The organism is Streptomyces sp. WMMB 714 (assembly GCF_900090125.1).
GTDB classification, from domain to species: Bacteria; Actinomycetota; Actinomycetes; order Streptomycetales; family Streptomycetaceae; genus Streptomyces; species Streptomyces daqingensis.
The window spans coordinates 1-55,781 of record NZ_FMHJ01000011.1; the positions used below are offsets into that span (position 1 = coordinate 1).

Below are 55,781 nucleotides of genomic sequence, written 5' to 3' on the forward strand. Positions count from 1 at the left end.
GGGGGACGCGGTGTCTGGTGCGTGCGATCGCAAGGCGGAGGGAGGAGAGCGCAGCGGGCTGCGCCGACGACCGACAACGCAGGCAGCGTGCGTGCCAGGCACCGCGGCCCAGACGGGACTTTGAGACACGCCCTAGGAGCGGCTGACGTTGCGCTCGTAGACGAGCCGGAGGCCGACGAGCGTGAGCCAGGGCTCGTGCTCGTCGATGGCGCCCGCCTCGCCCAGCACCATCGGCGCCAGTCCTCCGGTGGCGATGACGGTCACGTCGTCCGGGTCGTCGGTCAGCTCCCGAGCGATGCGGTCGACGACCCCGTCGACCTGGCCCGCGAAGCCGTAGAGGATGCCGGACTGCATGGCCTCGACGGTGTTCTTGCCGATGACGCTCCTCGGGCGGGCCAGCTCGATCTTGCGGAGCTGGGCGCCCTTGACGCCGAGCGCGTCGACGGAGATCTCGATGCCGGGGGCGATGACGCCGCCGACGTACTCGCCCCGCGCCGAGACGGCGTCGAACGTCGTGGCCGTGCCGAAGTCGACGACGACGCACGGCCCGCCGTACAGCTCGACCGCCGCCAGCGCGTTGATGATGCGGTCGGCGCCGACCTCCTTGGGGTTGTCCATGAGGATCGGCACGCCCGTCTTCACGCCCGGCTCGACGAGCACGGCGGGGATGTCGCCGTAGTAGCGGCGGGTGACCTCGCGCAGCTCGTGCAGGACGGAGGGGACGGTGGAGCAGATGGCGATGCCCTCGACGTTGTCGCCGAGCTCCTCGCCGAGCAGCGGGTGCATGCCCATCAGGCCCTGGAGCAGCACGGCCAGTTCGTCGGCGGTGCGGCGGGCGTCGGTGGAGATGCGCCAGTGCTCGACGATGTCGTCCCCGTCGAAGAGGCCGAGCACTGTGTGGGTGTTACCGACGTCGATGGTCAGCAGCATCAGACATCCACCTCTTCACGGTCGTCGTCTGCGTCCTGGGCGGGGCCGCCCTCGCGGAGGTCGAGCCCGATGTCGAGGATCGGGGAGGAGTGGGTGAGCGCACCGACGGCGAGGAAGTCGACGCCCGTGGCGGCGTACTCGGCGGCGTTCTCCAGGGAGAGGCGCCCCGAGGACTCCAGCTGGGCGCGGCCGGCGACCAGTGTGACCGCGGCGGCCGTCTCGTCGGGGGTGAAGTTGTCGAGCAGGATGAGGTCCGCGCCCTCGGCGAGGACCGGCTCGATCTGGTCGAGGCGGTCGACCTCGACCTCGACGGGCACGCCCGGGAACTCGCGCCGCACGAGCCTGAACGCCTCGGCGACCCCGCCCGCCGCGACGACGTGGTTGTCCTTGATCAGAGCGGCGTCGGACAGGGAGAAGCGGTGGTTCGTACCGCCTCCGCAGCGGACCGCGTACTTCTCCAGGGCCCGCAGGCCCGGCGTCGTCTTGCGGGTGTCGCGTACGCGGGTCTCCGCGCGGGTGGCGTCGGCCGTGGCCGTCGCGGCGCGGCTGAGCACATCGGCCCAGCGGCGCGTGACGGTGGCGATGCCCGACAGGCGGCAGAGCAGGTTCAGCGCGCTGCGCTCCGCCGTGAGCAGATCGCGGGTCCGGGTGCGCACGGTCAGCAGCCGCTGCCCGACCGTGACGCGGTCGCCGTCCTCGACGTGGCGCTCCACCTCGAACTCGTCGGTGCAGACCACGGACAGCACGGCTTCGGCGACGTGCAGTCCGGCGACCGTGCCGTCCTCCCGCGCGGTGAAGTCCCCCGTAGAGACGGCGTCCTCCGGAATGGTCGCCACCGTGGTGACGTCCACGCCGTGGTCGAGGTCCTCCTCGATGGCGAGGTGTGCGATGTCCTCGACCTGTACGGGGTCGAGGCCGGCGCCGGCGAGGAGTTCGGCCAGGTCGGGGTCGAGGCCGCAGTCCAGGGGATCGAGGCCGTACGGGCTGTCCGCCCCGGCTGCGTCCGAGCAGCCGCAGGCGTCGCCGCAGCCGCCGCCGGAGCCCGGCGCCGTGGCCGGGGTCCCCGGTCCGCCGATCTGGAGCAGGGGCACGTCGACGGGCTGGGGGCGTCGCTCCTCCGGTGAGTCCGGGAAGGGGCTGGTCACGGCTTCTCCATCAAGGGTGTGAGGGTGGCCTGGCCGTGTGGCGGCCGTGGGGCTGTCCGGGTCGGGTGGGCTGGGCGGGGTGGTGTACGGGCTTCGCGTGCTGGGCGTCGGGCGGCCGGTCCGCGGGCCGTTCCCGCGACAACCAACTCTGCGGAACGGTCGGCGGGAAGGACGTCGTCCGGGTCGTCCGGACGTCGAGACTACGGCCCCCCTCCCGCAGCTCCACGACGAGGTGGCGGGCCCAGGCCGCATCGTCCCGTCCGGGATGGTCCTCGCGCCAGTGGCAGCCACGGGTCTCGTGGCGGCGCAGGGCCGCCGCGACGAGTACGCGCGCGACGAGATGGAGGTTGGCCGTCTCCCAGCTCTCCACGCCGGGAGCGGCGGGCTCTCCGGCCGCTCCGGCGGCGACGGCGTCGAGCTGGGCCGCCGCCTCGGTCAGGCTCGCCTCGGAGCGCAGCACTCCCGCGCCGGCCGTCATGACGCGCTGGATGACGGGCCGGGCCTCGGGCGGAAGCAGCGGGGCGACGGGCAGCCGGCCGGCGGTGCCGGGGCTCTCCGCAGGGAGCGGACGGGCGGCCTCGGCCCCGTCCCGGGCCGATCCGGCGGCGGCCTCGGCCCTTCCCCCGGCCGCTCCGCCGACGGACTCGGCGACGGACTCGGCGATCCGCTCCGCGAAGACGAGCCCCTCCAGGAGGCTGTTGGAGGCGAGGCGGTTCGCCCCGTGCACGCCGGTGCAGGCGACCTCGCCGCAGGCGTACAGCCCGGGGACGGTCGTACGTCCGTGCAGGTCGGTGCGGACGCCGCCGCTGGCGTAGTGGGCCGCGGGCGCCACCGGGACGAGCTGGGTCACCGGGTCGATGCCGTGGCTGCGGCAGGCGTCGAGGATGGTGGGGAAGCGGCTCTCCCACATGGCGGGGCCGAAGTGGCGGGCGTCGAGGAACATGTGCTCCGTGCCGGGCTCGGCGCCCTGCTCCGCCGCCCGGCGCATGATCCCCTTGGCCACGACGTCCCGGGGCGCCAGTTCGCCGAGTTCGTGCCGGCCCGTCATGAAGCGCACGCCGCCGGCGTCGACGAGGTGGGCGCCCTCGCCCCGTACGGCCTCCGAGATCAGGGGCTGCTGGCCCTCGGCGTCCGGTCCGAGGTAGAGCACCGTCGGATGGAACTGGACGAACTCCAGGTCGCTGACCTCGGCGCCCGCGCGCAGCGCCAGTGCGACGCCGTCGCCGGTGGAGACCGGCGGGTTGGTGGTCGCGGAGAACACCTGGCCCATTCCGCCCGTCGCGAGCACCACTGCCGGGGCGTGCACCGCGCCGACCCCGTCGTGCTGGCCCTCGCCCATGACGTGGAGGGTGACGCCGGCCGTCGCGCCGTCCGGGGTGCGGAGCAGGTCGAGCACGAGCGCGTTCTCGACCGTGCGGACGCTCGTACGTCCGTCCCGCACGGCCTCGACCAGGGCGCGGGAGATCTCCGCACCCGTCGCGTCGCCGCCGGCGTGGGCGATGCGGCGCCGGTGGTGTCCGCCCTCGCGGGTCAGTTCGATCTGGCCGGTGCTCGCGTCCGTGTCGAACTGCGCGCCGGTGCTGATGAGCCGGCGTACGGCGGCGGGGCCTTCCGTCACGAGGAGGCGCACGGCCTCCTCGTCGCAGAGGCCGGCGCCGGCCACGAGCGTGTCGTCGAGATGCTGCTTGGGGCTGTCGCCTTCGCCGAGCGCCGCGGCGATGCCGCCCTGCGCCCAGCGGGTCGACCCGTCGTCGAGGCGGGCCTTGGTGACGACGACGGTGTCCAGGCCGGCCGCGGCGCAGCGGAGGGCGGCGGTCAGGCCGGCGACGCCGGAGCCGACGACCACGACGTCCGCGTCGATGCGCCAGCCGGGCGCGGGGGCGGGCAGGGCGGCGCGTGCGGAGGGTATGCCGCCCTCCCGGGCCTGCCGGGCGCCCCGCCCCGTCCGGTGGTCCGCGCGGCCGGTCACGGGCGTACCCCCAACAGCTCCATGGGCAGGGTGACGTTGTCGATGAGCCGGGTGCTGCCGACGCGTGCGGCGACGGCCAGCACGGCCTCGGAGCCGCCGCCCTCGCCGAGGTCCTCGCGTGCGGCGGGGGCTGCCGCTCCGGGGGCCCCGGTGGGTTCGGCGGCGGAGTCCCGCGCCGTCAGCTCCGTGAAGTCGGCGGGGTCGATGAGCGCCAAGTAGTCGACACCGAGGGGCGGTTCGGCGTGTGCCGCCTCCTCCAGGACCGCGCGGGCGGCTGCCAGCGCCGCGTCGGCTCCGCCGCCGCCCTCGATGGTGCCGCGGGCGGCGAAGAGGGCCCGGGAGAGGGCGAGCGCGCTCTCCCGTTCGGCAGGTGAGAGGTAACGGTTGCGGCTGGACAGCGCGAGACCGTCCGGCTCGCGGACCGTGGGGACTCCGACGATCTGCACGGGGAAGTTGAGGTCGCGCACCATCCGGCGGATCAGGGCGAGTTGCTGCGCGTCCTTCTGCCCGTACAGCGAGATGTCCGGCGACGTCAGATGGAGGAGCTTGGCGACGACGGTCAGCATCCCGTCGAAGTGGCCGGGCCTGTACGCCCCTTCGAAGCGCTCGCCCATAGGCCCGGCGGCGACGCGTACCTGCGGGCCCGCCCCCCTGGGGTCGGCGGCCGACCCGGGGTAGACCTCCTCGACGGACGGTGCGAAGACCACGTCCGCGCCGGCCTCCGCCGCGAGGACCAGGTCCGCGTCGAGCGTCCGGGGGTAGCGGTCGAGGTCCTCCGACGGCCCGAACTGGAGGGGGTTCACGAAGACGGTGACGACCACCTGCCCCCGCGCGCCGACCCGTTCGCGAGCGGTGCGTATGAGGGAGGCGTGGCCGGCGTGCAGCGCGCCCATCGTCATGACGGCGGCCCTGAGGCAGGGCTCGTCGCGGCTCGACGGGGCAGCGGTGTCGCGCAGTTCGGCGGCCGTACGGACCAGTCGCACGCTCCGGGGGCCCGCCGGGGACGGCCCGTGCGCACCGCCGTCCGACGGCAGGGGCCCGCCTCCCACGGCGGTGCCGGCGTCTCCTGCTGTGCGCCTCACTGGCCTCGGCCTCCTTCGGACAGTACGTCGAGCAGGTCCTCTGCGCGTTCGGGCGCGAGGAGGCCGTGCGCGAGGGCGCGGTCCGCCGTCGCACGCGCCATGGCCAGGTAGCCGGCGACCATGCGGGGTGCGTGGTCGCCCAGTTCGGTGATGTGCGCCGAGACCGTGCCGGCGTCGCCGCGGGCGACGGGGCCGGTGAGGGCGGCGTCGCCGGAGCGCAGGGCGTTGTCGAGCGCGGCGCCGAGCAGCGGCCCGAGCATGCGGTCCGGGGCCTCGACGCCGGACGTGCGCAGCAGCTCCATGGCCTGGTTGACGAGGGTGACGAGGTGGTTGGCGCCGATGGCGAGTGCCGCGTGGTAGAGCGGCCGGGCCTCCTCGGCGATCCACTCGGGTTCGCCGCCCATCTCGATGACGAGCGCCTGCGCGGCGAGCCGCAGCTCCTCCGGCGCGGTGACGCCGAAGGAGCAGCCCGCGAGCCGCTGCACGTCGACCGGTGTGCCGGTGAAGGTCATCACGGGGTGCAGCGCGAGCGGCAACCCCCCTGCGCGCAGGGCGGGTCGGAGGACGGCGGTGCCGTATCGCCCCGAGGTGTGCGCGACGAGCTGCCCCTGCCGTACGGCGCCCGTCTCGGCGAGCCCTGCCACGAGCCCCGGCAGCGCGTCGTCGGGCACGGTGAGCAGGACGAGGTCGGCGCGCGCCAGCACTTCGGCGGGATCGACGAGCGGCACCCCTGGCAGCAGTTCGGCGGCGCGGCGCCGCGAACGCTCGGAGACGCCAGACGCGGCAACGGGACGGTGCCCGGCGAGTCGCAGCGCGGCCGCCAGCGCGGGGCCTACGCGGCCGGTGCCGACGACGCCGACGTCGAGGCGGGCGGGACGGTCCTCTGCCCTGGTCCCCCGATCCGGGCCGGGGGGCGGGGCTGGCTGCTCTGGGTTCACTGGCGGGGAGCCTTCCGTCTTCCGTTCCGGTCCTCGCGGGTACCGGACGTCTCACCGCCATGCTATGCCTTCGCCGCGGCGCGGAGACGCGTGCGGTTCGCCCCGTGCACGACTCCCGGCCCGTGCGGCCGGACGCGGGACGGCGGAGCCCTCGGGCCTGGTGCGCCGGGACGGCCCTGCCCCGGTCCCGCCCCCGGTCCCGCGGGCCGGACGGAATCCGCTGGTGCCCGGGTCCCGGAAGGCCCCAGGATGCGTCCCATGACGGACACCGAGCGGGACAGCCGCAGACGGCAGCTCGACGCATGGGGCGGCGCCACGCGCCTCCTCGCCCCGGTCCCCGGACGCGAACGCATCGGCGACCGGCTGGCCCGGCTGGCCGAACAGGGCGCTCGGGCCCACGACTTCGGCGACTGGACCGACCAGTACGGCAACGAGGACGGCATCGTCGGCGAGCTGGAGCGGCGGACGGCCGCCGCCCTGGGCACGGAGGCCGCCGCCTTCTTCCCGACCGGGACCATGGCCCAGCAGGTGGCGCTGCGCTGCTGGGCGGGCCGCACCGGGAACAGCACCGTGGCGCTCCATCCGCTGTCGCATCCGATGGTCTGGGAGCGGGACGCGCTGCAGATCCTGGCCGGTCTGCGCCCCATCCGCCCGACGACGGAACCGCGGCTGCCCACCGCAGCCGAAGTACGGGCACTGGACGAGCCGTTCGGCACCCTGATGCTCGAACTGCCCCTGCGCGAAGCAGGGTTCGTCCTCCCCACCTGGGACGAGCTGACGGCCGTGGTCGAGGCGGCCCGCGAGCGGGAGGCCGTCGTGCACTTCGACGGCGCCCGGCTGTGGGAGTCCGTCACGCACTTCGGCCGGCCGCTGACCGCCGTGGCCTCGCTGGCCGACACCGTCTACGTCAGCTTCTACAAGTCCCTGGGCGGCCTGTCCGGGGCGGCTCTCGCCGGTCCCGCGACCGTCGTCGAGGAGGCGGCCGCGTGGCGGCACAGGTACGGCGGTCAGCCCTTCCAGCAGTGGCCCGCCGCACTCGCGGCCCTCGCCGGGCTGGACCTCGAACTGCCCCGCCTGCCCGAGTACGTGCGGCACGCGGCGACGGTGGCCGGGGCCCTGCACGAGGCGTTCACCGGCTCGGGTCTGCCGTGGTGGCGGGTGTGGCCGCGGACGCCGCACACGCACCAGTTCCAGGTCTGGCTCCCCTACGAGGCCGACGAGCTGACGGAGGCGGGCGTACGGCAGGCGGAGGAGACGGGGACGGTGCTCTTCAGGCGGTGGTCACGGCCGTCCGGCGCGCCGCCCGGAACCGCGGCGACCGAGGTCACGGTCGCCCGCCCGGGGCTGTCGTGGACCGCGGAGGACGTACGCGCGGCGGTGGCGGAGTTCCTGGACTTCCGGGCGGCCGCGGCCGCCGCCCCGTCCTGACGCGGCGGAGACAGGCCGCGGACGGGCCGCCGCACGGCGTGGCGGCGTCACCGTCCGGTCGCCGCGGCCCGTCCGATGGCCGGGGTCGGGGGCCGGGGTCGGGGCCGGGGTCGGGGGCCGGGATCGAGGGCCGGGTCACGGCGTCACGCGGTGCCGCCGCCGGCCCTGACCAGCCGCGTCTCGTACGCGAGGACCACGGCCTGCACCCGGTCGCGCAGTTCGAGCTTCGCCAGGATGCGGCCCACGTGGGTCTTGACCGTGGCCTCCGACAGCACGAGCTGCGCGGCGATCTCCCCGTTGGAGAGACCCTGCGCGACGAGCGTGAGCACCTCCGTCTCGCGGTCGGTCAGCCGCTCCAGCCCCCGGGTGAGCGGCCCGGGAGTGGTCGAGGGCAGCACGGTCGAGAAGCGGTCGATGAGACGGCGGGTGGTGCTCGGCGCGACCACGGCGTCCCCGCTGTGCACGGCACGGATGGCGGCGAGCAGGTCGTCCGGCGGCACGTCCTTGAGCATGAAGCCGCCGGCCCCCGCCTTGAGCGCCGTGAAGGCGTACTCGTCGAGGTCGAACGTGGTCAGGATGAGCACCTTCGGTTCGCCCGGGCCGCCCTCGCCCTCCGTGCAGATGCGACGGGTCGCCTCGACGCCGTCGACGTTGGGCATCCGTACGTCCATCAGCACGACGTCGACCTTCGTGGAGCGCAGCCGCTCCAGCGCCTCGGCGCCGTCCCCCGCCTCCGCCACGACCTCCATGTCCTCCTGCGCGCTGAGGACCATGCGGAAGCCGGTGCGCAGCAGTACCTGATCGTCGACGAGCATCACGCGGATGGTCATGGGTCGTCCCTTCGGGCGGGGGGGGCCGGGGTCGGGTGGCCGGGGTCGGGCGGGGGCAGGGTCGGAGCCGAGGTCGGGGTCGGGATTCGGGGCGGGATTCGGATCGGGGGCGGGGGCGGGCGGACGCGGAAGCCGTCCGCGGATCAGTGGACGGCTTTCAGCGGCAGGACCGCGCATATACGGAAGCCGCCCCCCGGACGGGGCCCGGTCTCCAGGCTCCCGCCCACCATGCCGACGCGTTCGCGCATGCCGATGAGGCCGTGGCCGAGACCGTCGGTGCCGCCCTCCTCGTACATCTCGCGCTCCGCGCCCCGTCCGTCGTCCTCGGCGAGCAGGGACAGCTCGTCGGCGCCGTAGCTCAGGCGGACGGTGGCGCCGACGTCCGGCCCGCCGTGCTTCCGGGAGTTCGTCAGGGCCTCCTGCACGACGCGGTAGGCGGTCAGTTCGATGCTGCTCGGCAGCGGACGCGGCGTCCCCTCGATGGTGAAGCTCACGGCGAGCCCGGCGCCGCGCACCTGCTCGATCAGCTCGGAGAGCTGGTCGACGCCCGGCTGCGGCCCGTACTCCCCGGCGCCCTCGCGGCCGGACGCGCCGTCCGGGCCGCTCTCGCCGGTGCGCAGCACGCCCAACAGGCGCCGCATCTCCGCCAGCGCCTGGCGGCCCGTGCCCGAGATCGTGGAGAGCGCCTGCTTCGCCTGATCGGGAGCGGAGTCCAGGACGTACGCGGCACCGTCGGCCTGCACCACCATCACCGAGACGTTGTGGGCGACGACGTCGTGCAGCTCCCGCGCGATGCGGGCGCGTTCGGCCGCCGCCGCGATCTGCGTCTGCGCCTCGCGCTCCTTCTCGAGACGCGTGGCGCGCTCTTCGAGCTGCGCGTAGTAGGCACGCCGGGTACGCAGCGAGTCGCCCAGCACCCAGGCGAGCACGAAGGTGACCGTGAGGAAGATGTCGCCGAGGATCGTCCCGGCGAGGGTCTGGTTCTCCTCGGGCCAGCGGAGCGTCGCGATGGTGGGTGCGGCCACTGCCCCGCCCAGGGCGAAGCGGGAGGCCCAGCGGATGTTGCGGGACGCCACCGTGAAGACGATCACCAGCATGGCGAAGTTCGCGGGCCCCACGTCGACGTGGGTCACGACCTGTGCGACGCCGGTGCCGGTGGTGAGGACCAGCATCTTCTCCGGTGCGCGGCGGCGCAGCGCGACCACCAGGCAGAGCGCGAGGACGATCGGGACCGCCGCGACCTGCTCCTTGGGCCCCTGCGGCAGGCCCTCGGAGTCGGACTCGACGCTCGAGATGAACCACACCGAGGAGATCATCAGCAGCAGGACAGCCCAGCAGCTGTCCACCCAGGTGGGGTGCCGGCGGATGAAGTCGTAGATGCGGTTCACATAACCCAGCGTATGGAGGCCGGGTACGTCCCGGGGTCAGCCCGGCGGCCGATACGGGGGCCGTGCATCTACTCCCCAAGGTGGAGGAGGGAGCTCCGGCGCCCTGCCCTAGCGTGGCCCCGTGAACGCGCCCGAGGATCACGCTCCCGAGGATCGGCCTCGCCCCCTCCGCCGGGCCGGCGGCCAGTGGACGACCTGGCGTGCGGCGGCGGAGCGCGCCCTGTACGGGACGAGCGGGGTGGGCGGAGCCCGCCGCCGCACCGGAGCCGGAGCGGGAGCGGGAGCGGGAGCGGGAGCGGGGGACGCGGCCGGGGAGGGCGCCGGAGCCGGAGACGCGGCCGGGAACGGAGCCGGAGATGCGGCCGGGCCCTCCGGAACGGAGCTGCCCGGCTTCTTCGTGCGCGAGCGGCCCGGCGCCCACTTCCGTACGTCCGTCCATGCGTCGCCTCTCTTCGCGCAGGCCGTGGCGCGGCTGCTGCTGCACGTCGACGAGGCGCTCGGACACCCCGCCGAACTGGCCTTCGTCGACGTCGGGGCGGGGGCGGGAGAGCTGCTCACCGGCGTACTCGCCGCGCTCCCCGCGGAGCCGGCCGGACGCGTATGCCCCTACGCCGTCGAGCGGGCGCCCCGCCCGGATGGACTGGACGAGCGCATCGTCTGGCGGTCCGAACTGCCCGCCGGACCAGGGCTGTCGGGGTTGCTCTTCGCGAACGAATGGCTCGACAACGTGCCCGTCGACGTGGTGGAGACCGGCCCCGGCGGGGTGCCCCACACGGTGCTCGTACGGCCGTCCGACGGTGCGGAGCGGCTCGGCGAACCGCTGGCCGAAGGCCCGGACGCCGAATGGCTCGCGCAGTGGTGGCCCCTCGCTTCCGAGTGCCTGCCGTCGACGGCGGACCCCGCGGTGCGCGCGCCGCAGGAGGACCGTCCGCATGCGCCGGACGGGGGCCGCGGACCGGAGTCACGCCCGTGCCCCGAAGGCCGGGAACCGGAGGTCGGTCTCCGTGCGGAGGTCGGTCTCCGTGCGGAGATCGGTCGGCCCCGCGACGAGGCGTGGGCCGCTGCCGTCCGAACGCTGGAGAGGGGCCTGGCCGTCGCCGTCGACTACGCGCACTTCCGCGGGAGCCGACCTCCCTTCGGCACGCTCACCGGCTATCTCGACGGCCGCGAGACCCACCCGGTCCCTGACGGGAGCCGCGACCTCACCGCCCATGTCGCGCTCGACGCCTGCGCCGCGGCCGGAGCACTGGCCGTACGGAGGCGGCGCCCTCCCCGCGCGGCCGACGACCACGCGGGCCGTGAACGCTCCGTCACTGGGCACTTGGACAACCCAGGTGACGGACACGCCGGCGAGGAACGTGTCCCCGGCGGGCGCGCGGGCAGTGACCGCGGCCGTCCGGAGGACGCCGGCGTGGAGCCCTCGGCGCAACCCGTGCTGCTGTCCCAGCGCGACGCGCTGCACGCGCTCGGCGTCCACGGCGCCCGCCCCCCGCTGCGGCTCGCGTCGGCGGAACCGGCCGAGTACGTACGGCAGTTGGCCGCCGCGGGTGAAGCCGCGGAGCTGACCGACCCGGGAGGACTGGGTGCCTTCAGCTGGCTGGTGCAGCCACTGGGCGGTGTCTCGACGCCCTTTCACTGAGCGAACGGCCCGCGCCCGCCGCAGGCTCACGTGGTGCGCCGGCCCCGCGTGAGGCGCCCTCTCCCGCGGTGAGCGTCTCGCCACAGACCCCTCGCGTCACGCACCCGCTACGTCATCCACCGTTCCGGATGCGCCTCGCGCCGCCCCAGCCGCGACCGCTCCGCCTGCGCGTGGACCAGCGCCTCCGCTTCGTCGGCGTCGCGCATGGCGGCCGCGGTCCAGCCGTTCGCTCCGTGGTCGACGCAGACGTCCGCGAGACGCATCCGCCGCTGCCACGGGCCCTGTTCCCAGCGGACGCTCTGCACCTTGGCATGGGGCACCAGTGTGGTCCGCCTCCTGAGCAGCCCGCTGCGCGTGACGAAGACGGCATCGGTGACCCCGTGCCCGTATCCGCGCCAGAACAGCGGCGTGCACCAGCGCGCACGCCGCGGCACCGGCGTGACGGCCTCCTCCACGGCGTCGAGCCCGAGCCCGGGGAGGATCCGGCCCAGCACGTCCGCGACCTCGTCACGGCGTGCCACGGGTATCAGTACGCCGCCCTTGTCCTTGCCCGCCCCCGCGATCTCCAGGTCGACCCGCAGCCAGCCGCGGCGCCGCCACAGCAACGGTTCGGCGATCTTGACGGACTGCACACGCCCCGGCGGTACGGTCGCGTGCTCGCGGTCCAGCAGGCCGTGGTCGAGGCGGAGGCCGTCGGGTGACTCGGCCACAGTCCAGTCGTACTCCTTGAGGAAGCGGCCGCCCGTGCTCGCCCAGGCGCCGCCCAGCGCGGGGAGGAGCACGGCGAGCCCCGCCAGGAAGCTGTCGCTGACCGCGAAGACGACGCCGGGCACCGCGACCATCGCGAGGAGTGCACCCCAGCCCGTGCCCATCAGCAGCAGACCCGTCACGAGAGTGCGGGTGCCGACGCGCAGCAGCTCGCGGGAGGGCGCCTCCCCGGCCTCCGGCGCCGCCTCGGGCGCGATCCCCGCGGCGCGCGCGAGGAGTTCGGCACGCAGCTCCACGGCTTCCCGCTCGCTGAGGAAGGCCAGTTCGTCCTTGTCCTCCGTGCCGACCACGTCCAGCTTGAGCTTCGCCACCCCGGCGACACGGGCGAGGAGCGGGCGCCCCACGTCGACGGCCTGGACGCGGTCCAGACGGATGTGCGCGGTGCGGCGGAAGACGAGCCCCGTGCGGATGCGCAGCTCGGTGTCGGTGACGAGGTAGCTCGTGAACCACCAGGAGAAGAAGCCGTAGGCCGCCGCTGCCGGGAGCAGCACCGCAAAGGCGGCGACCAGCCATCCCGTGGTGAGGTGCGAGAACCACTCGCGGGTCCGCTCGAAGTCGTGCACGGAGAAGGCGATCAGACCGGCGACCGGTGCCCAGGCCCGCCGCCACGGCGTCACGGGGTGCAGCCGCCGCCCGGCCGCCCGCGGAGGTGGAACCGGGCCGCCGGGGGCCGCCTGCGTGCCCTCCGGCATGCCGCTCACAGCCCCGCCGAGCGCGCGCCGCCCAACTCAGTGAGACGGTCGCGCAGCCGCTCCGCCTCCTGTGGCACGAGCCCGGGTATGGCGGCGTCCGTCGTCGCGGCAGCCGTGTGGAGCTGGAGGCGGGCCAGGCCGTACCGGCGTTCCAGCGGCCCGGACGTGACCTCCACCAGCTGCATACGCCCGTAGGGCACGACCGTCAGCTCGCGCCACAGCACACCGCGGCTGATCAGCAGGTCGTCCTCGCGCTCCGCGTACCGCCACGAACGCCAGTTGCGCTCGATCGCGCCCCAGCCCCACGCCGCGACCACGAGCGGGAGCAGCGCGAAGGCCGCCCAGCCCGGACCTGCCGTCAGACCGAGCAGGGCCGCCAGGCCCACTGCTGCCGGCGCCATCGTGAACAGCAGGACGAGCCGCCGCACCTTCAGCAGGGCCCGTTCGACGCCCTGCCACCGCTCGGGCGCGCCACCGCCCTCGGAACCGCCTTGGGAATGGCCCTCGGAACCGCCCTCGGAACCGCCTCCCGGCGCTCCCCCTGGCGTCTGCCCCGGATCGCCGCCCACCGGAGCCTGCCCGCCGTCGGGCCTCTGCCCCCGGCCGTGCTCCGGTGCCCCGCCCGGACGGCCTGTCCCCGTCGTCATGCGGCCAGCGTATGCGCTGCCCCGCACGCCGCACAGGCCTGTGGACAACGCCGGACGGGCGGCGAATCCGCGACCGCCACGAGCCGCCGCGCCGGAGGGTGCGAGACTGAGGCCCATGAGTCAGCGGACGACGACGGGCGACGCCGCCGGAACGCCCCGGCCCTCGGGGACGCGGACGACGGTCGGCGTGGGCGGCGCCGCCGAGAGCACCGACATGGTGCTCAACATCGGCCCCCAGCACCCCTCCACGCACGGCGTGCTCCGGCTGCGCCTCGTCCTCGACGGCGAGCTGATCAGCGAGGTCGAGCCCGTGGTCGGCTACATGCACCGGGGCGCCGAGAAGCTCTTCGAGGCCCGCGACTACCGCCAGATCATCGTTCTCGCGAACCGCCACGACTGGCTCTCCGCCTTCTCGAACGAGCTGGGCGTCGTCCTGGCCGTCGAACGCATGCTGGGCATGGAGGTCCCCGTCCGCGCCGTGTGGCTGCGGACGCTGCTCGCCGAACTCAACCGCGTACTCAACCACTTGATGTTCCTCGGCTCCTATCCGCTGGAACTGGGCGGCATCACGCCCGTGTTCCACGCCTTCCGCGAGCGGGAGGAGCTGCAGCACGTCATGGAGGAGCTGTCCGGCGGCCGGATGCACTACATGTTCAACCGCGTCGGCGGCCTCAAGGAGGACCTGCCCGCGGGGTGGCAGGGCAGGGCCCGGCAGGCAGTGGCGGACGTGCGGTCCCGGATGGACGTCTTCGACCGGCTCGTGACGGGGAACGAGATCTTCCGCGGGCGTACGCGCGGAGTCGGCGTCCTCGGCCAGGAGACCGTGCACGCCTACGGAGTGAGCGGCCCGATCGCCCGCGCGTCCGGCGTCGACTTCGATCTCCGGCGTGACGAGCCGTACTTGGCGTACGGAGAGCTCCAGGACGTCCTGAAGGTCGTCACACGCGGCGAGGGCGACTGCCTGGCCCGCTTCGAGGTGCTGCTCGAACAGGCCCACAACTCGCTCGACTTGGCCGACGCCTGCCTGGACCGGCTCGCCAAGCTGCCGCCGGGCCCCGTGAACCAGCGGCTGCCGAAGGTGCTCAAGGCGCCGGAGGGGGCCACCTACGCCTGGACGGAGAACCCGCTCGGCCTCAACGGCTACTACCTCGTCTCCAAGGGCGAGAAGACGCCGTACCGGCTCAAGCTGCGCTCGGCCTCGTTCAACAACATCCAGGCGCTGACCGAGCTGCTCCCGGGGACGCTCGTCGCCGACATGGTGGCGATCCTGGGCTCGTTCTTCTTCGTCGTCGGCGACATCGACAAGTAACCGGCAAGCAGCGGCGCGGACGGCGGGACGCCGCCGGGCAAGGGCGCGTCAGCACCTCACGGGCGTCGGATCCACGGCGCCGGGACGCATCGGCGCTGTGGCACGCGACGTTGTGGCGCTGCCACCGCTGTCCTGCGGCGCTGTGGCGGCGCCGTGCCAGGACGGGACGGGGCCGGGCCCGGGGCTCAACCGGCGTTGCGCACCCTGGTCTGCTTGGAACCCGACTTCGACGCGGGCCCTCCGGACGCCCTGTGCCGGGCCTTGGACTCGCCGGTCCCGGACCTCGTGGCGCCGGCGACCGTGCCGTTCGCCTTGCCGGTGGAACCGCCCTCCGCGGACTCGCCCGCGCCCTCTGAACGCCCGGACGGCTTCCCGGCGCCGGACCCCGCGTCAGGCGCCTCGTCGGACGCTGTGCCGGACGCCGCGTTCCCGGACTCCGAGGCTTCTCCCGCCGACTCCCACGCCGACCCCACCGCCGGATTCCCGGAAGTTTTCTGCGCGGAGTCCGCAGCGGACCGGCCGGTCCCCGGGGTCCCGCCGGAGTCGCCGGCCCCGTCCGCGGGCTGCGGCTTCTCCCCCTCGTGCCCCTGCTGCGACGGCGCCTGCTCCGGCTCGTGCCCCGGCTGTTCGCGCTCGGCCCGCGCGCCCTCCGCGCCCTCATCCGGCTCGGAGTCCTCGTCCGTCTTCGCGGAGGACGGTTCGACGGTCGTGGCGGCTTCGTCGACGAAAACCGGGGCACCCGCCACCGGCTTCCCGAGCCAGGCCCCTGTCTCCGCCGCGGCCTTTGCATCCGCCGCGGCCCTTGTATCCGCCGCAGCCTTGCCGCCCGCGGGCTCCGTCCCGTCCTGGTCCTTGCTCTCGTCCGTCTCCCCGTGCGAGGGCACGGCGGGAGCGGGAACCACTCCCGCCTCCTGCGCCGGCTTCCCCTGCGGGGTGGGTGCGCCTCCAGCCCCGGACGCGCTACGGCGTGCGGCCCGGCCGGTCTTCTTCCGCGGTTCGTCCGGCTTGGCCTCCGTCCTCGCAGCCGCGCCGCCGGTGACGCCCGGACCGCCCACGGGGTCGGCACCCGTGCCGCCCGCAGTGCCGGAACCGCCCACGGGGTCGGCGCCGCCCTCGGGCCGCGCGTCCGGCTTCGCGGGCCCGTCCGACTTCGCGGACTCTCCCGCGTCACTCGCCTCCCTGGGTTCCCGCGCGCGGGGCGGCGTGGGCGCGGTCTTCTTCGCGCGCCGCTTCGGCTTGGAGCCGCCGGTGCCGAAGAAGTCGAACGCACCGCCCTCCTGGTCGGTACCGCGCTCGTCCGGCGCCGGCTTCGGCTTCCGGTTGGCCCGCTCCCGCTCCCGTTCCTCCTCGCGCGCCAGCTCGCGCTGCTCCTGCTCGCGGCGCTCCTGCTCCTGCTGCTCCAGCTCCTCCTGCCGGGCCTGCTCCTCGCGTTCGAGCTTCCGGCGGAGGTTGCGGTCCAGGTGCTTCAGCGCCTCGTTGGCCTGCAGGTACGTCAGCGGCGTGGGCGCCCCGGCCGGGCTGCGGTGGTCCGTCGCGGAGGACGTCAGCGCCTTCGCGGGCTCACCCGACTCGATCTCCAGCCGGCGGCGCACCTCGAGGGCGCTCGCCCGCTCGGTCTCGGCATGCGCGTACCGCCGGAGCAGATCCGCGTGCTCGCTGCGCAGCTCCGCCAGTTCCGACCGCTTCTCCCGCAGCCGCCCCTGCAGCTTCTCGCGGGCCTCGCGGATCTCCTCGACCTCGGATTCCAGTTCGGCGTACCGCTCCTCGGCACGCCAGTCGGCGCTGGTCTGCTGTGCCTTGAGCTCGCCCACCCGCCTGCCCGCCGCCCGGTCCCAGGCGCGCAGCATCGCTGCGCCGGTGACGGCCGCGGCCGCAGCCGCGAGAACGCAGAACCGCAGCAGCACCGTGTCCGTATCGGAGAAGCCCGCCTCGCCGAAGAGCCACGCACCTCCCGCACAGATCAGCGCGGCGGCAGCGATGCTCGCCGGAGCGAGTGACCGGTGCAGTGGCTGCGATTGGCGATGGCGTCCACGAGGCATGGCCTGGAATGTACCGTGCAAGGCTCCGATCAGGCACCGGGCACGGGGCATTGTTACTACCCCGCCACCCGCGCCTGTCTGCTTCGCCCTCCGCTGTCCTGATCGGCTCCCGCGCCGCGGCGCTGGGCGCACGCCACGGGCCCCGGGCCGTCACGCCCCGGGCCTGTCTGACGAACGGCACCGTCCGCCGCATGCGGTGCGCGCGGCGGACGGTGCCATGTGCCTGCCAGGGCAATACAGCTAGAGCAGGTTCTTCTCCTTGAGGTAGTCCTCCGCGACGTCCTTGGGCTTCTGACGCTCGGCGTCGACCTTGCGGTTGAGGTCCGTCAGGTCCTCGGTCGTGAGCGTCCCGGTCAGCTTGCCCAGGGCGTCCGCGACCTTCTTGCCGCCCGCCTTCTCCGCGTTGACGACGGGCAGCACGTTGTCGGCGTTCTGGAGCTGCTTGTCGTCGTCGAGGAGGACCAGTCCGAAGTCCTCGAGCGTGGCGTCCGTGGTCGTGGTGAGGACGAGCTGGTCGGTGCCGTTCTTGACGGCCTCCTTGGCCTGCGTGGTGCCGACGCCCTTGGGGTCGATGTCCGTGATGTCGATGCCGTACTTCTTCTCGAGACCGGGGCGGCAGAACGGCCGCTCCTCGCACTCGTCGCTGGCGGCGAGCTTGATCTTCTCGCCGGACTTCCCGAGGTCGGAGAGGGTCTTGAGCTTGTGCTCGTCGGCGAAGTCCTTCGTGACGGCGAACGCGTTCTGGTCCACCGCCTTCCCCGCCGGAAGTACCTTCAGCCCGCGGGGCTTCGCCAGCTTCTCCAGCGCGGCGACGGTCTTCTTCACGTCGCTGGAGGCGACGGGCTCGGCCTTCGGCCCGTTCTTCTTCGCGTTGAGGAACTCGGCCAGCGTCGCCGCGTACTCGGGTACGACGTCGATGTCGCCCTTCTCCAGAGCCGGTTCGTACAGCTCGCGGTTCTTCAGCTTGCTGATCGACGTCTCGTAGCCCGCCTTGGTCAGCAGCTGCGCGTACAGCTCCGCCATGACCTGCGACTCGGTGAACCCCGCCGAGCCGACGACCAGTTCGCCCTTGGAACCGCCGTCCGCCGAGGTGCCGCCCTCCTTCTCCAGGCTGTTCCCGCCGCAGGCCGTCAGGGCCGCCGCCAGCACGGCGGCGCTGCCGCACGCGGCCACGACGCCGCGCGCACGGCGGGTACGGCGCGTTCCGCGAGGACCGCCGTGCGCCTGCTCGGGGTGTGCTGCCTTGTTCATGAGAGATCCACCATTCGTCGGATGCCGGGTCACGGGGTAACGGAGGCCGGAACGCCCGGGCAGCGAGCCGTCAGGCCGTCGGCTGCGCGGGAATCACCTTTTCATCGAACTTGTCGGGCGTCGATCGGGAAGGGGAACCGGATCGCGGACCGGCTGCGGACGGCTGCCGCTTCCCGCCGCCGCGGCGGCGTCCCCGCATCGGGTCGAGGAACCGCTCCGCCACCACCAGCACGCCCTCGACCAGCAGCGCCAGCGCCGCCACGAGCGCGGCGCCCGCCACGACCTGCGGGGTGTCGTACGTGCCGAAGCCCGCGGTGATGATCCGTCCGAGACCGCCGCCGCCGGGCAGCGCGGCCAGCGTGGCGGTCGCCACGACCTGCACGGCGGCCGAGCGCACCCCCGTCATGATCAGGGGGAACGCGAGCGGCACCTCCACGCGGGCCAGCAGCTGCCGGCCGGACATGCCCATGCCGCGCGCCGCTTCCACGACGTCGCGGTCGGCCTCGCGCATGCCGACGTAGGTGTTCGTCAGCAGCGGCGGCAGCGCGAACAGCACCAGCGCGATGATGGTCGGCAGGTCGCCCTGCTTCCCCAGGGGGCTCAGCGTCAGCAGCACCAGCACGGCGAACGTGGGCACCGCACGCCCGGCGTTGGAGATGTTCACCGCCAGTGCCCCGCCGCGCCCCACGTGGCCGAGCCACAGACCGGCCGGGAGCGCGATGAGGCAGGCGGCCCCCAGGCAGACGGCCGTCAGATAGAGGTGCTCGCCGAGCCTGTGGACGACGCCCTCGCCGCCGGTCCAGTTGGAGCCGGTGGCCAGCCACGTCCACGCGTCCAGGAAGAAGCCCATCGTCACGCCTCCTTGCCGGCGGCGGCCGGAACGGTGTCCGCAGGTCCGCCGGGCCCCGGCCCGCCGTCGCCGCCGCGCTCGCCCGGCCCGCGCTCGGCGTCCCGCCCGCGCCCCGGCTTCCGGCCCCCTGCGCGTACCCACGGCGTCAGCAGCCGCTGGAGCCCCAGCAGCAGCACGTCCGCGAGTACGGCCAGCAGCACGCAGATCACGGACGCGGTCAGCACCTGCGCCTTGAAGAAGCTGTCCATGCCCTCGTAGATGAGGTTCCCGAGCCCGCCGAACCCGACGATCGCGCCGACCGTCGTGAGCGCCACCGCGGAGACCGTCGCGATGCGCACGCCGGCCATCAACGCCGGGAGGGAGAGGGGCAGTTCCACTCCGAACAGCAGCCGGCCCGGTCCGTAGCCCATGCCGCGGGCGGCTTCCCTGGCGTCGTCGGGAACCGACTCCAGCCCGGCCAGGATGTTCCGTACGAGGACGGTGAGCGAGTACAGCACCAGCCCCGTCACCACGACCGACGCACCCACTCCGAACAGCGGCAGCAGCAGGGCGTACATGGCGAGCGAGGGAACGGTGTAAAGGATCGTGGTCAGCCCCAGCACGGGGCCGTACGCGCGCTGCCAGCGCCGGGCCGCGAGCGCCAGGGGGAAGGCGACGAGCAGCGCGAGCACCACGGAGACGACGGTGATCCACACGTGCTGCGCCGTGGCGTCCGCCAGCTCCTGGCCGCGGGAGGTCACGTACTCGGGGCAGATCCACTCGTTCGCGGAAAGGCAGTCGCCACCGGCCTTCCCTGCCGCCCCGGCCAAGGCCGCGTCAGCGCCGTACAACCCGTCCACCCCGCTCACCCCGCTCGCCATGCACTCGTCCCCCGCCCTCGCCCGGGCGCCGCCCGCTCACGCGGCGCTCGTGCGCGCACGTAAGCATGACGGGAGACCTTACAGTCCGCTACCGGTGAGCGCCCCGAACTGCCACACTCCTGCAACACACCCTTCATACGGGCCACGGCACAATCCCCCGGGGCCACCGAAACGGGCGAGCAGCACCGGCCCCGTCCAGCCGACGAGCGACGAGATTGAGACCATGATCCGCTTCGAGAACGTCACAAAGCGCTATCCGGACGGCACAACGGCCGTGCACGACCTGTCACTCGAGGTCGCGGAGGGCGAACTGGTCACGCTCGTCGGGCCGTCCGGCTGCGGCAAGACGACCACCATGAAGATGGTCAACCGCCTCATCGAGCCGTCGTCCGGGCGGATCCTGCTCGACGGCGAGGACATCTCCGCCGTCGACCCCGTCGAACTGCGGCGCCGCATCGGCTACGTCATCCAGCAGGTCGGCCTCTTCCCACACAAGACCGTCCTCGAGAACACCGCGACGGTCCCCTACCTGCTGGGATGGTCGAAGGCCGAACGCCGCGAACGGGCGGCCGAGCTGCTGCAGCTCGTCGGTCTCGACCCCGCCCGCTACGGCGACCGGTACCCGGACCAGCTCAGCGGCGGGCAGCGCCAGAGGGTCGGGGTGGCCCGCGCTCTCGCCGCCGACCCGCCGGTGCTGCTGATGGACGAGCCCTTCGGCGCGGTCGACCCCGTCGTGCGGGAGCATCTGCAGACCGAGTTCCTGAAGCTTCAGTCGACGCTCCACAAGACCGTCCTCTTCGTCACCCACGACATCGAGGAGGCCGTGCGCCTCGGCGACCGCATCGCCGTCTACGGCGAGGGCCGCATCGAGCAGTTCGACCCCCCGGCGAAGGTGCTCGGCGCCCCGGCCACCCCGTACGTGGCGGACTTCGTCGGCGCCGACCGCGGGCTCAAGCGGCTCTCCGTCACCCCGATCGAGCGCGGCGACCTGGAGGCCCCGCCGGTCGTGCACCTCGACGACCCCCTCGACAAGGCCCGTGCCCGCATGCGCGCCGACGGCGCACGCTGGGCCGTGGTCCTCGACGACGCGGACGAACTGCACGGCTGGCTCTCGGCGGAAGCGGCCGACGCACCGGTGCGCGAGGCGGAGACCGGGCCGGGCGGCTCGGGCCCGGTGACCGTCGCCGACCACGCCCGCCGCATGGAGGCCTGGCTCCCCCTCGGCGCGCCCCTGAAGCAGGCGTTCAGCAGCATGCTCCAGCACGACGCCGGCTGGATCGCGGTGCTCGACGAGGCGGACCGCTTCGTCGGCGTCCTGACCCCCAGCCGCCTGCACGAGGCGCTGCGCCGCTCGATCGACGCCGACGAACGGGACGTGAGCAGGGACGAGGTCGAGCTGGAGACGGTGGCGGACGCCTGAGCACCGGGCCCGGCGACCGCCCCGCCGTACCGTGTACGGGCCGCGGCACGGGGCGGCCGGCTCGGTCGGCCTGGTCACAGAGCCGGGCCGCCGGTTGACCGCGGGTGGCCGCCGTGCTTCACTCCAGCGCATGAACGGCACCGAGCTGCACCCCTGGCGGAGGGTCCACCTGGATCTGCTCCGCTACGTGGGCTGCCTGTGTCGTCCGTCCTGCTGATCGCTTCCTGCCAACGCGCGCCCGCCGGGCGCCGCACACCGATCACCCGCCAGGACGGTTCCCCGTGTCATCTGCGTCCCCCGCACCCGCGTCTCTGCCCGCCTCCGGTCCGCAGCCTGCGCCCAAAGCCGCCGTACCGGACCGCGACCACACGACGACGGCCCCCGCCGCGGCGCCCAGCGAAGCCGAACTCCTCGACTTCGTACGGGCCACGGCCGCCGACGAGCAGCTCGTCGCCTCCCTCCCCCTCGACCCCGACGGCCGCACCTGGCTCCGCCTCAACGGGCCCGGCGGCAGCGAGGCATGGGTCATCGGCTGGCCTCCCGGAACGGGCACCGGCTGGCACGACCACGGCGGTTCCCGGGGCGCCTTCGCCACGGCCAGGGGCGAACTGACGGAGGAGTCCCTCGCCGCCCGCATCCCCACGGAGGGCTGGAAGACGCTGGAACTCGCCGACGGCGTGGACCGCGAACGCCGGCTGTCCGCGGGCCGCGGCCGCGCCTTCGGCCCGCACCACGTGCATCAGGTGCTCAACGAGTCGGACGGGACGCACGCGGTCTCCGTGCACGCCTACTACCCGCCGCTGCCGCTGATGCGGCGTTACAGCCGCACGGGAGCGCTGCTGCGCCTGGAGCAGATCGAACGCCCGGGGGAGTGGGAATGAGCGTCCGGAGCAGATCGAACGCCCTTGGGGGCTCCCCGGACCCGAAGGGCCGAGGGGAAGAGCGGGGATGAGCGCCGCTTCGGCAGAGCCCGCCGGTCCCGAAGGGGAGCAGCCGCCCAGCCGCATCGACGCCCTGCTGGAGTCGGCCCGCTCCGCCCTCGGCGGGCGCCTCACCCCGCGGGAGGCGGCCGACGCCCAACGGGAGGGCGCCCTGCTGGTGGACATCCGGTACGCCGCTCTGCGGGACCGCGACGGCACCGTCCCCGGCGCCCTGATCGTCGAGCGGAACGAGCTGGAGTGGCGGCTCGACCCCACGTGCGCGTACCGCTCGCCCGAGGCGACGGGCTCCGACCTGCGGATCGTCGTGCTGTGCAACGAGGGCTACGCGTCCAGCCTGGCCGCCCGCTCCCTCCGCGAACTGGGCCTGCACAGGGCGACGGACCTCGCCGGCGGCTTCCAGGCGTGGCGTGCGGCCGGACTGCCCCTTCTGCCGCCGGTCCGCCCCGCGGAGGACGATCCGCCTACGCTGGAGCCATGAACCCCTCGCGTGGCCACGTAACCGGACTTCCCGAGTGGAACCGCTGTGCGGTGATGGGGGTGGTCAACGTCACCCCCGACTCCTTCTCCGACGGCGGCAAGTGGTTCGACAGCGAGATCGCCGTCAAGCGCGGCCTCGACCTCGTCGCCGAGGGCGCTGACCTGGTCGACGTCGGCGGCGAGTCCACCCGGCCCGGGGCTCCCCGCGTCGACGAGGCCGAGGAGCTGCGCCGGGTGCTGCCCGTCGTCCGGGGTCTGGCCTCGGACGACGTCCTTGTGAGCGTCGACACCATGCGCGCGTCCGTCGCGGAGGCCGCCGTCGAGGCGGGGGCCGTGATGGTCAACGACGTCAGCGGAGGCCTGGCCGACCCGCGGATGGTGCCGCTGGTCGCCGAGGCGCGGGTGCCGTTCGTGGTCATGCACTGGCGCGGCCAGTCCATCGACATGAACAACCGGGCCGTCTACGACGATGTGACGTCCGAGGTCGTCGGCGAGCTGCGGACGAGCCTCCGGCAGGCCGTCGACGGCGGCATCGCACCGGAGCGCATCATCGCCGACCCCGGACTGGGCTTCGCCAAGCAGGCCCGGCACGATCTGCGCCTCGTCGCCGAACTGGCCCGGCTGCGTTCCGAGTTGGGGCACCCTCTGCTGGTGGCCGCATCGCGCAAGCGGTTCCTCGGACGCGTACTGGCAGGCCCGGACGACTCGGCCGTCCCACCCGCTCGCGAACGTGACGCGGCGACGGCCGCGGTCTCGGCCCTCGCCGCCCGCGAGGGCGCCTGGGCGGTTCGGGTCCACGAGGTACGGGCCAGCGCCGACGCCGTCCGCGTCGCCCACGCCGTCGAGGAAGCCGCGCAGGACGGCACCTCGGCACCGGGAGCCGGTCCCGGGCAGGCGGCGGGCACCGGCGCACACGCGGGGCGGGTCCGGTGAGCCACGGGGCGAGCACCGACATCGAGGCGGTCGAGGCCGCCAACACCGCCCTGTACGACGCGGTGGAGCACGCCGACCTCGACGCCCTCACCGACCTGTGGATGGACGACGGAGTCAGCGTCGTCCACCCGGGCTGGCCCACCCTGACCGGCCGTGAAGAGGTGCTGCGCTCCTACGCGCTCATCATGGCCAACACCGACTACGTGCAGTTCTTCCTCACCGATGTGGACGTATCGGTCCACGGCGACACCGCGCTCGTCAGCTGTACGGAGAACATCCTCAGCGGCGGCCCCGCCGAGGAGGACGGCTCCGCCGGCCCGCTGGTGGGCGGCCTGGTGGTGGCCACCAACGTCTTCCGCCGCACGGACGACGGACGGTGGAAGGTCTGGTCGCACCACGGCTCCCCCGTCCTCGTCGAGCGCGAGGACGAAGACGACGAGGACGGGCTCGACGACGGGGACGTCCACCTCTGACCGCTGCCGGGACCGGGGCAGCGCTTCCCGGCCGCCCGCACTGCGTTCGCGTCACTCCGGGTGTGGGCAGTGCCACTCATTCGCGTCACCAGGGCGGAATCGGCGCGTGACACGCGACGCTGTCGGGTAGGCACCCGCCCCGGGTCGGCGCAGTCGTGGCTCGCGGGTACATTCGAGGCGGAAATCAGGAGGATGTTCGAGCCGTGACGGCGCGAGGCGCGCTCAGGGCACGGCCAGGACGCAGACGGGAGGGATTCGCGTGGACCGGGTCTCGCTGCGCGGCCTTCGGGTCCGCGGGCATCACGGAGTCCTCGAAAGGGAACGGGAGGAGGGTCAGATCTTCGTCGTGGACGTCGAGCTGAGCCTGGACACCCGGCCGGCCGCCGAAGCCGACGATCTGACCAGAACCGTGCATTACGGCGTACTCGCCGAGGAGATCGTCTCCGTCGTCGAGGGAGACCCCGTCGACCTCATCGAGACGCTCGCCCAGCGGATCGCCGACGTCTGCCTCGCACACGCGCCTGTGCAGGAAGCCGAGGTGATCGTGCACAAGCCGGACGCACCGATCACCGTGCCCTTCGACGACGTGACCATCACTATCAAGCGGAGCCGCGCATGACGCCGAACAGTGACCCGACCGTACAGCCGGTGCCGGCCTCCGTCGTGCGCCAGGTCGACGCGGCAGACACCACTCTCCAGAATCCGCAGCAGGCGGTGATCGCTCTCGGCAGCAACGTCGGCAACCGCCTGGAGCGCCTGCAGAGCGCCGTCGACGCGCTCGCCGACACCCCGGGGCTCGCGGTCAAGGCGGTCTCCCCCGTCTACGAGACGGAGCCGTGGGGCGTGGAGCCCGGCAGCCAGTCGTCGTACTTCAACGCCGTGGTCCTCGTACGCACGACCCTCCCGCCCGGTTCGCTGCTGGAGCGCGGCCACGCCATCGAGGAGGCCCTGGAGCGCGTACGCGACGAGCGCTGGGGACCGCGGACCATCGACGTCGACATCGTCGCCTACCAGGGCGTCGTCTCGGACGACCCCAGGCTGACCCTGCCCCACCCCCGCGCGCACGAGCGTGCCTTCGTCCTCGTGCCGTGGCACGACGTCGATCCGGGTGCCGAGGTACCGGGCCGCGGCGCGGTCGCCGAACTCCTGGCCGGACTGGGGAACGAGGGCGTCGCGCCGCGCACGGACCTGGAACTCAGCCTGCCCGAGTAGTCGTTGGGAACCCCGTGAAGGAACTGCGTATCCCTGTCCTGGCGGGCGTCTTCGTCGTCGCCGGAGTGCTGGCCTGGGCCGCGGCGCGCCTGTGGAACTCGCTGGGCACCCTGCCCGGCGTCCCCTCCGCCTCGCCGATCGTGCTCGCCGTCATCGCGACGGTGCTGCTGGCCACCGCCCTGTCGCTGCGCTCAAGACTCAAGGCCCAGCGGGAGAGGGTGCCGGGCGCCAAGGGCGTCGACCCGATGATGGCCGCGAGGGCCGTCCTCTTCGGCCACGCCAGCGCGCTGGTCGCGGCGCTGGTCGCCGGCGTCTACGGCGGGGTGGGGGTCTTCCTCCTGATGGACAGCTCGGAGGCCCCCGCGCGCCAGGACCAGACGGTGTACGCCGGGCTGGCCGTCCTGGCGGGCGTCGCCGTCGTCGCTGCCGCGGTCTTCCTGGAGCGGGTCTGCCGCCTCCCCGACGACGATGACGACAACCCCCCGGCCGCCACGGCCGCCTGACACCACCCGCTCGAGCGAAGCCCCCCGGTGACCCACGGCGGACCGGGGGCAGCTTTGCGGCAGCCGGAGCCCGGCGCCCGCCGTCCGGCTCGGGGCCGGGGTCGGGTCAGGTCAGGTCAGGTCAGGTCAGGTCAGCGCAGGATCAGGCTCATCGCCTCGGAGCGGGTCGCCGCGTCCCGCAACTGCCCGCGTACGGCCGAAGTGACGGTCTTCGCACCGGGCTTGCGTATGCCGCGCATCGACATGCACATGTGCTCGCATTCCAGGACGACGATCACGCCGCGCGGTTCGAGTATCCGCATCAGCGACTCCGCTATCTGCGTGGTCAGCCGCTCCTGCACCTGCGGGCGGCGCGCGTAGACGTCCACGAGCCGGGCCAGCTTCGACAGCCCCGTGATCTTGCCGTCGACGGACGGGATGTAGCCCACGTGGGCGACGCCGTGGAAGGGCACGAGATGGTGCTCGCACGTGCTGAACACCTCGATGTCCTTGACCAGGACCATCTCGTCGTGCCCCAGGTCGAACGTCGTCGTCAGCACGTCCTCGGGGCGCTGGTGGAGCCCGGCGAACAGCTCCCTGTAGGCGCGCGCCACCCGGGCGGGCGTCTCCCTCAGCCCCTCACGCTCCGGGTCCTCCCCGACGGCCAGCAGGAGCTCGCGCACGGCGTCCTGCGCCCTCTTCTCGTCGAAGACACCTGCCGCGCCCTGGTCCTCTTCACCGAGCATCACCGGGTCGGTCATCTGTCGCCTCGCTCCTGGTACTGGTACAGCAATGAGCCGCGCCCCTCAGGTCGGACAACCCGGGGGGCGCGGCTGACATTCCACGGCCCGATGTGGGCCGGCACACACAGACCGGTCAGTTCTCCGTGGGGTCCACCGGCTCGACGATGGCGTCCGAGTCACGGGGCCCGATCTCCTTGCCGCCGCCCTTCTCAAGGCTCGGCGTCGCACCGTTCGCGAGAGCCGGCGACGAGACCGGAGGCCGCGTGGACGGCGTCCGCCTCGACGAACCGGTCCACGCGGGACGGCTCGGGCGCTTCACCACGGGGGCGAAGACCTCGGCGATCTCCTCCTTGCCGAGCGTCTCCTTCTCCAGCAGCGCGAGCACGAGGTTGTCGAGGACGTCGCGGTTCTCCACCAGGATTTCCCAGGCTTCGTTGTGCGCCGTCTCGATCAGGCTCTTGACCTCCTCGTCCACCAGCCCGGCGACCTCCTCGGAGTAGTCGCGCTGGTGGCCCATCTCCTTGCCCAGGAAGGGCTCGGACTGGTCGGAGCCGAACTTGATCGCGCCGAGCCGCTCGGTCATGCCGTACTGCGTGACCATGGCGCGGGCCGTCGCGGTCGCCTTCTCGATGTCGTTCGCCGCACCCGTCGTCGGGTCGTGGAAGACGAGCTCCTCGGCCGCACGGCCGCCCAGCATGTAGGCGAGCTGGTCGAGCATCTCGTTCCGCGTCGTCGAGTACTTGTCCTCGTCCGGCAGCACCATCGTGTAACCGAGGGCACGGCCTCTGGAGAGGATCGTGATCTTGTGAACCGGATCGGAGTTGGGTGAGGCCGCCGCCACCAGGGCATGTCCGCCCTCGTGGTACGCGGTGATCTTCTTCTCCTTGTCGCTCATGATCCGGGTCCGCTTCTGCGGCCCGGCCACGACTCGGTCGATCGCCTCGTCCAGGAACTTGTTGTCGATGAGCTTGCTGTCGCTGCGCGCGGTGAGCAGCGCGGCCTCGTTCAGCACGTTGCTGAGGTCGGCGCCCGTGAATCCGGGCGTACGGCGCGCGACGGCACCCAGGTCCACGTCGGGAGCCATGGGCTTGCCCTTCTGGTGGACCTTGAGGATCTCGTGCCTGCCCTGCATGTCCGGACGGTCGACCGCGATCTGCCTGTCGAACCGGCCCGGGCGCAGCAGCGCCGGGTCGAGGATGTCCGGCCGGTTGGTGGCCGCGATCAGGATGACCCCGCCCTTGACGTCGAACCCGTCCATCTCGACAAGCAGCTGGTTCAGCGTCTGCTCACGCTCGTCGTGACCGCCGCCCATGCCGGCGCCGCGGTGGCGGCCGACGGCGTCGATCTCGTCGACGAAGACGATCGCCGGGGCGTTGGCCTTGGCCTGCTCGAAGAGGTCACGCACCCGGGAGGCGCCCACACCGACGAACATCTCGACGAAGTCGGAACCGGAGATCGAGTAGAACGGGACCCCCGCCTCACCCGCGACCGCGCGGGCGAGCAGCGTCTTGCCGGTGCCGGGCGGGCCGTAGAGCAGCACACCCTTCGGGATCTTGGCGCCCACCGCCTGGAACTTGGCGGGCTCCTGCAGGAACTCCTTGATCTCCTGGAGCTCCTCGCATGCCTCGTCCGCCCCCGCGACGTCGGTGAACGTCGTCTTGGGGGTGTCCTTGGTGATCAGCTTGGCCTTCGACTTGCCGAAGTTCATCACCCGGGAGCCGCCGCCCTGCATCTGATTCATCAGGAACAGGAAGACGACGATGATGAGCACGAACGGCAGGAACGAGAGCAGCATCCCGACGAACGGGTTCTGCTGCTGCGGCGCCACCGTGTAGCCCTTGGGGATTTCCCTCTGCTCGTACTTGCTCTGGAGTTTCTTGGCGAGGTCGACACCCTGGTTGTCGATGTAGCTCGCCTTGATCTTGTCGCTGTCCTCGACCTTGGCGCCGTCCTTGAGCTCGAGCTTCACGATCTGCTCATCGCCGGTCGTGAGCTCGGCGGACTTCACCTTGTCCTGGTCGATCGCCTGGACTACCTGTCCCGTGTCCACCGTCTTGAAGCCGCCGGAAGAACCGACGACCTGCATCAACACGACCACGGCGAGGACGGCCAGCACGATCCACATGACCGGCCCGCGGAAGTATCGCTTCACGTCCATCCATACGGAGCGCGTGCGCCCCGTCCCTCCTGCCACAGTGAGTTGAAAACGCTGACCTTCGGACGGTACCTCAGCATTGTCTCAGGGTGCCGCCGAGGACGGCCAAACAAGGACCGTCCTGGCTCCTCCAACGGAGCGCGGCCCGGCATGGTTCCCGCCGGGCCCGCAGGTCGCGCCCTTTGCGTGTGCTCAGCCGCCGTAGACGTGCGGCGCGAGAGTGCCGACGAACGGAAGGTTCCGGTACTTCTCCGCGTAGTCGAGCCCGTAGCCCACGACGAACTCGTTGGGGATGTCGAAGCCCGCCCACTTCACGTCGATGTCCACCTTCGCAGCGTCGGGCTTCCGCAGCAGCGTGCAGACGTTCAGCGAGGCCGGCTCGCGGGAGCCGAGGTTGGACAGCAGCCACGAGAGCGTCAGCCCGGAGTCGATGATGTCCTCGACGATCAGGACGTGCTTGCCCTTGATGTCGGTGTCGAGGTCTTTCAGGATGCGCACCACGCCGGAGGACTGCGTGCCCGCTCCGTACGAGGAGACCGCCATCCAGTCCATGGTGGCCGGGGTCGATACGGCACGGGCCAGGTCCGCCATGACCATCACGGCGCCCTTGAGGACCCCGACGAGGAGGAGTTCCCTGCCCGCGTACTCCGCGTCGATCTCAGCGGCCAGCTCCGTGAGCTTCGCGTCGATCTGTTCCTTGGTGATGAGGACCGACTTCAGGTCGGTGCCCATGTCTTTCTCGTCCACCCGTGCCGCTCTCGGTCGAGGTCTCGGCCCACCCTGCCGCCGGCCGGCGGCCGCCCCCGGAGGGACGGTCAGCCGGTCGGTGCCGGCGGGGTCGGTGAGCCATGCCGAAGGACCAGTCTGCCACCCTGCCTTCCGGCTTCGACACGCCCTGGCAGATTGATGGGGCGCTGGCCCCGCCAGGCAGTGATCAACCGGTCGACTTCCTCGAGGTGGCGGGCGAAGAGCGAGCCGGCCGGCGCACCGGCCGCGATGGCTGCGCGGCGCAGTACGCGGCGGCGTACGGCGGAGGGCAGCGCGTAGAGCCGGGCCGTGTCCAGCTCCACGCCGTCCCAGCCGTCGGTGCCGGGCACGTCCGTGCGTACGGTGCGCTCGGCCTGCAGGGCCCAGCTGTCCAGGGCGTCCGCGTCGTCGCGGGAGAGGCGGGCGGTACGGGCGAGCGCCTCGACCACGCCCTTGCCGAGAGCCTTCTCCAGCATGGGCAGGGCTTCGTGGCGCACACGGGAACGGGTGTAGGCGGGGTCGTCGTTGTGGGGGTCGTCCCAGACCGGGAGCGACTGCGCGAGGCAGGCTCTGCGGGTGGTCTGGCGGTCGATGGCGAGGAAGGGACGGCGGTAGCGGTCGTTGGGGCTCGTGACCTCGGCCATGCCGGAGAGCGAGCGCGTCCCGGAACCGCGGGCGAGCCCGAGGAGAACGGTCTCGGCCTGGTCGTCCCGGGTGTGCCCGAGCAGCACGGCTGCGGCACCGCAACGGTCGGCGGCCTCGTCGAGGGCGGCGTAACGCGCGTCGCGTGCGGCGGCTTCGGGACCGGTGTTCGTACGTCCGATGGTGACGGCGATGGATTCGACGGGCTCGAGTCGGAGAGCGGTGAGTCGTTCGGTGACTTCCCGCGCGCGGTCCGCTGAGCCGGCCTGCAGGCCGTGGTCGACGGTGACGCCGCCGGCGCGGAGGCCGAGGCGCGGGGCTTCGAAGGCGAGGGCGGAGGCGAGGGCCATCGAGTCGGCGCCGCCGGAGCAGGCGACGAGCACGAGCGGAGGCCCGGGGGGATGCGTTGTGTCGCCGGCCTTTTCGCGGAGAGCAGCTTGTTCGCTGAGTACGTCGTGAAGTGCGCGGCGAACCGCCAGGCGTATTGCAGCAACCGCGGGATGGGGACCCATGTCCGATTCACTTCCTCGAAGAGGTCTTGTCACGCTGAGTGTGTCGATGGTGACAGAGATGGAGGGGTTCCCAGAGCATCGCACGCGGTCCCGTCATTCTCGGTCCCTCGGACGAGTGATTGGCGAAGCTTCCGGATGTCGACGGGCCGCTCCCCGAGTAAGCGGCTGTTCCCTCGAACGGGGCCGTCCGCCGCCCGGCGGCCCCGCGGCATCCCCGTCTCAGGAGCGCATGCGCGCGATCCAGTCGGCGGGCCTGCCGATCTCCGCCTTCGTCGGAAGGGTGTTGGGCGAGGTCCACACCCGGTTGAAGCCGTCCATGCCCAGGTCCTCGACGACGGCTCGTACGAAACGCTCCCCCTCGCGGTACTGCCGCAGCTTCGCGTCGAGGCCGAGGAGCTTGCGCAGCGCCTGGTCCAGGCGGCCCGCGCCGGTGGCGCGGCGCTTCTGGAACTTCTCCCGGATCTCCGCGACGCTCGGCACGACCTCGGGGCCGACCCCGTCCATGACGTAGTCCGCGTGCCCCTCCAGCAGGGACATCACCGCAGTGAGACGACCGAGGATCTCGCGCTGCGCGGGCGTCTGCACCAGCTCGACGATGCTGCCGCGGTCCGGGCCGGTGCCGTTCTCCTCGTCCGTCTCCGGCGCACGGCCCCCGGCCAGCGACTGCACGGCCTCGCGCACGCGCTCCAGCAGCGCGGGCAGGTCCATGTCGGCCTCGCCGAGGAACGCCTGGATCTCGCCCTGGATGTGGTCGCGGAGCCAGGGCACCGCGGCGAACTGGGTGCGGTGCGTCTCCTCGTGCAGGCACACCCAGAGCCGGAAGTCGTGCGGGTCGACCTCCAGTTCGCGCTCCACGTGCACGATGTTGGGCGCGACGAGCAGCAGCCGGCCGCCCCCGTCGGGCCCGCCGGGCAGGTCACGCGTCACGGGGGCGAACGTCTCGTACTGGCCGAGCACCCTGGACGCGAGGAACGACAGCAGCATGCCGACCTCGACGCCCGTCACCTTGCCGCCGACCGCGCCGAGCACGGCGCCGCCGGGGCCGCTGCTCCGCCGCTCCTGCATCTTGGCCAGCAGCGGCGAGAGGAGCTCCCTGAAGCCGGCGACGTTGGCGCGGACCCAGCCGGGCCGGTCGACGACGAGCACGGGGGTGTCCGACTCCCCGGAGCCCTCCGGGTACATGCGGGTGAAGCCCCGGACGTGCTCCTCCGACGCCTTCGCGTGGCGCCGCAGCTCGCTCACCACGGCCCGTGCGTCCTCGCGGGTCACTTCGGGTCCCGGCCTCACGAGCCGCGTCGCCGTCGTGACCGCGAGATTCCAGTCGACCATCTCCACACCACCGAGGCTCGTCATGACTTCACGGTACGTTGCGCCGCCGTCGCGCGGGAGGCTGCGCCGGAGCGGCGGCCCCACCGCGGGGGACGCTCAGGCCCGGGGCACGGTTCAGCCCGCGGAGGGCGATTCCCGGCAGCCGCAGTTGGCGAGGGCCGACGCGAGCTCGTCCAGGGTCTTCTGGGCGGCCTTGCCGTCCTTGGTGCCGGAGGCCATGAAGGCGAAGAGCAGCAGCCTGCCGTCGGCGTCGACGACGCTGCCTGCCAGCGCGTTGACGCCGGTCAGGGTTCCCGTCTTCGCCCGTACCAGCCCCGCCCCCGCCTTGCCGGAGTCGCCGGCGTACCTGTCGCCGAGCGTGCCGGTGAAGCGCGCCACGGGCAGTCCCGTGAGGACGGGACGCAGATCAGCGTGACGGGAGTCCGCCGCGCGGGCGAGCAGGCTGGTGAGGAGGGCCGGCGACACCTTGTCGGAGCGTGACAGTCCGCTGCCGTCGGCGAAGCGGGATCCGTCGAGGGGGAGGCCGAGCCTGTCCAGACGGGCGCGTACGGCCTTCCCCGCGCTCTCGAAGCCGGCGGACCCGTCCGAGGCGAGCGCGGTCTGGCGGGCGAGCGCCTCGGCGATGTCGTTGTCGCTGTAGGTGAGCATGCGCTCGACCAGCGCCGACAGGGGCGCGGAGCGGTGCACCGCCAGCTCCTCCGCGTCGCGGGGGGCCTTTTCCTTCTCCGGGTCGCCGTCGACCTCGGCGCCGTGCTCCTCCAGCGCGTCGGCGAAGGCCTCCGCCGCGTCGGCCGCGGGTTCGGCCGAGCGGGGGGCGGGACCGTGCAGGGGGCGGTCGGACGTTCCCTCGAGACGGCCCTCGTCCACCATGAGCGGCGTCACGGGGGCGAGGTTGTCGTTCGTGCCGATGGAGTGCTTGACCGGTCCGCTGTAGCGGGAGGTGTCGTACTTCAGCGAGACCTTGCCGGCGTCCTTTCCACCCAGTTCGCGGGCCGTCGCGCGGGCCAGCTTCTTCAGGGCCCCGGCGCTGAGCGTGGGGTCGCCGCCGCCGACCAGGACCACCTCGTCCTTGTCGTCGCCGCGCACCGCCCGCGTCTCGATGCGGTGGTCGGCGCCGCGTGCCGAGAGGGCCGCGGCCGCGGTGGCCAGCTTGACGGTGGAGGCGGGCGTGAGCGTGGTGCGGGGCTTGACGGAGTAGAGGCGCTTGCCGGTGGCGGCGTCGACGACGGACAGGGCGTGGCGCTTGCCCAGGTCGCCGTCCTCGACCAGCGGTTCGAGCGCGTCGGCGAGGGCTTCGGAGCCGGGGGGCGGAGCTCCGCCGCCCGACCGGGATCCGGCGCCTCCGGCCGCTTCCGGGTTCAGGGCCGCGAGCACCTTCGGGGCGTGCGCCGAGCCCGTGCCGCCTGGGCCTTCACCGGTGTGGTTCCCGCCACTTCGGCCTTCCCGGGCGGCGGCCCGGGAGCGCTCCGCCGTACGCTGACCCGAGTCCCACGGTCCGGTCACGGCCACCGCCGTGACCGCGACCGCGAGTCCGAGTGCGGCGGACCCCGCCGCCACTCGCGCGGTCTGCCGCTTCTGCGGCGTCGCGGTCCGCCAGTGCTGCCGGATCCGCCGTCCGTACCGCCGGGCACGGGCCCGGGTCTCCCGGTACGCCCGGATCGCGGTGCCACGCACCTTCGCGGCGGTGTCACGCACCTCGATCAGCCCCTTTCGCGACGGTGTACGTGCGTGGGGGACACTTAATCACCAGATACATGTGCTGATCATTGAGGAGCCTCCCTTGGAGTTCGACGTCGTCATCGAGATCCCGAAGGGTTCGCGGAACAAGTACGAGGTGGATCACGAGACCGGGCGCATCCGGTTGGACCGCCACCTCTTCACGTCCACCGTGTACCCCGCCGACTACGGCTTCGTCGACCACACCCTCGGCGAGGACGGGGACCCCCTCGACGCGCTCGTGCTGCTGGACGAGCCGACCTTTCCCGGATGCATCATCAAGTCCCGCGCCATCGGCATGTTCCGGATGACGGACGAGGCCGGCGGTGACGACAAGCTGCTGTGCGTCCCGGCGTCCGATCCCCGTATGGAGCACCTGCGGGACATCCACCACGTGAGCGAGTTCGACAGGCTGGAGATCCAGCACTTCTTCGAGGTCTACAAGGACCTGGAGCCCGGCAAGTCCGTCGAGGGCGCGAACTGGGTCGGGCGCGCGGAAGCGGAAGCCGAGGTCGAAGCGTCGATCAAGCGCCTTGAGGCTCACGGCGACCACTGAAGCACCGATACGTTCGCCCGGCGACAGGGCGGAAGCGAAAGGGTGCGTCCCGCAGGGCGGGGCGCACCTTCGTCGTTTCCACTGGGCTCGACGGGTGCGAAGCGGAACTTCGGGGACGGTGCTTCGGCCCCGGCGCGGGGGCCGTCACGCGAGGCTCAGAAGCCGCGCGTCCGCTTGGCCGCGCGGCGGCCCGGCAGGGGCGTCTCCACTCCGGGGCTCTTGATGAACAGCCGGGCCAGTTCGCCGCCCAGGTTCACCCCGATCGCGATGGCCAGCGCGAGCGCCGCGGCGCGGGAGAGGTTCAGGAAACCCTCGTCCATGTGGCCCTGCGCGATGTTGAGCAGCCCGAAGTACGTGGCGCTTCCGGGCAGCAGCGGGCCGATGGCCGCCGTGATGTACGGCAGCGACGAGGCGAACTGGTAGCGGGACATCAACTGCCCGAAGAGACCGACCAGTCCGGCCGCCACGACCGTCGCCGGGACGGCGTTCACGTCGGCCATGCGCTGCGCTCCGTAGATCAGCCAGGCGACGCCGCCGTTGAGGGTGGCGAGCAGGACGGTGTGACGTTCCTGCTGGAGGAGCACGCAGAACGACAGCGCCAGCAGCATCGCCGAGAGGAGCTGCGTCACGGGCAGGACTCTTCCGTGCGCGCTCTCCGGAGTGAGCTGCGCGCCCAGCTCGGAACCGACGTAGAGGACGACGAGCACCCCGCACACGATGCCCACGATGAGGTAGACGACTTCCAGCAGACGGGCCGCCGCGGTGATGTAGAAGCCTGTCAGGCCGTCGTGCACGGCGGCGACGAGGGCACGTCCGGGAATCAGCGCGAAGAGTCCACCGGTGATGACGGCGGCGGCTTTCAGCTTCGTCTCGTTCTGGTCGTCCATGAGCGCGACGGCGACGCCCATCGCGGCGGGCGGCATCGCCGCGGCCGTGAACTGGTAGAACTCCGGCAGCCCGCGCCCCGCGCACAGCCATGCGAGCCGGTCGCCGAGCATCGCGCCGAGCGCCGCGAGCACGAAGACGAGCCCGTCGCCGCCGACCAGCAGCGAGGCGGCGCCCGAGAGGGAACCGCTCGCGACCGTCAGCGCCCCCTTGGAGAAGGGATGCCTGTTGCGGCGCATGGCGGCGAGACGCCGGTAGGACTCCTCAAGCGTGACCTCGCCCTTGGTGATGTCGTCGACGAGCCGGAAGACGGCCGCCAGCCGGGTGTAGTCGGTGCCACGGCGGCGGACGGTACGGCCGACCGTCACCGGGTCGTCGACCAGCGACGGCTGATGGGTGATCGAGATGAGGGTGAAGGTGACGGTGGGCTCGCAGCGGTCGAGCCCGTAGGCGTGCGCCACCCCGAACATCGCGGCCTCGACGTCCTCGGCGCCCTCGCCCCCCGCGAGCAGCAGCTCGCCGATGCGGAGTGTGAGGTCGAGCACGCGCGGCACGGCGGGACCCGACTCGGCGTCCTCGGGGCGTCTGGCCCGCTCCGGGGCCGGGCGTTCGGCCAGCGGCATCCGGATCATGGTGCGCATCCGGTCCTGCCACGGGGTACCGGGCTTGATCAGGGAGACCTTGGGGATGCCCTCCGGCGGGGTGAAGGCGCTGCCCAGCTCGGTGGGCGGGGAGGTCAACAGCCCTTCCGGAACGGCGAATTCGGAGGTGGGGTGCTCTTCGTCCGGAGCCGGGGGAAGGGGCACGCCCATCGGCGGCGTGAACGCGCTGTGCGCGTCCTCGGCCAGGGCCCTGGCCTCCTCCGTGCTCTCACCGTCCTCCGCCGACCGGCCGTTCCGCTTCGGCTCCCCGACCACTTCGCTCCTGCTCCTCACACGCGGTTTTCCGGTATGTCACCCGATGCTCCGAAGCATAAGGTCGCTCCCGATCGAGGCCCCGGTCAGGGTGCCCGGCCCGGGGCACCGGCACACACGCGGGGCCCGTAGCGGCGGCGCTCCCTCACGAGCCGTCAGCTCTCCCCGGGCGGCGGTCGCGCACGCTGCCGCAGGCGGGCGGGCGGAGCCTCGGCGCCGCCGCGCGTGAACTGCCGCCTCCGCGGCGGGGGTTGGTGCGGGTTGGTGAGCCGGACGGCCCTGCGGACGCGGCTACTTCTCGGCTACTTCTCCGCGTAGGGGTTCGGGGCGCCCGGCGGCAGGACGTCACGGGCGCGGTCGCCCTCGCCCGCCATGACGTACGCCCCGTTCTCCAGGCGCTCCACGAGGCCGCGCGCCCACCGGGCACCGCTGTCGGCGTTGTGCACCCAGAGCTTCATGATCTCGCCGATGTGCCCCCACTCCTCCGGGGTGCTCTCGTCAGGCGACCAGTGCTGCGTGACCTCCCGGCGCCATCCCTCCAGCGCCGTGATCCGCTGCCGGAGGAGGGCGATCGCTTCCTCGCGCGGCAGGTCGACGAGGAAGCCGACCCCGGAGGTGAGCATGTCCTGCTTCTCGTCGACGGCGGTCAGCGCGTGCCGCAGGAGCCTCATGAACTCCGCCTCGCCGTCACCCGTCAGCTCGTACTCCGTGCGCGGCGGCCCCCCGGCCGTGCTCGGGGCGGTCTCGTGCGCCAGCAGCATGTTCTGCTTGGCGAGCTGCTTGAGCGCGTGGTAGATCGAGCCCGGCTTCGCGTTGGACCACTCGTGGGCGCCCCAGAACTCCAGGTCGTTGCGGACCATGTAGCCGTGGGCCCGCCCGTGTTGGCGCACCGCGCCCAGCACCAGCAGCCGGATCGCCGACATCGCCCCTCGCCTCCGCCGTCCGCTCGTCGCCCCGCAGCAGTCTGCGCCGCCGCAAGCCTAGGGGGTGTCCCGAAGTAGCGTCGTTCCGGCCGCGGGCCGGACGGGACTTCGGGACACCCCCTGGACGGGCGGGCGTGGGAGGACGTACGGCGGCAGGGCCGGGGCGCCGTCGGGGCGCCCCGGCGCGGACCGTGGCCGAGGGGCGCGGCGGCCGGTCACCGGCCGCCGGTCACTTGAGGTGTTCCTGTTCGTACGCCGCCCAGTCCGGCTCCGGCATCGCGCCCGTCTCGAAGACGAGGTCGAAGGCGCCCTTGCCGTCGATGGTCTCCCGGATGACGTCCGCGTGACCCGCGTGGCGTGCCGTCTCCTCGATCAGGTGCAGCAGCGCCCACCGCCAGGAGCGCTTCCCGCCCTCGTCCCACGGGACCTTGGGGGAGTCGAACGTCTCGTCGAGTGACTGCCGTGCCCGTACGGCCTCCTCGGTCTCCTTCGCCACCCGGTCGTACAGGGCGAGCAGCGCCTCGACGGTCTCGCCGTCGCCGGGCTTGAAGCTGTCCTCCCATTCCTCGATCGCCGCGGCGTGGTCGTACTCCTGGCCGTCCGCCAGCAGCTTGCGCAGCCAGCCGCGCTCGCCGACGGCCATGTGCTTGAGGATCCCGGCCAGCGACAGCTCACTGGCCGAGGGGGTGCTGCGGGCCTGCTCCTCGGTCAGGCCGTGCAGGGCGCGGCGGACGCCTCCCCGCTGGGCGTCCAGGTACGCCAGGAGTGCTCCGCGCTCGTCACCGGGTGTCTCGGGCTTCACCACTACGGGCATGGTCATCGCCTTCCGCCAGGAGCCGCCGGTCCGGCGTCTCTCGATGACCTCACGTTATGCAGCCTTGCGGACAGGGAGCGTCCTCGAAGCGCGGCGGGTCCGGAGAGCGACGGCCGGCGGCCGCGGGACTCAGAAGGGGAAACCGGTGCGGCGGTGCTGGATGGAGATCCACTTGGTGGTGGTGAACGCGTCGACCGCCTGCTCGCCGTTGAGCCTGCCGAGCCCCGAGTTCTTCTCGCCGCCGAACGGCACTATCGGCTCGTCGGCGACGGTGGTGTCGTTGATGTGCACCATGCCCGTGTCGATCCTGTGCGCGAGGCGCAGGCCGCGCTCGACGTCGCCCGTGTGCACGGCGCCGCCGAGGCCGTACGGGGTGTCGTTCGCGATCCGGACGGCCTCGTCCTCGCCGTCGACCGGGATCACCAACGCGACGGGACCGAGGATCTCCTCGCGCAGGGCCGGCGAGCACTCCGGCAGGTCCGTGAGGATCGTCGGTGCGATGACGTTGCCGTTCCTGGCGCCGCGGACGAGAGCCGTCGCGCCTTCCGAAAGGCTGCGCTCGATGAGGTTGCTGACCTTCTCCGCCTGCACGGCGTTGATGAGCGGCCCGATGTGCGTCTTGGGGTCGGACGGATCCCCGACGGTGAGGGTGCGCGCCTTCGCCACGAACTTCTCGGCGAAGGCGTCGAGGATGCTGCGGTCGACGATGATGCGGTTCGCCGCCATGCACGACTGGCCCTGGTGCACGAAGCGGCTGAAGACGGCGGCGTCGACCGCGTAGTCGAGGTCCGCGTCGTCGAGGACGATGAGGGCGCTGTTGCCGCCCAGTTCCAGGACGGTCCGCTTGAAATGCGAGGCCGCGACAGTCGCGACCTGCCGGCCGACGGGCTCCGAGCCGGTGAAGGCGATGACCTTGGGCACCGGGTGCGAGATGAAGGAGTCGCCGATCTCGGCGGTGTCGGTGATCACGACGTTCAGCAGGCCCGGAGGCAGCCCCGCCTCCTCCAGCACCTTGGCGACGAGCGAGCCGCCGCAGACGGGAGAGTGCTGGTGCGGCTTGAGTACGACTCCGTTACCGAGCGCGAGCGCGGGCGTAATCGTCTTCATCGCCAGGAGGAACGGGAAGTGGAACGGGGAGACGACGCCGACGACGCCCACCGGCACGCGGTAGACGCGGTTCTCCTTGCCGTCTATCGGCGAGGGGAGGATCCGGCCCTCCGCGCGCAGCGCGAGGTGGATCGACTCCCGGAGGAACTCCTTGGTCTGGTGGATCTCGATCGCCGTCTTGACGTGCGTGCCACCGACTTCGGCGATCAGCGCCTCGGTGATCTCCTGCTCGTTGTCCTCGATGATGCGGATCGCACGCTCGAAGACCTGACGCCGTGTGTACGGGCTGGTCTCGGCCCACGCGCGCTGATGACGTTCCGCTGCCCGGTAAGCCGTGTCGATCTCCTCGGCGGTGGCCACCGTGATCGACGTGAGCTTCTCGTCGTTGAAGGGATCGAAGTCGATGATGTCCCAGGAGCCGCTTCCGGGGCGCCATTCGCCGTCTATGTACTGAAGCGCCAGGTCCGTGAAGTAGGACATGTCATTCCTTCGTCGGGCAGAAACAAGCCGAGCAATGCCACTGCTCCGGGCCGCGGCACGGCACAACCTCGTACTGATAGCCAGTCATCGTACTTGCAACTCAGCCGATCCGGCGGATTCGATTCAGATGGTCCCGCGTCCGCGCAGGTGAGAGGCTGTCCTTCACGAGCCTGGCCAACACCTGGTCATAGTGGGCGACTTCATCTTTCTTGTCCAGGTACAGCGCACTCGTCAACTGCTCGAGATAAACGACGTCGTTGAGATCCGACTCCGGAAAGCGCAGCAGTGTGAACGCACCGCTCTCGGCGGGATGCCCGCCGAGTTCGAACGGGACCACCTGCACGTTCACGTTGGGCGCCTCGGAGACCTCGGCGAGATGCCTGAGCTGGGCGTCCATGATGGCGTGACTGCCGAACGGGCGCCGCAGCGCCGCCTCGTCCAGAATGCACAGGAATTGCGGGGCGTTCTCTCCGATGAGGAGTTTCTGACGCTCGATCCGGAGGGCGACCCGGCGCTCGACCTCCTCCCGGGCGATGTACTCCCGGTGGCCCGCCGTGACGACCGCGTGCGCGTACTCCTCCGTCTGCAACAGGCCGTGGACGAACTGCACTTCGTAGGTGTTGATGTGCGAGGCCGAGCCTTCGAGACCGACGTACGTCTGGAACCAGCCGGGCAGCACGTCGCTGTAGTTGTGCCACCACCCGGCTATGCTCGAATCCCTCGCCAGCCCGAGCAGCGGTTCGCGCTCGGCCTCGTCGACCACCCCGTAGAGCGTGAGCAGGTCGGCCACGTCACGGGCTTTGAAGCTCACTCGGCCCAGTTCCATTCGGCTGATCTTCGATTCGGAGGCACGGATCGAGTAGCCGGCAGCTTCACGCGTCACGCCGCGGGACTCGCGGAGACGGCGCAACTGGGAACCGAGCAGGATACGTCGCACCATCGACCCGCTCGAGCCACTTGCCCCGATTGCGCCGCCACTCGCACCCATTGCCGGTTGTGTCTCCATTTCGAGAAACCCTTCACCCCTGCCCTGAGGGAAGTGTGCCATCAATGCGCTTCGTTGCGTGCCCGGGTGATTACACACGATCGAAAGTCTCGCGTGCACGTGCATCTGCCCTTGCATCTGCTCTGGGCATTGGCAACCATGGGGATCGCACAAGTGCGCTGCCTGTCAGCACAGTTGTGACATACGGGGTATGGCGAACGAGGAACAGCGAGACCCATCGGGACAGCAAGCCGACCGGATCCACACAGGATCATCACTGCCGCGATAGCCAGGAGTGGCTCGTCATGGGGACCGAAGGATCGACAGTGCTGGAGCCCGTGTGGCGCGGGCTTCCGCAGCTCGGCCACTCGAGCGTCTCCGGGTCTGCCACCTGCGCGCTGCCGCCGCGTTTCGACGCAGTGAAGAGCGCACGGGACTTCACCCGCGAGACCCTGCAACGCTGGCGACTCGAGGGCGAGTTCGACACCGTCGCCCTTGTCGTCTCGGAGCTGGTGACCAACGCACTGCGCCACGGCCTCACTTCTCGGGCCACCTCACCGGAACTGACCTCTCCGGTGAGGCTCGATCTCATGCGCTGGGCGGCGCGGCTGGTGTGCGCCGTACGCGATCCGAGCGGCGCGCCGCCCCGGACGACCACGAACACCTGCACCGAATTCGTCGACTTCACCGCCGAGTCGGGTCGCGGACTGTGCCTCGTGGAGTCCTTCAGTGACGGCTGGGGCTGGCATCCGCTGACCGGCATGATGCGCGGCAAGGTCGTCTGGGCGCTCTTCCGGATAGCGCCGGCGTAGACACGAGGACGAGGACGGGCACGGGGCAGGCGCGGACAGTCGCAGGCGGTTCAGCGCAACGACGGCGCGGGGCCCGTCCGCGCCGCGCTGCCCGACTCCGCACCCCCACGGGCCCGTTGACGGTCCGTGGTGTCCGGCCGCCCGCGCGGCGACTCCGGCTCACTCGGACTCCGGCTCACTCGGTTCCGGCCCCGAACCCCTCTGGTTCCGGCCCCGCATCCCCCCTGCTCCGGCTCCGGAACACTCCGGCTCCGGCTCAACCCCCGGCCGCCCCGGCGGCGTCCTACATGACGGCCCTGGTGTCGTCCGCGCGGCGTCAGCCCTGTACGAGGTGGTCGAACTCGCCGTCCTTGACGCCGAGAAGCATCGCCTCGACCTCGGCGGGCGTGTAGACGAGCGCCGGGCCGTCCGGGAAGCGGGAGTTGCGTACTGCTATCTCGCCGCCCGGCAGCTTGGCGAACTCCACACAGGTTCCCTGCGAGTTGCTGTGCCGGCTCTTCTGCCACACGGCCCCGTCCAGGTCCCTGGCGGCCATGCCGTTGTACGGGTGAGGCACTTGGTACTCCCGGGCTGGTGCGGTGGGGGGTGATCGCACAGTGCGCGGTACGGACACCGTCGTCCTTCAACTGCCCTGGATCATAGCCTCGTTCATGTGCCTATGCATGTGCCGATGCACGTGCACGACCCCCTGTCGCCACGCCATCACAGCCGGTCAAAGCGGGTTGCGGACTGCTGTCCGGCCCTCACCCGGAGTCCCGTCGTTCCGGCTCCCCCCTCCCCCCGCCCCGGGATGTGAGCCCGTCCTCCGCCCGTACGGAGCGACGCCAGAGCGGTCTCCTTGACTTGAATCGAACTTCAACTTCTACGGTCGCCCGGTACACCGTCGTCGCGGTACCGGCCTTCAGGAGAGTCCATGAGCATGGAGTCGACAGCGTGGGACGCCCTCTACTCCTCGCGCTTCGCACAGCAGGAGAGACGCCCCGTCTCACGCGCGGTCCTGCTCCGCATCGCCCACTTCGCCCGGGGCCACCGGCGCACGCTGCTCGCCTTCCTCGTCTTCAGCAGCGTCCTGGCGCTGCTGACGGTGGCCACCCCGCTGCTCGCCGGCCGGGTCGTCAACGCGATCGAGGACGGCGCCCCCGCGCGCACCGTCGCCGTACTCGCGGGCGTGATCGCGGGCATCGCCGTGGCGGAGGCAGCCGTGGGGCTCCTCACCCGGCGGCTCTCGGCGGGCATCGGCGAGGGCCTCATCTACGACCTGCGCACCGCCGTCTACGACCACGTGCAGCGGCTCCCCGTCGCGTTCTTCACCCGCACCCGCACCGGCGCCCTCGTCAGCCGTCTCAACAACGACGTCATCGGCGCGCAGCGCGCGTTCAGCAACACGCTCTCCCAAGTGGTCAGCCAGCTCGTGACGCTGCTGGCGACGCTCGCGGTGATGATGCGCCTGTCGTGGCAGATCACGCTGCTCGCCCTCGTACTGCTGCCGCTGTTCGTGGTGCCGGCCCGGAGGATGGGCGCGCGGCTGGCCCGGCTGGAGCGTGAACGGGCCGACCACAACGCCGCCATGGGCAACCAGATGACGGAGCGCTTCTCCGCGCCGGGCGCCACGCTCGTCAAGCTGTTCGGACGTCCGCGGGAGGAGTCGGCCGAGTTCGCCCGGCGCGCGGGCCGGGTGCGGGACATCGGCGTACGCACCGCCATGGTGCAGCACGTCTTCATCACTTCGCTGACCCTCGTCTCGTCCCTCGCCCTGGCCCTCGTCTACGGCCTCGGCGGCTACTACGCCCTGCGCGGCAGCCTCGACGCGGGCGCCGTGGTCTCCCTCGCCCTGCTGCTCACGCGCCTGTACGCGCCGTTGACCTCCCTCGCGGGAGCCCGCGTGGAGGTGATGAGCGCCCTGGTCAGCTTCCAGCGGGTCTTCGAGGTCCTGGACCTGAAGCCGCTCATCGAGGAGAAGCCGGACGCCGTCTCCGTGGCGGACGGCCCGGTCTCCGTCGAGTTCGACGGCGTCCACTTCTCCTATCCGGCGGCCGAGAAGGTGTCGCTGGCCTCGCTGGAGGACGTCGCCACGCTGGACACCCGCGGCGGCGAGGAGGTCCTGCACGACATCTCCTTCCGCGCCGAACCCGGCCGTATGGTCGCGCTCGTGGGGTCCTCCGGCGCGGGCAAGTCGACCGTCGCCGCCCTGGCCCCGCGGCTCTACGACACCGACAGCGGGACCGTGCGCGTCGGCGGCACCGACGTGCGCGACCTGAGCGCCGCTTCGCTGCGCCGCACCCTGGGCGTCGTCACGCAGGACGGCCACCTCTTCCACGAGACCATCCGGGCCAACCTGCTGCTGCCGCGTCCCGACGCCGCCGAGGAGGAGGTGTGGGAGGCCCTGCGCCGTGCCCGTCTGCGGGATCTGGTCGCCTCGCTGCCCGACGGCCTGGACACGGTCGTCGGCGAACGCGGCTACCGCCTGTCCGGCGGCGAACGCCAGCGGCTGACCATCGCCCGGCTGCTGCTGGCCAGGCCGCGGATCGTGATCCTGGACGAGGCCACCGCCCATCTGGACTCCACCTCGGAGGCCGCCGTGCAGGAGGCGCTGGGCGAAGCCCTCGCCGGCCGCACATCCATCGTGATCGCGCACCGGCTGTCGACCGTACGGGCCGCCGATCTCATCCTCGTGCTGGAGAGCGGCCGCATCGTGGAACGCGGGACCCACGACGAGCTGCTGGCCCTCGGCGGACGCTACGAGCAGCTGTACCGGACGCAGTTCAGCCAGTCCCCGTCCGTACCGGCGCCCGCGGCTCCCGCTTCCTGAGCACCGCCGGGGGCTCCACCGGGTCCGGCCGGGCACGTCACCCGGCCGGGCCAGCCCAGCGGGCGGCGCGGGAGGGCCGCGTGCACGCTGAGGAAGGGTCGACGCGCGCGCGGTCCGGCCTCTCCCACGCACCGGCAAGGATGGGATTCACCGTGACCAACCCCCTTGATCAACTGCGCCGCTGCTCGGTCGCCGTCGACCTCGGCTCCGCCCGCACCCGTGTCCACATCAAGCAGACCGGCCTGGTCGTGGACGAACCGTCGGTCGTCGCCGTGAACACCTTCTCGGGCGCCCTGATCGCCGTGGGCGCCGCGGCCGAACGCATGGACGGACGGACGCCCGGCCACATCCGCGTCGTACGGCCCGTCTGCAACGGCACCGTCATCGACATCGAGATGGCCCAGCGGATGCTGCGCGCCCTCGTCGGCACGACGGTCCGCCGGGCGTGGCGCCGCCGGGGCGCGATGCAGCGCGCGGCCGTGACCATCCCGCACGACGCGGACCCGCTCGCGCGCAGCGCCGCGGTCGAGACGATGACGGGGGTCGGCGCCAAGCAGGTCGAGCTGGTGGACACGCCCACGGCGGCCGGAGTGGGCTGCGGGCTGCCCGTGGAGCAGCCCGAGGCCACGATGATCCTGGTCTGCGGTGCCACGACCACGCAGATCGCCGTGCTGTCGCTGGGGGCGATCGTCTCCGCCACGACCGTCCCGCTCGGCGGGGACACCATCCACCACGCGGTCATCCAGCACCTGCGCAACCACCACGAGCTGATCCTGCCGAGTCAGGCCGTGCGCCCGCTGCACCTGGCCCTCACCGGCGGGGGCGATCCGACGGCGGCGACCGAGGTGTGGGGCCGGGACGTGGCCACCGGCATGGCACGGACGGTGTGCGTCAACCCCGACGACGTGCGGGCGGCCATACAGGCTCCGCTGACCGGGCTCTCCGACGCCATCCGCTCCGTCCTGCACAACTGCCCGCCCGACCTCGTCGCGGACCTCGCGGACCGCGGCATGGTGCTGGCGGGCGGCAGCGCCCTGCTGCCGGGGCTCGACGAGCGGCTGCGCACCGGTACGGGGATGCCCGTGCAGATCGCGGACCAGCCCTCCCTCAGTGCGATCAGCGGGCTGGCGGCCATGGTGGAGGGGCAGATCCAGCCGCTGGGCGCGGATGTGCACTGAACCGCCCGGCGGTGCCCCCACCGGAGCGCGCCGTACCGGGCCGCACCGGTGCCGCCGGGACCGCCGGGGCCTGCCCGGACCTCCCGGGCGTGCCCGTCCGGGCGTAGCGTCGGAGGCATGTGCAGAAGCATCAAGACCTTGCGCCCCCCGTACACGGAGACCGTGACCCCGGAGGACACCCGCGCGGCAGCACTGCAGTACGTCCGCAAGGTGTCAGGTTTCCGGCAGCCGGCCGCGCACAACACGGAGGCTTTCGAGCTGGCCGTGGACCGCGTGACCGCCGCGACCGAGGAGCTGCTGGCGTCCCTCGTGGTACGTCGCTGACGACAAACACTTGCCCTAACGGCATGCTGATCAGATAGTCGGGTAGCTGCTCCAGATTCGAGCAAAATCCGAGAACTGAAAGGTCCACAGCGTGCCGGATAAACGGGTGGAACGGAACGCGACAGAGGAGCCGCCGACCGGCCCCCCTGTCCGTCTGAAGGTGCCATCGGTGCCCCAGACCGACAGAGTGGTGTTCGGCGTCACAGCTCTGCTGACGCTCGCTTTCATCGTGTGGGGGGCCGTCGCCACAGACTCGCTCGAGAGTGTCTCGACGACGATGCTCAACAGCACGATGCACAACGGTGGTTGGGCATTCGTGCTCGCCGCATCGGGATTCGTGGTCTTCTCGCTCTGGCTGGCCTTCAGCCGCTACGGGAAGATCACCCTTGGTAAGGAGGGTGAGCAGCCGGAGTTCCGGACGATCTCATGGGTCGCGATGATGTTCAGCGCGGGCATGGGCATCGGCCTGATGTTCTACGGCGTGAACGAGCCGCTCACGCACTTCGCGACACCGCCGCCCGGGACGGGAGGCGCGGGAGCGCCGGCGCCCGAGCGCATGGAAACCGCGATGGCCACGACGCTCTTCCACTGGACGCTGTACCCGTGGGCCATCTACGCGGTCGTCGGCCTCGCCATCGCCTACAGTTGCTTCCGCCGCGGCCGGCGGCAGACGATCAGTGCCGTCTTCACCCCGCTCATCGGGGAGAGGAACGCCAACGGCGCGTTCGGACGCGTGATCGACATCCTGGCGATCTTCGCGACGCTCTTCGGGTCGGCCGCATCGCTGGGCCTGGGCGCGCTGCAGATCGGCAGCGGCGTCAAGGAGGTCGACTGGTCCTCCAGCGTCGGCACCCCGATCCTGGTGACGATCATCGCCGTGCTCACGCTGGCGTTCGTGGCGTCCGCCGTCTCGGGCATCGAGAAGGGCATCCAGTGGCTGTCCAACATCAACATGGTGCTGGCGGGCCTGCTGGCCTTCTTCGTCCTCATCGTCGGCCCGACGATCCTGATGCTGAACCTGCTGCCGACGTCGATCGGCTCGTTCATCGGTGAGTTGCCGCAGATGGCGGCCCGTACGGACGACACGGCGGGCAAGGGCGTCGCGGACTGGCTGGCCGGCTGGACGGTCTTCTACTGGGCGTGGTGGATCTCCTGGACGCCCTTCGTGGGCATGTTCATCGCCCGCATCAGCCGGGGCCGCACCATCCGCCAGTTCGTCGGCGGCGTCATCCTGGTTCCGAGCGTCGTGAGCCTCGTCTGGTTCGCGATCTTCGGCGGCACCGCCATCAGCCTCGAGCGCGGCGGAGCGAAGATCACGGACGAGTCGACGGCGGAGGGCCAGCTCTTCGCGGTGCTGCGGGAGTACCCGATCGCGAGCGTCACCAGCCTTCTGGTGATGATCCTCGTCGGCATCTTCTTCGTCTCCGGTGCCGACGCCGCGTCCATCGTCATGGGGACGCTCTCGCAGAAGGGCACGTTGGAGCCCAGCCGGAACGTCGTCATCGTCTGGGGTGTCCTCACCGGTGCCGTCGCGGCGATCATGCTGCTGGTCGGCGGTGGCGGAGCCACCGCGCTCAACGGTCTGAAGAACCTCACCATCCTGGTGGCGGTGCCGTTCACGATCGTGATGGTCGGCATGTGTATCGCGCTCACCCGCGACCTGCGGCGTGACCGGGTCATCATCGTCGGCGAGCGCGGCGACGAGGCCGTCGAGACGGCGGTCATCGCCGGTCACGAGAAGTACGGCGGCGACTTCGAGATCCGCATCGGCCCGAGCGAGGGCGACAGCCTTCCGCCGGACGCCGGTCCCGGCCACGGCGACTACGGTCCGGGCTCCGAGGACTCCGAGGACTCCGACGACAAGGCGGACGCGGTCCCCCACAAGGACTGACCCCGCCCGTCCCCGCGTCCTCGCGGATCACGCGCCCCGTCACCGCCCCGTGCGGTGGCGGGGCGCTTCGGTGCCCGGCGACGGCGCGGGACCGCTTCCGTACGCAGGGCCGCGCGCCGGGGGCTCAGGTCAGGACGGCTGCTGCTCGCAGACGCGGCTGCGCTGCCACGCCCAGAAGGCCTTCTGCGCGAGCAGGGTCAGCGTTCCGGCGAGCAGGATCCCGGCCAGGTTGAGGGCGAGCTGCTCCATGGAGTGGACCGCCTCGGGGACCTTCCCGTAGCTGAGGGCGAGGGCGGCGTTCGCCGCCGCCGGCACGGTCGTCACCGAGATGGCGACGCCCACCAGCGCACCCGACTTGGCGGAGGTCAGCGAGAGGATCCCGGCGACGCCCGCCAGCACGGCGACCACGAACGACATCAGGTCGGGGTGCCACACGAAGTCGCTTACGGGGTGCGGCCGTTCGTACCGCCACTCGGAGAAGAGCCCGGCGGCGTCCATGAGCAGGGTGAAGGCGCCGGTCACGAGCATCGCCACGGGGAAGCCGACCGCCAGCGCCGTCAGCGGACGCCACAGCAGCCGTGGAGCGCGCCTGACCAGTGCGGTGCACACGCCGGCCAGCGGACCGAACTCCGGGCCGACGGCCATGGCGCCGACGATCAGGATCGCGCTGTCCAGCACCACACCGCACGCGGCGAGCATCGTGGCGAGGATCAGGAAGGCGAGATACGTCACCGACAGCCGGGACTCCTCGTGCGTCGCGTCCGTCAGCGACTCCCACAGCACGGCGTCGACGCCTTCCCCCGGGGCGTCCACCTCCGCCTGCTCGGCCCGCGCGGACAGGGACAGGGAGATGTCGTCGACGGTTATCGCGCCGGTGGAGTCCAGGCCCTGCCTCTTGAGGCCGGCGATCAGCCCGTCCGCTGCCTCACGGGCGACGTCGCACATCACCAGATCCCCCTCGGGGTCGCGGGCAGCACCTGCGAGTACGACGAGGTGGGCGGTGCCGACGGTCGTGCGCAGGAGGGAGACGACGTCCTCCGTGCCGGAGGCGGGAGTGATCACTCGCAGACGAAGCATGGCGGAAGCGTAGAGCCCGCTCCGCACAGGCGTTCTGCGAGGTGCGCGAGGGGCCGGGCCGGGCGCGGGGCGGGCGCCGGACGGCCCGGGGCGGCGGCTGTGAACACAACGAACACAAGGATCATTAAGTTCTTTCGCGCACAGGGGGCGAAAGAACCGCGCACCGCGTGCAGCATGTGGGCCGTCCCCTCCAGGACCTCACACACGGAAGGCGGTGCCCCGCGTGCGCAAGCGCACCCTCATGTCCCTCGTCGGGGCGGCGCTGCTCGTGCTGATCGGCCCCCCGCTGATCACCACGGGCAGCGGTGCCGAGACGGGGACGAACATCCCCGGGCTGCAGTTCATGGTGCCCAACACCCCGGGAGGCGGCTACGACATCACCGCGCGTACGGCCGCCAAGGACGCCGAGGACGCCGGGCTCAACCACAACGTCGAGGTGTACAACCTGCCCGGCGCGGGCGGGACGGTCGGCCTCAGCAGGCTCGTCAACGAGCGCGGCAACGGCAAGCTGGCGATGTCGATGGGCCTCGGCGTGGTCGGGGCCGTACGCACCAACGACTCCCCCTCGACGCTCGCCGACGCGACTCCCATAGCCCGGACCGTCGAGGAGCCGAACATCGTCGTCGTCTCCAAGGACTCGAAGTACAAGTCCTTCGAGCAGCTCCTCGCCGACTGGAAGAAGAAGCCCGGCAAGCTGCCCGTCGGAGGCGGCTCCTCCGCCGGCGGGCCGGACCATCTCGCGCCGATGCTCATGGCCAGGGACGCGGGGATCTCCGCGAAGTCCGTCAACTACGTGCCCTTCGACGGCGGAGGCGAACTGCTCGCCTCGGTGCTCGGCGGCAAGGTCGCGTTCGGCGTCTCCGGCATCAGCGAGTACCGGGACCAGATCGAGTCCGGTGAGCTGCGGCTGCTCGCCGTCACCGGCAAGAAGCGCATCGAGGGCTTCGACGCCCCGACCCTCAAGGAGGCGGGCCTCAACGTGGAGTTCACCAACTGGCGCGGCATCATGGCGCCGCCCGGTCTCTCGGATGCCGAACGGACCAAGCTCGTCCGCTTCTTCGACGCGCTGCACGGCTCCGCGCAGTGGAAGAAGTCGCTCAAGCGGAACGGCTGGGACGACGCCTATCTGACGGGCGAGAAGTACGGCCGCTTCCTGGAGGCCCAGGACAAGCGCGTCCAGTCCGTCCTGAAGGAGGTGGGTGAGGGATGACGACACCGTCCTCGACACCCACGCCCCCCGGCGGCGCGGAGGCGTCCGCCGCCGCGCACGACGGCCCCGGCACCCCGGAAGCCCCGGACTCCCGCCCCGCGCAGGGCGGCTGGCGGGACCGCCTGCGGGGCCGCTCCGAACTCGGCGTCAGCCTCCTGCTGCTGGCCGTCGGCGTGCTCGTGCTCACCGACACGCTGACCATGGAGACCGTCGCGAACCAGCGCGGACCGGTCGGCCCGCGCACCGTTCCCCTGGCCGTCGGCATCGCGCTGCTGGTGGTGGCCGTCGTCCTCGCCGTCGACGTGCTGCGCGGGGGCCGCGGCGAGGCCGAGGCCGGCGAGGACGTCGACCTGGACGAGCCCGGCGACTGGCGGACCGTCGCCCTGCTCGCGGGGATATTCCTGGCCGCGGCGGCCCTCATCGACCCGCTCGGCTTCCCGATCACGGGTGCGCTGCTGTTCTGGGGCTCGGCGTACGCCCTCGGCAGCCGCAACCTGACGCGCGACCCCCTCATCGCGGCCGTCCTGTCCCTGGCCACCTTCGCGGCCTTCAACACCCTGCTGGGCGTTCCACTGCCCGGCGGCCCGCTGATGGGGGTGCTCTGACAGATGGAATCCCTCTCCTCTCTGCTCGACGGGTTCGGCACGGCCCTGACCCCGCTCAACCTGCTGTGGGCGGCCGTCGGTGTCCTGCTCGGCACCGCGATCGGCGTGCTGCCCGGCATCGGCCCCGCCATGGCCGTCGCACTGCTGCTCCCGGTGACGTACGGGCTCGACCCGATCGGCGCGTTCATCATGTTCGCGGGCATCTACTACGGCGGGATGTTCGGCGGATCCACGACCTCGATCCTGCTCAACACCCCAGGTGAGAGCGCTGCCGTGGTCACCGCCATCGAGGGCAACCCGATGGCCAAGTCCGGACGGGGCTCGCAGGCGCTCGCGGCCGCGGCCATCGGCCACTTCGCGGGCGGCATGATCGGCACGATCCTGCTCGTCGCGCTCGCACCGACGGTCGCCTCGCTCGCCGTCGACATCGGCGCACCGGACTACTTCGCGATCATGGTGCTGGCCTTCATCGCCGTCACCTCGGTCCTGGGCAGCTCGCGTATCCGCGGGTTCGCGGCGCTGCTCATCGGCCTCACCCTCGGCCTCGTCGGCCTGGACCAGATGACGGGCCAGCAGCGGCTCACCTTCGGCAGCCTGCAGCTCTCGGACGGCATCGACGTCGTCATCGTGGCCGTCGGGCTCTTCGCCATCGGCGAGGCCCTGTGGGTCGCGGCGCGGCTGCGCCACACCTCGGGCGAGTCGATGCCGGTGGGACGTCCGTGGCTGGACCGCGGCGACCTGCGCCGCACGTGGAAGCCGTGGCTGCGCGGCCCCGCCATCGGCTTCCCCTTCGGGGCGATCCCGGCCGGCGGCGCGGAGATCCCGACCTTCCTGTCGTACGTCACGGAGAAGCGGCTCTCCAAGCACAAGAACGAGTTCGGGAAGGGCGCCATCGAAGGCGTCGCAGGCCCGGAGTCGGCGTCCTCGGCCTCCGCGGCGGGAACGCTCGTCTCCCTGCTGACGCTGGGGCTGCCCACCACGGCGGTGGCGGCGGTCATGCTGGCCGCCTTCCAGCAGTACGGCATCCAGCCCGGGCCGCTGCTCTTCGAGCGCGAGCCGGACCTGGTGTGGGGGCTCATCGCCTCGCTCTTCGTCGGGATGGTGCTGCTGCTCGTCCTCAACCTGCCGCTGGCGCCGGTGTGGGCGAAGCTGCTGCGCATCCCCCGCCCGTACCTCTACGCGGGGATCCTCTTCTTCGCGGCCGTCGGCGCCTACGCCGTCGGCGGTGAGGCGATCGACATGGTGATCCTGCTGGTCATCGGGCTGATCGGCCTGATGATGCGGCGCTTCGAGCTGCCGGTGCTGCCCGCGATCATCGGTGTCATCCTCGGCCCGGCCGCCGAGCAGCAGCTCCGGCGGGCGCTGCAGATCAGCGACGGAAGCGTGGCCGGGCTGGTCGACACCCCCTTCGCGGTGACCGTGTACGCCGTGATCGCCGTGCTGCTGGCGTGGCCGTACCTCCGGCGGCTCGCCGGTCGCGGACGGCCGGCCGGCCCGGGCGGCGACCGGGGCACGGACGGTCCTGCGGACCCCGGCGGATCAGGGGGGAGCGGGGGCGAGAAGGAGGAGAGCAAGGTCTGAGGAGCGACCGCACGAGCGGTCCGTTCCTCCCCGTACAGCCCAGCGCCCCGCCCGTCCGGCAGAACCGGACGCGCGGGGCGCGGTCGCTGTTGTCGAAGCCTCAGCGGCGTGCGTGCCGGCCGCGGCCGTCGCCGTACTCCTCGGAGCCGCCCGCGGCCGGAACCGTCCGGTCCGCCGCGGGGGGTGCCGCGTGCTGCGCGCCCGGCCCGGACGCGGCCGCCTCGGCCTTCTTCCTCTTGCGGGCCCGGACGTACTCGATGACGATCGGCATCACCGACAGCAGGACGATGCCCACGAGCATCGCCTCGATGTTGTCCCGCACGAAGGCGATCTGGCCCAGACCCGCACCGAGCAGGGTGACGCCGGCGCCCCACAGCACACCGCCGACGACGTTGAAGATCAGGAAGGAGCGGTACCGCATCCGGCTCACGCCCGCGATGATCGGCGTGAACGTCCTGACGATCGGCACGAAGCGCGCCAGCACCAGCGACTTGGGGCCGTGCTTCTCGAAGAACTCGTGCGCCTTCTCCACGTTCTCCTGCTTGAAGAAGCGGGAGTCGGGGCGTCGGAAGAGGGCGGGCCCCACCTTGTGGCCGAACATGTAGCCGACCTGGTCGCCGATGATCGCGGAGATCACCACGAGGGTGCAGACCAGCCACAGCGGGTAGTCCAGGTACTGGTCGGTGGCGACCAGCAGTCCGGCGGTGAACAGCAGCGAGTCACCGGGCAGGAAGAAGCCGATCAGCAGGCCGGACTCCGCGAAGACGATCACGAGGATGCCGATCAGACCGAAGGTCTGGATCAGGTAATCCGGATCGAGCCAACTGGGTCCCAGCGCGAGGGCGGTCACGTCACAGGCTCCTCATCAGGGGCTCACCGCTAGGACGTGTCCTAGGGGCGGCGGTCGGGGCGTACACGGTACCAACGCTCGCGGACGCCGGGACGTGCCCCCGCCGCGGGCGTGCGTACGGCCCGGGACCGGAGCACGAGGCCACCGCGCGGCCGGCCGCTCAGCCCTGCGGCGCGGGGAGCATCTCGTTCCAGTTCGCCCAGTAGCCGCCCTGGCCGTCCGGCACCAGGCCGTCGGGCAACAGCATGTCCCCCGGGGCGCTCATCTGGGAGGAGGGGGCGCTCGCGTAGTACGGGGCCGACTCCCTGCGGTGCTTGCCGCCCTGCCGCCCGCTGGTCTCCTCCGGCTGCACGAACAGCCGTCCCTGCGTGGAGAGATACTGCGCGCGGGCCGTCAACCTGCGCAGGTCGGTGCCGAGTTCGAGCGCGAGGATCTCCAGGTCGACGCCGGACTGCCATCCGTCGACGAGCACCGCGTCCTGCACGGGGGACCAGCCGAGGTGGTCCGGCATCTGCGACTGGTCGTACATCTGCATGTGCTCGTGCGGCTGCTGGTACTGCTCCTGGACGGCGTGGTGGTACTGGTCCTGGACTCCGTGGTGGTGCTGCGCCTGCTGGTACTGCTGCGCCTGGGCGTGCTGCTGGTGCTGTGCGGCGGCCTGCGCCTGCTGCTGGGCGGGGACGTGCCCGTACAGCTGCGCGGGGTCGTGTGCGGGAACCGCGTCCGGGACCGGCTGGTGCGGCTGTGCGTGCGCGGCGGTGTGGCCGGGGACGCCGTGGCCGGTACGGACCTGCGGTGTCTCCTGCGTGCGCGCGGCGTCTTCCGGGGCGCCGGGGGGCTGCTGGAGATGGGACGGCATGAGCAGTTCGTCCGCGAGGGTCCGGGCGTCGTCGCGGCCCACCGTGCGGCGGGCGATACGCACTTCACGCTCGTGCAGGCCGAGCATCTCGGCGACTGCCTTGTCGTTCCCCACGACGACCGCGAACGCTGCGAGTGAACGGACCCGGCTCGTCTGCGCGTCGTCGAGCGTGGTCTGCGCTGCCCGTACCTCTTCGTCGCTCTGGCAGAAGGCTCTCGCCAACACCGTGTGCCGTTCCCACAGCTCCCGAGGCTCCATGCGACCCCCGCGTCCTCTCAGTCAATATGTACTGAATTCACAGTCCAAATCATGCAATCCGTCTCTTCGAGGTGCTCAATCTAGTGGCGCCGGGCGCCAGGAACGCGGTGCCGTGGCGGGTGCCCGCGCGTTTCGCGGAATTCCCTCCGGGTACACAAGTACGGCTCCGCTCACGGCCGTCGGGCCGTCACTTCACCGGCTTTCACTCGTAGGTGCCTGTTCTGCGCGGTACCCGTGTCGGCCGGGCGGCCTGTCGCCAGCGGGACTCCGGCGGGGCTGCACGTACCCAACTCCTTGTGGGCGCGGCCGAGTTGCGGCGGCTCCCGCTCGGAGCCCGGCACCCTCCGGCACGGGCCGCCGGCCCGGTCCGCCGCCCGCGGAGCCGAGTTCGAACGCATTGCCGTGCCGGCGTCCGCCCGTCCGCGGGGAGAGGGCGCGCGAACTCCCCGCGTCCGCCCGGCCATTGCGCGTATCGCCCGATGGAAGTACACGGGTCCACCGGAGGCGACGTGGGGACTGCCTCAGCGGACTGCACGGGACGCGCAGCGCGCAGCCGGGACGGCCGGTCCCGGATGCCGGGCCGACCGTCCCGTGACCGCCCGTGTACGGGCGGGCCGTGCCGACTGCCTCAGCCCGAGGACTCCGCCACCACGCGGCGGACGTTCTCCGGCCGCCCCGGCGCGGTGGCCAGCAGGTCCCTGCGGGCCCGCGCGAACGCGCGCCCCAGCTCCGCCCGCCGCTCCGCGCCGACGTTCTCGCGCGCGTCGTTGATCAGGGAGCGCTCCTCCTCGTCCAGATGGTGGTTGACCGCCTGCACGAGGTCCTCCAGCTTCTCGTCCCACTCGTCGCCGCCGGGCTCGCCCGCCTCCAGCAGCGCGAGCAGCGCCTCGTGGCCCTCAGTGTGCTCCTCGACGCTGTGCTCCACGTCCTCGTCGTCGACGTTCCTGTAGCGGCGCAGCGCGGGGTAGACCTCCGCCTCCTCGGCCTCCGCGTGGGCGATCAGCAGGTCCGCGAGACGGCGTGCGGCCGCGGCGCGGTCGGCCTCCACGTTCCGCATGTCGCGGAAGAGGTCCTCCATGGTGCGGTGGTCCCTGAGGATCAGTTCCACGACGTCGTCCGTCCCGCTGCCGTCGCCGTTCGCATGGTCCGTGTGCCGGTCGCTCATGACCCCTCTTCTCCTGCTCCTCCGTGAGTTGAACGGTCGACTGGTTCCCCGCGCCGCGCTGCCCACGCGTCCGTGACCGGGGGGGTTCCCGGTGCGGTTGGGCCGGGCGGCCCCGGTGCGGCGCATGCCGCTGGTCCGGACGGTCCGGGCCGTCCGGCCGCTCCGGCGCGACCACGTGCCCGGTGGCGGGGCGGAGCCCTCGCGGCACGGTGGAAGTGACGCCGACCGGCGAGAGGAGACCGCCATGGGCACCATCACCACCAGCGACGGATGCGAGATCTACTACAAGGACTGGGGATCGGGGCGCCCCGTCGTCTTCAGCCACGGCTGGCCGCTGACGGCGGACGTCTGGGACCCGCAGATGTTCTTCGCCGCCTCCCACGGCTACCGCGTCATCGCGCACGACAGGCGCGGCCACGGCCGCTCGTCCGACGTGTGGAGCGGCCACGACATGGACACCTACGCCGACGACCTCTCCCAGCTGATCGACAGCCTCAACCTCAGCAACGCCACGCTCGTCGGCCACTCGACGGGAGGCGGGGAGGTGACCCGCTACCTGGGGCGGCACGGAACGGCACGGGTCTCGCAGGCCGTGCTGCTCAGCGCCGTACCGCCGCTGATGCTCAAGACGGACCGCAACCCCGAGGGCCTGCCCATCGACGTCTTCGACGAGATCCGCGAGGGCGTGCGCAGGGACCGCTCGCAGTTCTTCCAGGACCTCACCGGGCCCTTCTACGGCGCCGACCGGTCCGGTTCGGACGTCTCCGAGGGCACGCGTGACGCCTTCTGGCTGATGAGCATGACGGTGGGCCTGAAGGCGGCGTACGACTGCGTGAAGGCCTTCTCCGAGACGGACTTCACGGACGACCTCACGAGGATCGACGTCCCCTTCCTCATCGCGCACGGCGACGACGACCAGATCGTCCCCTTCCAGGCCGCCTCCCCCAAGAC

At 72.1% G+C, this 55,781-nt stretch carries 50 protein-coding genes (1 of these 50 running past the window's edge); 21 read left to right on the plus strand and 29 right to left on the minus strand.

Annotated features, from left to right (window positions below; all coding sequences use genetic code 11):
• Window positions 1-132: 132 nt before the first annotated feature.
• Genes H181DRAFT_RS19705 through H181DRAFT_RS28935 form a run of 5 tightly spaced genes read right to left on the minus strand, consistent with a single transcriptional unit; the run spans window position 133 to window position 6,064 of the window.
• Window positions 133-930 carry a type III pantothenate kinase gene (locus H181DRAFT_RS19705; protein ID WP_045865899.1) on the minus strand — a complete coding sequence of 266 codons (798 nt, stop codon included), beginning with the start codon at window positions 928-930 and terminating at the stop codon, window positions 133-135.
• On the minus strand, window positions 930-2,075 hold the full coding sequence (gene nadC / locus H181DRAFT_RS19710; protein WP_045865900.1) for a carboxylating nicotinate-nucleotide diphosphorylase: 1,146 nt from the start codon (window positions 2,073-2,075) through the stop codon (window positions 930-932). Before nadC ends, H181DRAFT_RS19705 begins: the two co-directional genes overlap by 1 nt.
• A 10-nt stretch (window positions 2,076-2,085) precedes the next feature.
• The gene (locus H181DRAFT_RS19715) at window positions 2,086-3,984 is read right to left on the minus strand and encodes an L-aspartate oxidase (RefSeq protein ID WP_074467963.1); all 1,899 of its coding nucleotides are present in this window, start codon (window positions 3,982-3,984) and stop codon (window positions 2,086-2,088) included.
• Window positions 3,985-4,040: 56 nt separating this feature from the next.
• Window positions 4,041-5,126 (minus strand): pantoate--beta-alanine ligase, encoded by a 1,086-nt coding sequence (gene panC, locus H181DRAFT_RS28930; protein WP_302622649.1) that lies wholly within the window; start codon window positions 5,124-5,126, stop codon window positions 4,041-4,043.
• Window positions 5,123-6,064, minus strand: a complete 942-nt coding sequence (locus H181DRAFT_RS28935) for a Rossmann-like and DUF2520 domain-containing protein (protein WP_045865901.1) — start codon at window positions 6,062-6,064, stop codon at window positions 5,123-5,125. Before H181DRAFT_RS28935 ends, panC begins: the two co-directional genes overlap by 4 nt.
• Before the next feature lie 258 nt (window positions 6,065-6,322).
• Here H181DRAFT_RS28935 and H181DRAFT_RS19730 point away from each other — a divergent pair, with 258 nt between their 5' ends.
• Entirely contained in the window at window positions 6,323-7,492 is a 1,170-nt protein-coding gene (locus H181DRAFT_RS19730) for a threonine aldolase family protein (RefSeq protein ID WP_045865902.1), read from the plus strand.
• A 143-nt stretch (window positions 7,493-7,635) separates the two neighbouring features.
• Here H181DRAFT_RS19730 and H181DRAFT_RS19735 read toward each other — a convergent pair whose 3' ends face one another.
• Window positions 7,636-8,322 carry a response regulator gene (locus tag H181DRAFT_RS19735; RefSeq protein WP_045865903.1) on the minus strand — a complete coding sequence of 229 codons (687 nt, stop codon included), beginning with the start codon at window positions 8,320-8,322 and terminating at the stop codon, window positions 7,636-7,638.
• Between the two features lie 143 nt (window positions 8,323-8,465).
• Entirely contained in the window at window positions 8,466-9,710 is a 1,245-nt protein-coding gene (locus H181DRAFT_RS19740; RefSeq protein ID WP_045865904.1) for a sensor histidine kinase, read from the minus strand.
• A 463-nt stretch (window positions 9,711-10,173) separates the two neighbouring features.
• Here H181DRAFT_RS19740 and H181DRAFT_RS19745 point away from each other — a divergent pair, with 463 nt between their 5' ends.
• Window positions 10,174-11,349, plus strand: coding sequence for an SAM-dependent methyltransferase (locus H181DRAFT_RS19745; RefSeq protein ID WP_107068813.1), 1,176 nt, complete (start codon window positions 10,174-10,176; stop codon window positions 11,347-11,349).
• Between the two features lie 107 nt (window positions 11,350-11,456).
• On the opposite strand, the gene H181DRAFT_RS19750 is transcribed toward H181DRAFT_RS19745, so the two are convergent.
• Both H181DRAFT_RS19750 and H181DRAFT_RS30245 read right to left on the minus strand, forming a co-directional pair.
• A complete protein-coding gene (locus H181DRAFT_RS19750; protein ID WP_045866061.1) occupies window positions 11,457-12,809 on the minus strand; it encodes a PH domain-containing protein in 1,353 nt (450 codons plus the stop codon).
• Window positions 12,810-12,814: 5 nt separating this feature from the next.
• Window positions 12,815-13,456 (minus strand): PH domain-containing protein, encoded by a 642-nt coding sequence (locus tag H181DRAFT_RS30245; protein ID WP_078895853.1) that lies wholly within the window; start codon window positions 13,454-13,456, stop codon window positions 12,815-12,817.
• Window positions 13,457-13,571: 115 nt separating this feature from the next.
• Here H181DRAFT_RS30245 and H181DRAFT_RS19760 point away from each other — a divergent pair, with 115 nt between their 5' ends.
• The gene (locus tag H181DRAFT_RS19760; protein ID WP_045865906.1) at window positions 13,572-14,765 is read left to right on the plus strand and encodes an NADH-quinone oxidoreductase subunit D; all 1,194 of its coding nucleotides are present in this window, start codon (window positions 13,572-13,574) and stop codon (window positions 14,763-14,765) included.
• Window positions 14,766-14,950: 185 nt separating this feature from the next.
• On the opposite strand, the gene H181DRAFT_RS19765 is transcribed toward H181DRAFT_RS19760, so the two are convergent.
• The 4 genes from H181DRAFT_RS19765 to H181DRAFT_RS19780 all read right to left on the minus strand — a co-directional run bounded on the left by H181DRAFT_RS19765 (window position 14,951) and on the right by H181DRAFT_RS19780 (window position 19,765).
• Window positions 14,951-16,804, minus strand: a complete 1,854-nt coding sequence (locus tag H181DRAFT_RS19765; protein WP_139131731.1) for a hypothetical protein — start codon at window positions 16,802-16,804, stop codon at window positions 14,951-14,953.
• Window positions 16,805-17,044: 240 nt separating this feature from the next.
• Window positions 17,045-18,055, minus strand: coding sequence for an ABC transporter substrate-binding protein (locus H181DRAFT_RS19770; RefSeq protein WP_078895854.1), 1,011 nt, complete (start codon window positions 18,053-18,055; stop codon window positions 17,045-17,047).
• A gap of 70 nt (window positions 18,056-18,125) precedes the next feature.
• Window positions 18,126-18,905: an ABC transporter permease gene (locus tag H181DRAFT_RS19775; protein ID WP_045865907.1), complete on the minus strand. Its 780-nt coding sequence runs from the start codon at window positions 18,903-18,905 to the stop codon at window positions 18,126-18,128.
• 2 nt (window positions 18,906-18,907) lie between these two features.
• Window positions 18,908-19,765, minus strand: a complete 858-nt coding sequence (locus H181DRAFT_RS19780) for an ABC transporter permease (protein ID WP_078895855.1) — start codon at window positions 19,763-19,765, stop codon at window positions 18,908-18,910.
• A gap of 223 nt (window positions 19,766-19,988) precedes the next feature.
• Between H181DRAFT_RS19780 and H181DRAFT_RS19785 the strand changes: the two genes are divergently transcribed.
• The 8 genes from H181DRAFT_RS19785 to H181DRAFT_RS19825 all read left to right on the plus strand — a co-directional run bounded on the left by H181DRAFT_RS19785 (window position 19,989) and on the right by H181DRAFT_RS19825 (window position 25,724).
• Window positions 19,989-21,185, plus strand: a complete 1,197-nt coding sequence (locus tag H181DRAFT_RS19785) for an ABC transporter ATP-binding protein (RefSeq protein WP_045865908.1) — start codon at window positions 19,989-19,991, stop codon at window positions 21,183-21,185.
• 281 nt (window positions 21,186-21,466) lie between these two features.
• On the plus strand, window positions 21,467-22,066 hold the full coding sequence (locus H181DRAFT_RS19795; protein WP_078895856.1) for a cupin domain-containing protein: 600 nt from the start codon (window positions 21,467-21,469) through the stop codon (window positions 22,064-22,066).
• A gap of 67 nt (window positions 22,067-22,133) precedes the next feature.
• A complete protein-coding gene (locus H181DRAFT_RS19800) occupies window positions 22,134-22,604 on the plus strand; it encodes a rhodanese-like domain-containing protein (RefSeq protein WP_045865909.1) in 471 nt (156 codons plus the stop codon).
• Window positions 22,601-23,536: a dihydropteroate synthase gene (gene folP, locus H181DRAFT_RS19805; RefSeq protein WP_045865910.1), complete on the plus strand. Its 936-nt coding sequence runs from the start codon at window positions 22,601-22,603 to the stop codon at window positions 23,534-23,536. Before H181DRAFT_RS19800 ends, folP begins: the two co-directional genes overlap by 4 nt.
• Window positions 23,533-24,009: a nuclear transport factor 2 family protein gene (locus H181DRAFT_RS19810; protein ID WP_045865911.1), complete on the plus strand. Its 477-nt coding sequence runs from the start codon at window positions 23,533-23,535 to the stop codon at window positions 24,007-24,009. The genes folP and H181DRAFT_RS19810 overlap by 4 nt, the downstream gene beginning before the upstream one ends.
• A 259-nt stretch (window positions 24,010-24,268) precedes the next feature.
• The gene (gene folB / locus H181DRAFT_RS19815) at window positions 24,269-24,628 is read left to right on the plus strand and encodes a dihydroneopterin aldolase (protein WP_045865912.1); all 360 of its coding nucleotides are present in this window, start codon (window positions 24,269-24,271) and stop codon (window positions 24,626-24,628) included.
• Window positions 24,625-25,221 carry a 2-amino-4-hydroxy-6-hydroxymethyldihydropteridine diphosphokinase gene (gene folK / locus H181DRAFT_RS19820; protein WP_045865913.1) on the plus strand — a complete coding sequence of 199 codons (597 nt, stop codon included), beginning with the start codon at window positions 24,625-24,627 and terminating at the stop codon, window positions 25,219-25,221. Before folB ends, folK begins: the two co-directional genes overlap by 4 nt.
• Window positions 25,222-25,235: 14 nt before the next feature.
• The gene (locus tag H181DRAFT_RS19825; RefSeq protein WP_045865914.1) at window positions 25,236-25,724 is read left to right on the plus strand and encodes a DUF3180 domain-containing protein; all 489 of its coding nucleotides are present in this window, start codon (window positions 25,236-25,238) and stop codon (window positions 25,722-25,724) included.
• Window positions 25,725-25,855: 131 nt separating this feature from the next.
• Here H181DRAFT_RS19825 and folE read toward each other — a convergent pair whose 3' ends face one another.
• From folE to dacB, 6 genes are all read right to left on the minus strand, one after another.
• On the minus strand, window positions 25,856-26,464 hold the full coding sequence (gene folE, locus H181DRAFT_RS19830; protein WP_045865915.1) for a GTP cyclohydrolase I FolE: 609 nt from the start codon (window positions 26,462-26,464) through the stop codon (window positions 25,856-25,858).
• Window positions 26,465-26,579: 115 nt separating this feature from the next.
• On the minus strand, window positions 26,580-28,604 hold the full coding sequence (ftsH, locus tag H181DRAFT_RS19835; protein WP_045865916.1) for an ATP-dependent zinc metalloprotease FtsH: 2,025 nt from the start codon (window positions 28,602-28,604) through the stop codon (window positions 26,580-26,582).
• A 189-nt stretch (window positions 28,605-28,793) separates the two neighbouring features.
• A complete protein-coding gene (gene hpt / locus H181DRAFT_RS19840; RefSeq protein ID WP_045865917.1) occupies window positions 28,794-29,333 on the minus strand; it encodes a hypoxanthine phosphoribosyltransferase in 540 nt (179 codons plus the stop codon).
• Between the two features lie 83 nt (window positions 29,334-29,416).
• A complete protein-coding gene (gene tilS / locus H181DRAFT_RS19845; protein WP_045865918.1) occupies window positions 29,417-30,502 on the minus strand; it encodes a tRNA lysidine(34) synthetase TilS in 1,086 nt (361 codons plus the stop codon).
• Window positions 30,503-30,721: 219 nt separating this feature from the next.
• Window positions 30,722-31,855: a zinc-dependent metalloprotease gene (locus H181DRAFT_RS19850; RefSeq protein WP_052708671.1), complete on the minus strand. Its 1,134-nt coding sequence runs from the start codon at window positions 31,853-31,855 to the stop codon at window positions 30,722-30,724.
• A gap of 90 nt (window positions 31,856-31,945) precedes the next feature.
• Window positions 31,946-33,526, minus strand: coding sequence for a D-alanyl-D-alanine carboxypeptidase/D-alanyl-D-alanine endopeptidase (dacB, locus tag H181DRAFT_RS19855; RefSeq protein ID WP_078895857.1), 1,581 nt, complete (start codon window positions 33,524-33,526; stop codon window positions 31,946-31,948).
• 85 nt (window positions 33,527-33,611) lie between these two features.
• Between dacB and H181DRAFT_RS19860 the strand changes: the two genes are divergently transcribed.
• Window positions 33,612-34,103, plus strand: coding sequence for an inorganic diphosphatase (locus H181DRAFT_RS19860; RefSeq protein ID WP_028432807.1), 492 nt, complete (start codon window positions 33,612-33,614; stop codon window positions 34,101-34,103).
• A gap of 155 nt (window positions 34,104-34,258) precedes the next feature.
• On the opposite strand, the gene H181DRAFT_RS19865 is transcribed toward H181DRAFT_RS19860, so the two are convergent.
• From H181DRAFT_RS19865 to H181DRAFT_RS19885, 5 genes are all read right to left on the minus strand, one after another.
• Window positions 34,259-35,905 carry a threonine/serine exporter family protein gene (locus tag H181DRAFT_RS19865; RefSeq protein ID WP_045865920.1) on the minus strand — a complete coding sequence of 549 codons (1,647 nt, stop codon included), beginning with the start codon at window positions 35,903-35,905 and terminating at the stop codon, window positions 34,259-34,261.
• A gap of 299 nt (window positions 35,906-36,204) precedes the next feature.
• Complete coding sequence (locus H181DRAFT_RS19870; RefSeq protein WP_045865921.1) at window positions 36,205-36,825, minus strand: PadR family transcriptional regulator; 621 nt, start codon at window positions 36,823-36,825, stop codon at window positions 36,205-36,207.
• 229 nt (window positions 36,826-37,054) lie between these two features.
• Entirely contained in the window at window positions 37,055-37,639 is a 585-nt protein-coding gene (locus H181DRAFT_RS19875; protein ID WP_045866067.1) for a DinB family protein, read from the minus strand.
• 129 nt (window positions 37,640-37,768) lie between these two features.
• On the minus strand, window positions 37,769-39,226 hold the full coding sequence (locus H181DRAFT_RS19880) for an aldehyde dehydrogenase family protein (RefSeq protein ID WP_045865922.1): 1,458 nt from the start codon (window positions 39,224-39,226) through the stop codon (window positions 37,769-37,771).
• Between the two features lie 100 nt (window positions 39,227-39,326).
• Window positions 39,327-40,232, minus strand: a complete 906-nt coding sequence (locus tag H181DRAFT_RS19885) for a helix-turn-helix domain-containing protein (protein ID WP_175439806.1) — start codon at window positions 40,230-40,232, stop codon at window positions 39,327-39,329.
• Between the two features lie 284 nt (window positions 40,233-40,516).
• On the opposite strand from H181DRAFT_RS19885, the gene H181DRAFT_RS19890 reads away from it, so the two are divergent.
• Window positions 40,517-41,023, plus strand: a complete 507-nt coding sequence (locus H181DRAFT_RS19890; protein WP_045865924.1) for an ATP-binding protein — start codon at window positions 40,517-40,519, stop codon at window positions 41,021-41,023.
• Between the two features lie 316 nt (window positions 41,024-41,339).
• On the opposite strand, the gene H181DRAFT_RS19895 is transcribed toward H181DRAFT_RS19890, so the two are convergent.
• Window positions 41,340-41,579, minus strand: coding sequence for a DUF397 domain-containing protein (locus H181DRAFT_RS19895; RefSeq protein ID WP_045865925.1), 240 nt, complete (start codon window positions 41,577-41,579; stop codon window positions 41,340-41,342).
• Between the two features lie 357 nt (window positions 41,580-41,936).
• Here H181DRAFT_RS19895 and H181DRAFT_RS19900 point away from each other — a divergent pair, with 357 nt between their 5' ends.
• The 4 genes from H181DRAFT_RS19900 to H181DRAFT_RS19915 all read left to right on the plus strand — a co-directional run bounded on the left by H181DRAFT_RS19900 (window position 41,937) and on the right by H181DRAFT_RS19915 (window position 47,225).
• A complete protein-coding gene (locus tag H181DRAFT_RS19900; protein ID WP_045865926.1) occupies window positions 41,937-43,832 on the plus strand; it encodes an ABC transporter ATP-binding protein in 1,896 nt (631 codons plus the stop codon).
• A 152-nt stretch (window positions 43,833-43,984) separates the two neighbouring features.
• Complete coding sequence (locus H181DRAFT_RS19905) at window positions 43,985-45,010, plus strand: rod shape-determining protein (protein ID WP_045865927.1); 1,026 nt, start codon at window positions 43,985-43,987, stop codon at window positions 45,008-45,010.
• Window positions 45,011-45,127: 117 nt separating this feature from the next.
• Window positions 45,128-45,334, plus strand: coding sequence for a DUF2277 domain-containing protein (locus H181DRAFT_RS19910; protein ID WP_045865928.1), 207 nt, complete (start codon window positions 45,128-45,130; stop codon window positions 45,332-45,334).
• A gap of 169 nt (window positions 45,335-45,503) precedes the next feature.
• Window positions 45,504-47,225 (plus strand): BCCT family transporter, encoded by a 1,722-nt coding sequence (locus tag H181DRAFT_RS19915; protein ID WP_368073276.1) that lies wholly within the window; start codon window positions 45,504-45,506, stop codon window positions 47,223-47,225.
• Window positions 47,226-47,354: 129 nt separating this feature from the next.
• Here H181DRAFT_RS19915 and H181DRAFT_RS19920 read toward each other — a convergent pair whose 3' ends face one another.
• Window positions 47,355-48,302: a DUF389 domain-containing protein gene (locus H181DRAFT_RS19920; protein WP_045865929.1), complete on the minus strand. Its 948-nt coding sequence runs from the start codon at window positions 48,300-48,302 to the stop codon at window positions 47,355-47,357.
• 223 nt (window positions 48,303-48,525) lie between these two features.
• Here H181DRAFT_RS19920 and H181DRAFT_RS19925 point away from each other — a divergent pair, with 223 nt between their 5' ends.
• From H181DRAFT_RS19925 to H181DRAFT_RS19935, 3 genes are read left to right on the plus strand one after another with little or no spacing between them, the layout of a single operon-like run.
• Window positions 48,526-49,512, plus strand: a complete 987-nt coding sequence (locus H181DRAFT_RS19925) for a Bug family tripartite tricarboxylate transporter substrate binding protein (protein ID WP_045866069.1) — start codon at window positions 48,526-48,528, stop codon at window positions 49,510-49,512.
• On the plus strand, window positions 49,509-50,117 hold the full coding sequence (locus tag H181DRAFT_RS19930) for a tripartite tricarboxylate transporter TctB family protein (RefSeq protein ID WP_045865930.1): 609 nt from the start codon (window positions 49,509-49,511) through the stop codon (window positions 50,115-50,117). The genes H181DRAFT_RS19925 and H181DRAFT_RS19930 overlap by 4 nt, the downstream gene beginning before the upstream one ends.
• A gap of 3 nt (window positions 50,118-50,120) precedes the next feature.
• Complete coding sequence (locus tag H181DRAFT_RS19935; RefSeq protein ID WP_074467949.1) at window positions 50,121-51,698, plus strand: tripartite tricarboxylate transporter permease; 1,578 nt, start codon at window positions 50,121-50,123, stop codon at window positions 51,696-51,698.
• 100 nt (window positions 51,699-51,798) lie between these two features.
• On the opposite strand, the gene H181DRAFT_RS19940 is transcribed toward H181DRAFT_RS19935, so the two are convergent.
• From H181DRAFT_RS19940 to H181DRAFT_RS19955, 3 genes are all read right to left on the minus strand, one after another.
• Window positions 51,799-52,548 (minus strand): DedA family protein, encoded by a 750-nt coding sequence (locus H181DRAFT_RS19940; RefSeq protein WP_045865931.1) that lies wholly within the window; start codon window positions 52,546-52,548, stop codon window positions 51,799-51,801.
• A 160-nt stretch (window positions 52,549-52,708) separates the two neighbouring features.
• On the minus strand, window positions 52,709-53,665 hold the full coding sequence (locus H181DRAFT_RS29220) for a hypothetical protein (RefSeq protein WP_139131732.1): 957 nt from the start codon (window positions 53,663-53,665) through the stop codon (window positions 52,709-52,711).
• 628 nt (window positions 53,666-54,293) lie between these two features.
• Window positions 54,294-54,830 (minus strand): hemerythrin domain-containing protein, encoded by a 537-nt coding sequence (locus tag H181DRAFT_RS19955; RefSeq protein WP_045865934.1) that lies wholly within the window; start codon window positions 54,828-54,830, stop codon window positions 54,294-54,296.
• Window positions 54,831-55,074: 244 nt separating this feature from the next.
• Here H181DRAFT_RS19955 and H181DRAFT_RS19960 point away from each other — a divergent pair, with 244 nt between their 5' ends.
• Window positions 55,075-55,781: the 5' portion of an alpha/beta fold hydrolase gene (locus tag H181DRAFT_RS19960; RefSeq protein WP_045865935.1), read on the plus strand. 115 nt of this gene lie beyond the right edge of the window; the window shows 707 of its 822 coding nt (coding positions 1-707); the start codon lies at window positions 55,075-55,077; the stop codon falls past the right edge of the window.

What these genes read in the sequence shown, in the direction of transcription:
- H181DRAFT_RS19705 (WP_045865899.1), bottom strand. Translation starts at nt 930, where the DNA reads ATGCTGCTGACCATCGACGTCGGTAACACCCACACAGTGCTCGGCCTC.
- H181DRAFT_RS19730 (WP_045865902.1), top strand. Translation starts at nt 6,323, where the DNA reads ATGACGGACACCGAGCGGGACAGCCGCAGACGGCAGCTCGACGCATGG.
- H181DRAFT_RS19735 (WP_045865903.1), bottom strand. Translation starts at nt 8,322, where the DNA reads ATGACCATCCGCGTGATGCTCGTCGACGATCAGGTACTGCTGCGCACC.
- H181DRAFT_RS19750 (WP_045866061.1), bottom strand. Translation starts at nt 12,809, where the DNA reads ATGCCGGAGGGCACGCAGGCGGCCCCCGGCGGCCCGGTTCCACCTCCG.
- H181DRAFT_RS30245 (WP_078895853.1), bottom strand. Translation starts at nt 13,456, where the DNA reads ATGACGACGGGGACAGGCCGTCCGGGCGGGGCACCGGAGCACGGCCGG.
- H181DRAFT_RS19760 (WP_045865906.1), top strand. Translation starts at nt 13,572, where the DNA reads ATGAGTCAGCGGACGACGACGGGCGACGCCGCCGGAACGCCCCGGCCC.
- H181DRAFT_RS19765 (WP_139131731.1), bottom strand. Translation starts at nt 16,804, where the DNA reads ATGCCTCGTGGACGCCATCGCCAATCGCAGCCACTGCACCGGTCACTC.
- H181DRAFT_RS19770 (WP_078895854.1), bottom strand. Translation starts at nt 18,055, where the DNA reads ATGAACAAGGCAGCACACCCCGAGCAGGCGCACGGCGGTCCTCGCGGA.
- H181DRAFT_RS19775 (WP_045865907.1), bottom strand. Translation starts at nt 18,905, where the DNA reads ATGGGCTTCTTCCTGGACGCGTGGACGTGGCTGGCCACCGGCTCCAAC.
- H181DRAFT_RS19780 (WP_078895855.1), bottom strand. Translation starts at nt 19,765, where the DNA reads ATGGCGAGCGGGGTGAGCGGGGTGGACGGGTTGTACGGCGCTGACGCG.
- H181DRAFT_RS19785 (WP_045865908.1), top strand. Translation starts at nt 19,989, where the DNA reads ATGATCCGCTTCGAGAACGTCACAAAGCGCTATCCGGACGGCACAACG.
- H181DRAFT_RS19800 (WP_045865909.1), top strand. Translation starts at nt 22,134, where the DNA reads ATGAGCGCCGCTTCGGCAGAGCCCGCCGGTCCCGAAGGGGAGCAGCCG.
- folP (WP_045865910.1), top strand. Translation starts at nt 22,601, where the DNA reads ATGAACCCCTCGCGTGGCCACGTAACCGGACTTCCCGAGTGGAACCGC.
- folK (WP_045865913.1), top strand. Translation starts at nt 24,625, where the DNA reads ATGACGCCGAACAGTGACCCGACCGTACAGCCGGTGCCGGCCTCCGTC.
- folE (WP_045865915.1), bottom strand. Translation starts at nt 26,464, where the DNA reads ATGACCGACCCGGTGATGCTCGGTGAAGAGGACCAGGGCGCGGCAGGT.
- ftsH (WP_045865916.1), bottom strand. Translation starts at nt 28,604, where the DNA reads ATGGACGTGAAGCGATACTTCCGCGGGCCGGTCATGTGGATCGTGCTG.
- hpt (WP_045865917.1), bottom strand. Translation starts at nt 29,333, where the DNA reads ATGGGCACCGACCTGAAGTCGGTCCTCATCACCAAGGAACAGATCGAC.
- tilS (WP_045865918.1), bottom strand. Translation starts at nt 30,502, where the DNA reads ATGGGTCCCCATCCCGCGGTTGCTGCAATACGCCTGGCGGTTCGCCGC.
- H181DRAFT_RS19850 (WP_052708671.1), bottom strand. Translation starts at nt 31,855, where the DNA reads ATGACGAGCCTCGGTGGTGTGGAGATGGTCGACTGGAATCTCGCGGTC.
- H181DRAFT_RS19870 (WP_045865921.1), bottom strand. Translation starts at nt 36,825, where the DNA reads ATGTCGGCGATCCGGCTGCTGGTGCTGGGCGCGGTGCGCCAACACGGG.
- H181DRAFT_RS19875 (WP_045866067.1), bottom strand. Translation starts at nt 37,639, where the DNA reads ATGCCCGTAGTGGTGAAGCCCGAGACACCCGGTGACGAGCGCGGAGCA.
- H181DRAFT_RS19880 (WP_045865922.1), bottom strand. Translation starts at nt 39,226, where the DNA reads ATGTCCTACTTCACGGACCTGGCGCTTCAGTACATAGACGGCGAATGG.
- H181DRAFT_RS19885 (WP_175439806.1), bottom strand. Translation starts at nt 40,232, where the DNA reads ATGGAGACACAACCGGCAATGGGTGCGAGTGGCGGCGCAATCGGGGCA.
- H181DRAFT_RS19890 (WP_045865924.1), top strand. Translation starts at nt 40,517, where the DNA reads ATGGGGACCGAAGGATCGACAGTGCTGGAGCCCGTGTGGCGCGGGCTT.
- H181DRAFT_RS19900 (WP_045865926.1), top strand. Translation starts at nt 41,937, where the DNA reads ATGAGCATGGAGTCGACAGCGTGGGACGCCCTCTACTCCTCGCGCTTC.
- H181DRAFT_RS19910 (WP_045865928.1), top strand. Translation starts at nt 45,128, where the DNA reads ATGTGCAGAAGCATCAAGACCTTGCGCCCCCCGTACACGGAGACCGTG.
- H181DRAFT_RS19920 (WP_045865929.1), bottom strand. Translation starts at nt 48,302, where the DNA reads ATGCTTCGTCTGCGAGTGATCACTCCCGCCTCCGGCACGGAGGACGTC.
- H181DRAFT_RS19930 (WP_045865930.1), top strand. Translation starts at nt 49,509, where the DNA reads ATGACGACACCGTCCTCGACACCCACGCCCCCCGGCGGCGCGGAGGCG.
- H181DRAFT_RS19935 (WP_074467949.1), top strand. Translation starts at nt 50,121, where the DNA reads ATGGAATCCCTCTCCTCTCTGCTCGACGGGTTCGGCACGGCCCTGACC.
- H181DRAFT_RS29220 (WP_139131732.1), bottom strand. Translation starts at nt 53,665, where the DNA reads ATGGAGCCTCGGGAGCTGTGGGAACGGCACACGGTGTTGGCGAGAGCC.
- H181DRAFT_RS19955 (WP_045865934.1), bottom strand. Translation starts at nt 54,830, where the DNA reads ATGAGCGACCGGCACACGGACCATGCGAACGGCGACGGCAGCGGGACG.